Source organism: Actinotignum vesiculae (assembly GCF_051267215.1).
In the GTDB taxonomy this organism is placed as follows: domain Bacteria; phylum Actinomycetota; class Actinomycetes; order Actinomycetales; family Actinomycetaceae; genus Actinotignum; species Actinotignum schaalii.
On the sequence record NZ_JBOZGG010000009.1, the window covers coordinates 57,672 to 99,088 of the forward strand.

At 62.0% G+C, this 41,417-nt stretch carries 29 protein-coding genes, 1 rRNA gene and 1 CRISPR repeat array; of the genes, 7 read left to right on the forward strand and 23 right to left on the reverse strand.

Translation table 11 applies throughout. The annotated features are described in order from the left end of the window. Positions 1-258 precede the first annotated feature (258 nt). Genes cas5e through ACRQHG_RS06125 form a run of 4 tightly spaced genes read right to left on the reverse strand, consistent with a single transcriptional unit; the run spans position 259 to position 4,367 of the window. Entirely contained in the window at positions 259-984 is a 726-nt protein-coding gene (gene cas5e / locus ACRQHG_RS06110; RefSeq protein WP_435719796.1) for a type I-E CRISPR-associated protein Cas5/CasD, read from the reverse strand. Continuing rightward, positions 977-2,089: a type I-E CRISPR-associated protein Cas7/Cse4/CasC gene (locus ACRQHG_RS06115; RefSeq protein WP_435719797.1), complete on the reverse strand. Its 1,113-nt coding sequence runs from the start codon at positions 2,087-2,089 to the stop codon at positions 977-979. The genes cas5e and ACRQHG_RS06115 overlap by 8 nt, the downstream gene beginning before the upstream one ends. 23 nt (positions 2,090-2,112) lie before the next feature. Then, the gene (gene casB / locus ACRQHG_RS06120; RefSeq protein ID WP_435719798.1) at positions 2,113-2,742 is read right to left on the reverse strand and encodes a type I-E CRISPR-associated protein Cse2/CasB; all 630 of its coding nucleotides are present in this window, start codon (positions 2,740-2,742) and stop codon (positions 2,113-2,115) included. Between the two features lie 2 nt (positions 2,743-2,744). Beyond that, positions 2,745-4,367: a type I-E CRISPR-associated protein Cse1/CasA gene (locus tag ACRQHG_RS06125; protein ID WP_435719799.1), complete on the reverse strand. Its 1,623-nt coding sequence runs from the start codon at positions 4,365-4,367 to the stop codon at positions 2,745-2,747. A 251-nt stretch (positions 4,368-4,618) separates the two neighbouring features. Between ACRQHG_RS06125 and cas6e the strand changes: the two genes are divergently transcribed. From cas6e to cas2e, 4 genes are read left to right on the forward strand one after another with little or no spacing between them, the layout of a single operon-like run. Continuing rightward, complete coding sequence (gene cas6e / locus ACRQHG_RS06130; RefSeq protein WP_435719800.1) at positions 4,619-5,296, forward strand: type I-E CRISPR-associated protein Cas6/Cse3/CasE; 678 nt, start codon at positions 4,619-4,621, stop codon at positions 5,294-5,296. Next, positions 5,293-7,989 carry a CRISPR-associated helicase Cas3' gene (cas3, locus tag ACRQHG_RS06135; RefSeq protein WP_435719801.1) on the forward strand — a complete coding sequence of 899 codons (2,697 nt, stop codon included), beginning with the start codon at positions 5,293-5,295 and terminating at the stop codon, positions 7,987-7,989. Before cas6e ends, cas3 begins: the two co-directional genes overlap by 4 nt. A 2-nt stretch (positions 7,990-7,991) precedes the next feature. Continuing rightward, positions 7,992-8,936, forward strand: a complete 945-nt coding sequence (cas1e, locus tag ACRQHG_RS06140) for a type I-E CRISPR-associated endonuclease Cas1e (RefSeq protein WP_435719802.1) — start codon at positions 7,992-7,994, stop codon at positions 8,934-8,936. A gap of 9 nt (positions 8,937-8,945) precedes the next feature. Further along, the gene (cas2e, locus tag ACRQHG_RS06145) at positions 8,946-9,422 is read left to right on the forward strand and encodes a type I-E CRISPR-associated endoribonuclease Cas2e (protein ID WP_435719803.1); all 477 of its coding nucleotides are present in this window, start codon (positions 8,946-8,948) and stop codon (positions 9,420-9,422) included. Positions 9,423-9,554: 132 nt separating this feature from the next. Further along, positions 9,555-14,038: a CRISPR direct-repeat array (repeat unit 29 nt; unit sequence CTGTTCCCCGCGCGAGCGGGGGTAATTCC). A gap of 156 nt (positions 14,039-14,194) precedes the next feature. Here cas2e and ACRQHG_RS06150 read toward each other — a convergent pair. The 3 genes from ACRQHG_RS06150 to ACRQHG_RS06160 form a co-directional block, all read right to left on the reverse strand. Beyond that, positions 14,195-14,401, reverse strand: coding sequence for a hypothetical protein (locus ACRQHG_RS06150; RefSeq protein ID WP_435719804.1), 207 nt, complete (start codon positions 14,399-14,401; stop codon positions 14,195-14,197). Positions 14,402-14,527: 126 nt separating this feature from the next. Then, entirely contained in the window at positions 14,528-14,848 is a 321-nt protein-coding gene (locus tag ACRQHG_RS06155; RefSeq protein ID WP_435719805.1) for a transposase, read from the reverse strand. 299 nt (positions 14,849-15,147) lie between these two features. After that, positions 15,148-16,137, reverse strand: coding sequence for an aldo/keto reductase (locus ACRQHG_RS06160; RefSeq protein ID WP_435719806.1), 990 nt, complete (start codon positions 16,135-16,137; stop codon positions 15,148-15,150). A 158-nt stretch (positions 16,138-16,295) separates the two neighbouring features. Here ACRQHG_RS06160 and ACRQHG_RS06165 point away from each other — a divergent pair, with 158 nt between their 5' ends. Beyond that, the gene (locus ACRQHG_RS06165; protein WP_435719807.1) at positions 16,296-17,276 is read left to right on the forward strand and encodes a diacylglycerol/lipid kinase family protein; all 981 of its coding nucleotides are present in this window, start codon (positions 16,296-16,298) and stop codon (positions 17,274-17,276) included. A 41-nt stretch (positions 17,277-17,317) separates the two neighbouring features. Here ACRQHG_RS06165 and ACRQHG_RS06170 read toward each other — a convergent pair whose 3' ends face one another. Continuing rightward, positions 17,318-18,460, reverse strand: coding sequence for a branched-chain amino acid aminotransferase (locus tag ACRQHG_RS06170; protein ID WP_435719808.1), 1,143 nt, complete (start codon positions 18,458-18,460; stop codon positions 17,318-17,320). Between the two features lie 30 nt (positions 18,461-18,490). After that, complete coding sequence (locus ACRQHG_RS06175; protein WP_435719809.1) at positions 18,491-19,561, reverse strand: 3-isopropylmalate dehydrogenase; 1,071 nt, start codon at positions 19,559-19,561, stop codon at positions 18,491-18,493. 176 nt (positions 19,562-19,737) lie between these two features. On the opposite strand from ACRQHG_RS06175, the gene ACRQHG_RS06180 reads away from it, so the two are divergent. Continuing rightward, a complete protein-coding gene (locus tag ACRQHG_RS06180; RefSeq protein WP_435719810.1) occupies positions 19,738-20,919 on the forward strand; it encodes a thiolase family protein in 1,182 nt (393 codons plus the stop codon). Between the two features lie 83 nt (positions 20,920-21,002). Here ACRQHG_RS06180 and ACRQHG_RS06185 read toward each other — a convergent pair whose 3' ends face one another. The 6 genes from ACRQHG_RS06185 to ACRQHG_RS06210 all read right to left on the reverse strand — a co-directional run bounded on the left by ACRQHG_RS06185 (position 21,003) and on the right by ACRQHG_RS06210 (position 27,473). After that, positions 21,003-22,370 (reverse strand): PFL family protein, encoded by a 1,368-nt coding sequence (locus tag ACRQHG_RS06185; protein WP_435719811.1) that lies wholly within the window; start codon positions 22,368-22,370, stop codon positions 21,003-21,005. A 168-nt stretch (positions 22,371-22,538) separates the two neighbouring features. Continuing rightward, complete coding sequence (locus tag ACRQHG_RS06190; protein WP_026429560.1) at positions 22,539-22,805, reverse strand: ACT domain-containing protein; 267 nt, start codon at positions 22,803-22,805, stop codon at positions 22,539-22,541. Positions 22,806-22,832: 27 nt separating this feature from the next. Then, on the reverse strand, positions 22,833-23,648 hold the full coding sequence (locus ACRQHG_RS06195) for a DsbA family protein (protein ID WP_435719812.1): 816 nt from the start codon (positions 23,646-23,648) through the stop codon (positions 22,833-22,835). A gap of 224 nt (positions 23,649-23,872) precedes the next feature. Beyond that, positions 23,873-24,901 (reverse strand): ketol-acid reductoisomerase, encoded by a 1,029-nt coding sequence (gene ilvC / locus ACRQHG_RS06200; RefSeq protein ID WP_087071102.1) that lies wholly within the window; start codon positions 24,899-24,901, stop codon positions 23,873-23,875. Positions 24,902-25,045: 144 nt separating this feature from the next. Further along, positions 25,046-25,609 (reverse strand): acetolactate synthase small subunit, encoded by a 564-nt coding sequence (gene ilvN / locus ACRQHG_RS06205; protein ID WP_435719813.1) that lies wholly within the window; start codon positions 25,607-25,609, stop codon positions 25,046-25,048. A gap of 46 nt (positions 25,610-25,655) precedes the next feature. Beyond that, a complete protein-coding gene (locus ACRQHG_RS06210; protein WP_435719821.1) occupies positions 25,656-27,473 on the reverse strand; it encodes an acetolactate synthase large subunit in 1,818 nt (605 codons plus the stop codon). A 308-nt stretch (positions 27,474-27,781) separates the two neighbouring features. Here ACRQHG_RS06210 and ACRQHG_RS06215 point away from each other — a divergent pair, with 308 nt between their 5' ends. Then, complete coding sequence (locus ACRQHG_RS06215) at positions 27,782-29,083, forward strand: threonine/serine exporter family protein (RefSeq protein ID WP_435719814.1); 1,302 nt, start codon at positions 27,782-27,784, stop codon at positions 29,081-29,083. 85 nt (positions 29,084-29,168) lie between these two features. Here ACRQHG_RS06215 and ilvD read toward each other — a convergent pair whose 3' ends face one another. From ilvD to rrf, 8 genes are all read right to left on the reverse strand, one after another. After that, complete coding sequence (gene ilvD, locus ACRQHG_RS06220) at positions 29,169-31,013, reverse strand: dihydroxy-acid dehydratase (RefSeq protein WP_435719815.1); 1,845 nt, start codon at positions 31,011-31,013, stop codon at positions 29,169-29,171. Between the two features lie 88 nt (positions 31,014-31,101). Beyond that, positions 31,102-32,031 (reverse strand): ABC transporter ATP-binding protein, encoded by a 930-nt coding sequence (locus ACRQHG_RS06225; protein WP_435719816.1) that lies wholly within the window; start codon positions 32,029-32,031, stop codon positions 31,102-31,104. Further along, positions 32,024-33,145: a FecCD family ABC transporter permease gene (locus tag ACRQHG_RS06230; RefSeq protein ID WP_284890557.1), complete on the reverse strand. Its 1,122-nt coding sequence runs from the start codon at positions 33,143-33,145 to the stop codon at positions 32,024-32,026. The genes ACRQHG_RS06225 and ACRQHG_RS06230 overlap by 8 nt, the downstream gene beginning before the upstream one ends. Positions 33,146-33,178: 33 nt before the next feature. Next, positions 33,179-34,942, reverse strand: a complete 1,764-nt coding sequence (locus ACRQHG_RS06235) for an amino acid ABC transporter ATP-binding/permease protein (RefSeq protein ID WP_435719817.1) — start codon at positions 34,940-34,942, stop codon at positions 33,179-33,181. Beyond that, positions 34,926-36,725: an ATP-binding cassette domain-containing protein gene (locus tag ACRQHG_RS06240; RefSeq protein WP_435719818.1), complete on the reverse strand. Its 1,800-nt coding sequence runs from the start codon at positions 36,723-36,725 to the stop codon at positions 34,926-34,928. Before ACRQHG_RS06240 ends, ACRQHG_RS06235 begins: the two co-directional genes overlap by 17 nt. Before the next feature lie 184 nt (positions 36,726-36,909). Continuing rightward, complete coding sequence (locus tag ACRQHG_RS06245; protein ID WP_435719819.1) at positions 36,910-38,001, reverse strand: heme/hemin ABC transporter substrate-binding protein; 1,092 nt, start codon at positions 37,999-38,001, stop codon at positions 36,910-36,912. Positions 38,002-38,272: 271 nt separating this feature from the next. Beyond that, positions 38,273-40,609: a BspA family leucine-rich repeat surface protein gene (locus ACRQHG_RS06250; protein WP_435719820.1), complete on the reverse strand. Its 2,337-nt coding sequence runs from the start codon at positions 40,607-40,609 to the stop codon at positions 38,273-38,275. A 583-nt stretch (positions 40,610-41,192) separates the two neighbouring features. Further along, a 5S ribosomal RNA gene (gene rrf, locus ACRQHG_RS06255) occupies positions 41,193-41,311 on the reverse strand. Between the last annotated feature and the right edge of the window lie 106 nt (positions 41,312-41,417).

The window sequence follows — 41,417 nt, forward strand, 5'->3', positions numbered from 1 at the left end:
TCTCGCTGCGAAGCGACTAAGCTGCCCGCTCATGGACGAGAATCCTAAAGCTTCCACCATGGGCGTGCGCATAGATAGGCATAGAACGCCCCGGAAAGATCACCATATGAGTGGTCTTTCCAGGGCGTTTTCTGTGGCGCGAAGTCACACCGTCGCGCGCGGGCGGGCTCGCGTCGTCGTTCGCAGCAGCGGCATGGCTCTTCATGCGCGGCCGCGCCGCGACGGCACTTGCATCCGTGGCGCGACGGGAACGTGAGCCTAGCGTTCCAGCAGCTCAGCTACTTGTGCGAGCCACTCTTCCCGCTTTTTCACCACGTCCACCATGCTCGCGGTGCCGGGCAATGCCCCCGGCCCGCTATCGGGCATATGTGGGGCCCGCGAATAGGTCCACACCTGTTTTTTCGGTTTCTCAAAAGACGGGTCACACACCGGGATCCGGCTGAGCATGTCATCCTCGCCGCGCCCCAGATAGAACGGGAACGACGGCGCAAAGGCTTTCTTCCCCAAGTAGGTAACGAAAGCAGGACTGCGCAGCGCAGCGTCAACTTCCTCCTGATGCCCCGGGCAGGTGACTCGCACGAGGAACTCAGCTCCGGCCAAGTAGGTGCGGCGGATGACCGCGTTCGAGTTTTGCTGGTCCGGGGTGAACGCCAGGTTTTTGTCCGAATCACTTTGTTTCCGGATCCACAACTGGCGTGCTCGGAACTCAAGCTCGTCATTGCGGAGGCCGCTTTTAGTAGCACGGGGATTAATGGTCTGAAATTCATTGATGAGACGACCGGGGCGATCAACCCTTACTGCAAAATCAGCTCCCTCCAGCCACTCTGGCCATTCTTCGCGCGGAGCGCCTAGAGCGCCCGCGAGGAGACCAAGGAGACCGGACCGGGTAGGCCTAAGTTCCGAATTGACCACGTTCCCCGTCACTCGCGGCCCCGCCCAGGATTGCACGGGACCCGCTAGACGCAGGAATGTTGGATTACTCATTCTGGCCACCCAAGATCCACGCCACAACCGTGTCAACCAGGCCGTCCTTCGAGGTGGGCTCCACTCCAAACAACTCTTCTAGCTGGGGGAACGTTCCCGTAAGGGCCAGTGCGCTCCCGAAGTTATCAGGATCGAAACGGCGAGCAGCATGGAATTGGTCCCCGAGAGCCCGCACGGACGGCTCCAGGAAGCCCCCCTGGGAATCGTTAGCCTTCACCGGTGTTTCAAAGCTGTAGGCGCAGCGGTAGCGCTGCTCTTCAGCAAGGACGACGACGGGCTGCGTGTAGGGCGCGGTTGAATGCTCTTTACCGCGCGGTTGGCCGTAGATAAGAGCAGTAATCATCTCACGTAGGTTTCCCTCCGCCTCCGGCTTGCCGAAAGCGGTCCAACTAGCTTGGAGTTGTTCGCGATCAATAGTCACCGTGCGGTAGAAAATACCGCTCGTAAATTGGCTGATCCCTAGGTAGGTAGCTCCGCTGCGCGATTCTTCCCCGGCGAACTTATTCTGCTCCCGAATATCGTCAACGGTCGAGAAATAGTCAGTGCCAATGGTGGCAGCGTGGGTGGTCACGGCAGGAGATACGCTCAGCGCCGCTTCGGTACCCTTCTCAGGTTTCGCCGCAAACATACGCCCAAAAGCGGCGATGGCCAGGGAACCGGTGCATCCGTTAAGCACGAACTCCGTATCAGGATCGACTTCGCCAGCCACAACCTGCGCCGCAACCTGAATCTCTTCCCCACTCAACCAGATCGAACGATCCGCTTCAGCAGCTCCCGCACCATCATCAGCCTCGGCTTTAGCCTGCTTCTTCGTGAATTGACCGACGAGAGCACGAGCCTTTGTCAAGGTTTTCTTCGGGTCTAGATCGGGGGAAAGCTCGAGTGCGGCGTCGCGAATAACCTCCTCAAGCTTGCCAGAGCGCACTGAAACGTCAAGGCTGGCCTTTTCGTAAGCAACGCGTGCACCACGTTTGATAGCCTGCGAGGAATGCATGGCGCGGAGAACACCGCCCTCCATCAGGCGCTTGGGGGTTCCCGAATCGTCACGATTGAGATTCGAGTAGCTGATCGGAGTAAGGAAATGCAGGGTTAGGTGACGGTACATGATTGGTCCTCTCGGTTATGGTTTTAGTTTTCAGAAGCTTTGGCAGGAACGGTTTCAGATTGATCTGAAACCGCAAGTTGAGGTACGGAATAGAATTCCTCTATTACTCGCATTCGAATGTGCTGAGATTGAAGTGACAGGCCGTTCCCCCAGCGCATCAACGTATCGGCAATATCGAAATAATTGACGGGAGGAACTGGGCCAGGAATCGTTGAGGCCACCTCAAAAATTCGTTTGATGGATCGGGCTGCTTCTTCCATATCTTGGGTATGCAGGTAAGCCAGACGCGCGGCAATCATTCCTGGATTATCTGGTGAAACTGATTGTGCGCGTCCGTTTTTGTTCTCAGCGGTTGCCACGCGATATGCCCACCGCCCCAAACTGTTGCGGCGCTTACCCTCACTGGAATGAGGCACCCGGTCGTATTCCGCGGCCAGGGCTGCTACCCGCAGCAAGGCATTACGTTGCTCGGGGCGTGCATCTTCTGGCACCGCGGGTAGGACATAGGGATAAGCACGCATTTGAGTGAACGGCGTTGCCCCTTGCCGAATTGCTGCACGCGCGGCGCGATAGTCAGGATTTTTACGCCGTTGCAAAATCTCGTATAGTAACGCCTTCCAAGGCTCCCGTTGCGGGGTATCTATCTGCGTCATTGTTATTTCTCCTCATAAGCCGTGGGAACATCAAATTGTTTTGTGACAGCCCGAATATGACGAGCAACATTCGAATAAACTGCCGCGAAGAGCGCCGGATCTTGACCCCGGTAGGGCGCAATCGTTTCTTCGAAAGCTCTGAGCGCAACCTGAGCAGCCCCGCCGCGAGCCGCACGGATTTCTTCAGGACGCCGCTCAGCGGTTGTCACTTGAGAAAGAAAATCTTCATAGGAGCGAGTGATCGAACGCCAGAAAATATCCGATGCCGAATCCCGATAGTTTTCGAGCGAGTCAAGAACGGTGGGCAAGCCGTTAGGTGCAACGGAGGCTGCCCCGCGTGCGCGTCGGAAAGGTTGGATCACGCAATAGTGCAGAGCCTGGATGAACTCTGCATGGCGCCGAACTTGGCCCTGTGCTCGATCAGATAGCCCGAAAGCCCATAGCTGCGGATCTGCCACATCAACCCGCGAGGAACGGATAACTGGAGAAGATGCGGTTCCTTCGATGTAATGGCGGATAAATACCAACCGACAGCCAGAGGAAGAAACAATGCGATCATGCGCTTCGGCCACTTGTGCCAGTCTGCCGCGGGCAGCCCACTCCACTGCGAGATCCGTCGCGTCCCTCCCTACGTCCATCCGCTGAGCCTTTAACTCGCCGGACTTATTAGGCAAATACAGGTAGAAGGGATCGCTCTGATCGCGCTCAACCCAATAAGCTTTTCGACTCTCTTTCGTTGCTCCTGCTTCTGGGGGAACCCACGCAGGTGGAACGCCACCGATGCGCACACCGGCGAGCTCGTTATCCTCCCAGTAACAGGCAGCACTATTGGATGACCAGGTTGCCCGCCATAGCGGATGATCAGTTCCGCCCCGAGATCCGGTTCGATCTGCCCATGCCGGTAAACCGTCGCCTTCTACCCATGAGCGTGGGATCATCGCTAAAAGCGTATGAAGAAGCGACGAGCCTTCCCAAATCAGTTCGGTAGCCGTCATGCCGACGCCAACAAAATGGAAACCAGGACTTCCCATTTCAGCTTTTTGACCAGCGTAAGAATTATTTCCAGCCGGCGAATAGCAGTGATAAGCGAGGAGGTAAAGCGCTGCATCTTCCAGGGAAAGGGTGTCGCGCTGCGTTAGCAGACTCCAGAATTCTTCACCTTGATCGGAGATCATGGAAGGTAGCAGCTTCTTGAGCCGCAGCTCCCCTTTCCCGAGCTTGCGTTCTTTATCTTTCGCATTGCGCATCGGCTCAGCCGGCCGTTGCATAAATGGCTGCTGGTCATCGAATAACAAGGCCCCCGGTGCGAGTATGTCGATGGCTTTGTCAATCGCCTCGGGTTCAAGCCCCTCCGAGAGAATGTGTTCCCATTCGATCCGGAATGGATCCCGGTGGGTGTGATTGGACTGCCTTAAAACCACGGCAACGACTGCCGCTAATAGTCGCAACTCTGCACCATACACATAGCCCGGGACGGTCTTATCCAGGACCACCGGTTCGCGGCCCATTTTTTTGTCGGAGGGCTCTTTTAGAATATGAGCATCGAGAAGCGCATCACGAACCGTCAAGCGTCCGCGTGGCGTAACCAGTAACGGAATATCCGTCAAAGCATTGATCTTTTCCATGCTTCCTCTCCTTTGAGATGGAATGAGACTAACAAGAGCAGAAAGCTTTGTCAATCCATTTGACCCGTCTTTACAATTGCGTTTCTCCCCGCTAATATGAAACTCAAGATAAGGGAGAAACCCAGCCTCGAAAACGCTGTTACCCCCGCTTACGCGGGGAAAGCGGCCTATCTAGGCAATCCATTAGACCCTGAAATACCCACGCTAGCCGTGGAAACCGCTCGCTAAGAGCCTAGTCGACGGAGACGAATATGGCAGATCAACACACATCGGAACCCCAGCCGATCTTCCTAACAAAAGTACCGGTGCACACCCTTCTCTCACGCGTTGCCCTGCACAAACCAGAGCGCGGATGGACACTGAAGGACCCGCAAGTACGCCACCGCGCGATCATGGCGCTCTTCCCACAGACCAACGTGGAACACCCCCGGGCGGAGATGGGGATTCTTTTCCGCTTGGATCATGTCCCCGGAGATGCCCCATTCTTCCTTATCCAATCTCGCGAACCGGTGCCGCAACTCAACCTCCCCCACGAGGCTGCGATGAAAGAGGTTGAACTCAAGGAACTCCCAGCTGGAACTCCAGTTTCGTTCCGGATCGCTATCAATGCGATTCAACGCATTGGCACCGGGGGAACTCGGTCAATTCCGCTCGACGGGGAGGAACCTGCCCCTGGAGTCCCAAGTCTCTCTGAATGGCTGAGCGCAAAACTATCCCCTGCCCTCACGAATACAGAGATCATTGACGCGCGGCGCGAAGTTCTCACCACCGGTTCGGGAAAAGACAAACAACGTGCCGTCCAGATTGATACGATCAACGGAGTTGCCACCGTGGGAGATAGTGGAGCACTACTCGCAGCCCAAACCAACGGAGTTGGACGTGCAAAAAGCTACGGCTGCGGACTCCTCTCCATCCAGGCACTATCGTGACGGGCACACACCCCAGCATATGGGCCAAGCAGCGCGGTACGGAAACGTCCTACCCACTTCTTGCCCACTTGCTGGATACCGCAACTACTGCCGGAGTCCTCTATGAGACTTGGCTGAGGCCCGGTCTGCGCAAAGTTCTCGGACCGGCGGGGAAACGGGAAGTGGTGGAATGGGTGGCCGGATCGCATGACATTGGAAAAGCCTGTCCGGTATTCCAGTACCAGCAAACCCAAAAGGGACCGCAGTGGGATGACATTCGGACCGCACTCCGTACTAACGAACCGCAACTTGGTGACATTTCCGAGTGGTCTCGAAACTTCTGTGAGGATTACGCTCCCGATATCCGCCATCACCAGAAAATGTCAGCGCTCCTGCTTCATGGGACGAAGATCAATCCGGACGCATACGCAGCGCCATCGTGGAGATTCCTCTCCGCACTTGGGCATCACGGCCGCTTTGAGACCCCATCCTGGAGCACTGAAGAGACCGACTACCTTTTCGAAGATATGGAAAGCACCGGCTGGCTTGCCCTGGCCGATGATCTTCTCTCCTGCTTAGAAGAAGGCATCGGCATAACCCGGGCTGATCTTCCGGCTGAGCTTTCACCAACCGCAACAATCTTGCTCTCCGGCCTCACCGTGCTAGCCGACCGCATTGCCTCAGGCACCGAATGGGTAGCCGCCCAACAGGAACTCCTCGCGGCCGGAAAACTCACCCTTGATGATCCAGCCGGGTGGATTACTGCGTGCCGTGCCCGCGCTCGCGCTCGCATCGAAGATACCGTCGGGGTGTACCACGGCTGGGAATCTGCAGAGCAAAGTCAACGGGCAATCCTCGGTAACCGCACGCCCCGCCCACTCCAAGAGGAAGCCACCCGGGTAAGTGGCGGACTGTGGAATGTTATGGCGCCCACCGGCGTGGGAAAAACCGAAGCGGCCCTACTCCGGCACGCCACCGCAAACGAACGCCTTATTTTCCTGCTTCCCACCCAGGCCACCTCGAATGCGCTCATGCGGCGCATCCAGCGCTACTACGCAGGTACTCCCAATGTGGCTTCGCTCGCGCATTCCCTCGCCTCCACCGAAGATTTTTATAATCAACCGGTCACCATGGGGGAGGACTCCGGTGCTACCCCGCGTACCAGCAGAACCACATCCACAGAGAATGGCGCTAGCACGGCCGGCCTTTTCCCGACCGACTTCGTTCGCTCCGGAAGCTCCCGCCTCCTGGCACCCGTATGCGTCGGCACCGTGGACCAGGCACTCCTGGGCGCCCTGCCGGCAAAATGGACCCACTTGCGGCTCCTCGCCCTGGCCAATGCCCACGTTGTTGTGGATGAGGTTCATACGCTCGATCAGTACCAGAGCGGTCTCCTCAGCAACCTTCTGCTCTGGCTGCGCGCCACGAACACCCGGGTCACCTTCCTCTCCGCAACCCTTGCCTCCGCACAACGTGCCACCTACCTCGAGGCTTATACAGGCCAACCCCCGCACGACGCCGCACAATTCCCGCTGCTCGAAAATACGGATACCAACGGAACCCAGCTGCGGAGTATTCGTCCCGACAGCCCGCCCCGTACCCTCACAATTGAACGCAGTACCGAAAAATACTGCCAGCTCACCACCTCCCACCGCGATTGGGTGCGCGAACAGCGCCGGCGTTACCCCCAGGCCCGCATCGGAGTTATCTGCAATACGGTTGCGCGCGCCCAGGAGCTCACCCGAGCTCTCGCCGCCGAGGGCAACGTTGTTATCCTCCATTCCCGCATGACAGCTGAGCATCGTCGTCGTAATGCTGAACTCCTCGAACGCGAAATCGGATCGGGCAGCGCGGGCGCCGCGCTCACGGTTATCGGAACCCAAGCAATCGAAGCCTCCCTAGACATTGACCTCGACCTGCTCCGCACCGAGCTATGCCCGGCGGCGTCCCTTATTCAGCGTGCCGGGCGCCTGTGGCGTTCCTCCGATCCGAACCGCGCCACCCGAGTGCCGGGACTGAGCGGGCCGCGAGTGTCCGTCGTCGCTATTAATGGCGGTGAGGGGCAACAGCTACCGTACCTGGCAAGTGAACTGGCGCGCGTGGAGAAATGGCTTAAGAGCCATGATGACATCCGAATTCCGGAGGATTGCCAGGAATTTGTGGATACCGGCACCCTGCTGCTGGCGGATATCGAGGAAGATAAACCCGATGAACTCAATGAATTCGCGAAGAAATCGCTGGCGGCAATTCGCGCCCGGAACGCTACGTACGATATGAAGGAGTGCCTGAGCGAAGGCTCCCAGGTGAAATCCTTCGCTGCCATGACGCAACGTGATAAAAACCTCGGGGATGAGCGTTCAACCAGACTCATCGAAGTAGAAACCACCCGCCTGATTGTATGCGGTGATCCGGATATTATCCCCGGCGCGTGGACCGGGGAGCCTGAAGATTTGATGAAGCTGCGCGGCAGTGACCGTGAAGGCATACGCCGCGCCTTGCGCGCATCTGTTCCGGTCACGGTTACCGGTCGTGCGAAAACACTGTTTACGGATGCGGCGTCGCTTGAAAATGCGCCGTCACTACTTTGCCGCTACCACGTTTTAAACGACGGCGCAGCTCATTACGACCCGCTCATCGGGCTCGTTGTGCCGGGTAGCATTCCGGATCCCACTTGCTCTGGCACACCCGCACAGCCCGCCACCGGGAAGGAGTGAACATGGCTTACTCAGATGAGGCTCTGGCCTTCCGCACTATTAAGGCGAGCGAGCAGGTGCGCCTCGAAGACCGGGTTTCTTTCCTCTATCTCGAATACGTGCAAATTCGCCAATCGCGCACGGGCGTGGTGGCCTATGACGCTGGCCGGGAAGGAAAGAACGGGTCCTTGGAAGGAACCCGCGCGCGGGCAATCCAACTCCCCGTCGCCGGGTTAGCAGTGCTTACTTTGGGGCCCGGCACCTCGATTTCGAGCGCGGCGCTCACTTCCTGTGCCCGCGCCGGAACCACTGTCCTCGTTACGGGTGGGGGCGGAGTACCGCTCTATACACACGCCACGCCGCTGACCTCGAGTGCGCGGTGGGCCATTGCGCAAGCTCGGCTAGTGAGTAATGAAGCCCGGCAGCGCGAAGCGGCGCTCGTGCTCTACAAAAAGCAGCTGGGTGTGGAGAATGCGCCTGGCAGTTCTATTGCAACGATGCGCGGGCTGGAGGGGCAGCTCATGCGCAATACCTACCGCACTATGGCGGCAAAATATGGAACCGGGAGCTTCACGCGTGATACTTCCTCGGACGACCCGGTCAATGCTGGCCTCAATTTAGCGAACTCAATCCTCTACGGGTGCGCAGCTTCGGTGTGTGCGGCGCTGGGAATCAACCCGGCGCTGGGGATTATTCACCGCGGTGATGCGCGTTCCTTGCTTTTTGATCTCGCAGATATGTACAAACCGAGCGTAACGATTCCTCTGGTGTTCGCGGCGGCGCGCGAAGAAGACCCCATGACGGCGGTCCGCAAAGCCGTGCGGAGAGCTATCGTGGACCACCGGATTCTTCCCGATATGCTCGCCACCATCATGGACATCCTCCAGCCTTTCCTGCCCGCACGCGACGACGACCGGCTTATCTCCGGAAATAACGTCGAAGTTTCCGGCCATATCCAGTACGGATAGGAGAGCGGGATGTTCGTTGTTGTTAATGCGGTGGCCATTCCAGATCACTTGCGCGGATACTTGAGCAGGTTTCTTTCCGAGGTGACTACCGGATTGTACGTGGGAGTTGTTTCCGCGCGAGTGCGGGACAATTTGTGGGAAAGCGCGGTATCCGCCGCGGGTACCGGAAGCCTCACTCTTATTTATAACGACGCCGCCCGTGAGCAAGGCTTCGCTCTGCGCAGCACGGGAACCGGCAGTCGCCCAGTCCTTGATCTGGACGGCATGCTGCTTATCGGGACGGGTGCGGAGGATGCAGTTGGTACGGAGGCAGATGATGTCGATCTGCCAGGTGCTTCGCTCAGCTCTCCTGATTCGGTTAGCACTGCGCCTATTCATCGCGAACGGAGGAACCGGATCCGCAAGCGCACGGTCACTATAGCCAAGCGGGATGATCGGGAGCACGAGCCCGTGTCCGATAAAGATAAGCATAACGGAATAAGCTAAATTTGATGAGTGGGAACTGACGTGGTTGCTGCGCCCAGCGCACCGGTGTACCTCCCGGAGATCCGCAAATCTGGAACTCTGTTCCATTGCGATTTCCAGGTCCGCCGCCGATAAACAACCAGGTCAGGCAGTCTGTTCCCCGCGCGAGCGGGGGTAATTCCCACCTCATTCAATCTTTCAAGCCCGGAGAAGTCTGTTCCCCGCGCGAGCGGGGGTAATTCCCACGCCCGCCCGGCATCATTTCTCGCGCAGGTCTGTTCCCCGCGCGAGCGGGGGTAATTCCAACAACCACCCGCGCAAGGCCAGCCCCCGGCACTGTTCCCCGCGCGAGCGGGGGTAATTCCACCTTGTTTTTCCCGTTAGCGCTCGTTATAGCCTGTTCCCCGCGCGAGCGGGGGTAATTCTGTGCCTTATCGAGCAGAGATAGGCGCCCGTGACTGTTCCCCGCGCGAGCGGGGGTAATTCCGGCTTTTAGGATCATTCAGGCTAGCCCGGCCTCTGTTCCCCGCGCGAGCGGGGGTAATTCCCTTGCCTACCACGGGGCCGAGGGTAGGCAGATCTGTTCCCCGCGCGAGCGGGGGTAATTCCGGAGGATATGCCACCAGCTCCGGCGCCGTCACCTGTTCCCCGCGCGAGCGGGGGTAATTCCACATTCCCGGTATCTACCTGCAAGTCCGGTAGCTGTTCCCCGCGCGAGCGGGGGTAATTCCTGCGGCGGCGCTGGTGGTAGAAGAAAATACCCCTGTTCCCCGCGCGAGCGGGGGTAATTCCGGCGGGAAGGTCTCAGTAGCGACCGCTACCCTACTGTTCCCCGCGCGAGCGGGGGTAATTCCCGGGCCTTGCATCAGCCTTATCTATTCCAGCTCTGTTCCCCGCGCGAGCGGGGGTAATTCCGTAAGAATATACGTAGATTGAGTTTAAGAAGTCTGTTCCCCGCGCGAGCGGGGGTAATTCCTGGACTGGTGACGTGTAGGCGGGTGGTGACTGCTGTTCCCCGCGCGAGCGGGGGTAATTCCATACGCCCTAGCTGTGTGTTGCTAATTCCAAGCTGTTCCCCGCGCGAGCGGGGGTAATTCTAGGGAGATGCTGGAGGACCTGCTGTTTGATTGCTGTTCCCCGCGCGAGCGGGGGTAATTCCGGCAGCAATACCGGCGCCGCCGCCGAGGGCTGCTGTTCCCCGCGCGAGCGGGGGTAATTCCCGGCTTTAGCAAGCTCAAAAGCGGCCTATCATCTGTTCCCCGCGCGAGCGGGGGTAATTCCGCCGTGGCGAAGCTCCTCGATGGCTTTAACCCCTGTTCCCCGCGCGAGCGGGGGTAATTCCGGTGACGCCCCAGGTGGTGAGGGTGGTTAGGACTGTTCCCCGCGCGAGCGGGGGTAATTCCTTGACCCGATCTGTGAAGCGTCACGCGGTTTTCTGTTCCCCGCGCGAGCGGGGGTAATTCCATCTTGAAGCTCCCTAGCGGCTTTCGCCCTAGCTGTTCCCCGCGCGAGCGGGGGTAATTCCGATAGTGAGCTGGCATGGGAAGCCTGGCAGAACTGTTCCCCGCGCGAGCGGGGGTAATTCCACGGGCATGGATCGCAATGCCGGCTGGAACATCTGTTCCCCGCGCGAGCGGGGGTAATTCCGCGCGGCGGCGCCTTGCATTTGCCGAATATAACTGTTCCCCGCGCGAGCGGGGGTAATTCCCAGAATCACCAGGAGCCGATCTGAGAGCCTTTCTGTTCCCCGCGCGAGCGGGGGTAATTCCCGCGTTCAAAGCCCACGCGGCCGCGAACGCGACTGTTCCCCGCGCGAGCGGGGGTAATTCAACGCCTTGCTTAGCGCAGTCCGCCCAGCTTTAGCTGTTCCCCGCGCGAGCGGGGGTAATTCCTAAGGGAGGTGGACGCAATGGAAGAAATGGCGCTGTTCCCCGCGCGAGCGGGGGTAATTCCCCGCCGCAGAAATTGCAAGCCCGGCGGCGGGTCTGTTCCCCGCGCGAGCGGGGGTAATTCCGAGGACTTGAAGATCAGCTAAACGAAAAACACCTGTTCCCCGCGCGAGCGGGGGTAATTCCGCGTCTTGTAGAGCTTATAAAGGGTGCCCGGCCTGTTCCCCGCGCGAGCGGGGGTAATTCCAAGGCTTTGTATTCGGCTTTCAAGCTGCCGAACTGTTCCCCGCGCGAGCGGGGGTAATTCCGTGCCCGCCACATGGGGAGGCATTACCTCAAGCTGTTCCCCGCGCGAGCGGGGGTAATTCCCACCAGATCATCAAGAACGACTCCACTAAGGGCTGTTCCCCGCGCGAGCGGGGGTAATTCCTTTCAAGATGACGGTTGAACAGGCCCGCGCGGCTGTTCCCCGCGCGAGCGGGGGTAATTCCAGCTCGCGGTATATGCCTCGCGGGATGCGGTCCTGTTCCCCGCGCGAGCGGGGGTAATTCCCTAATAGGGGCAAATAGGAGCTAATAGGAGCTCTGTTCCCCGCGCGAGCGGGGGTAATTCCGCCTCGGAAATCTCCTCATGGGAATACTCCGACTGTTCCCCGCGCGAGCGGGGGTAATTCCTATGCGACTTCCGACCGCTTGGTGGTGTGGTCCTGTTCCCCGCGCGAGCGGGGGTAATTCCGCGTGGCTGACGGGGGATAACCCGTTGGAGGACTGTTCCCCGCGCGAGCGGGGGTAATTCCGCCGAGCGTTGTGGATCAGTATGGTGTGGTTGCTGTTCCCCGCGCGAGCGGGGGTAATTCCCTACAATACGCCGCCGCTATGGGATAACGCCGCTGTTCCCCGCGCGAGCGGGGGTAATTCCGGAGCTGTCCGGCGTTCCCTGCAAGGCTTTACCTGTTCCCCGCGCGAGCGGGGGTAATTCCATCGACGGCGACCTGGGCATGTGGACTGTTGTCTGTTCCCCGCGCGAGCGGGGGTAATTCCCGCCCGGAGCTGAGCAAGTCAATACCGCTTACCTGTTCCCCGCGCGAGCGGGGGTAATTCCGGTCATTAGCGTGTAGATGGTCAATCATGAGCCTGTTCCCCGCGCGAGCGGGGGTAATTCCTCGGAGCGGGTGCTTTGTGTTCGCGGAGGATGCTGTTCCCCGCGCGAGCGGGGGTAATTCCCAGACCGAGGTAGCTAAAGCGAATTTTGAGAACTGTTCCCCGCGCGAGCGGGGGTAATTCCCGTTTCGGCCGTAAAAGCGCCGAATGAAAGCACTGTTCCCCGCGCGAGCGGGGGTAATTCCCATCAGATCATCAAGAACGAGGCCGCTAAGGGCTGTTCCCCGCGCGAGCGGGGGTAATTCCGCGTGAATCAATCAAACGCTACGAAGAATTCTCTGTTCCCCGCGCGAGCGGGGGTAATTCCCGTGGATTCTTTGCCGGTTAGGGTGGAGGAGTCTGTTCCCCGCGCGAGCGGGGGTAATTCCCGTGCCGCTGATCATGCTCGTTAGGTGCTCCACTGTTCCCCGCGCGAGCGGGGGTAATTCCTCACAGCAGCGGCGGACAAGCTTTTGAAGCACCTGTTCCCCGCGCGAGCGGGGGTAATTCCCCTGGAAGAATGGGCTGAGCAATGGATAGGTCCTGTTCCCCGCGCGAGCGGGGGTAATTCCGACTACCGCGACCAGATCACCGCAGACATCAACTGTTCCCCGCGCGAGCGGGGGTAATTCCGGGCAGCTAGGCCCTGCCACCGTTATCGCGCTCTGTTCCCCGCGCGAGCGGGGGTAATTCCGGCGGCTACTCGCAGGTGTCCCGGCAGGTGATCTGTTCCCCGCGCGAGCGGGGGTAATTCCTTCGCTGAAAGCGGTGGCCGCGTGGAGCGATGCTGTTCCCCGCGCGAGCGGGGGTAATTCCGCGAGGCATAGTGATCACTACGCCGCAATCCACTGTTCCCCGCGCGAGCGGGGGTAATTCCCTCATCGTCATAGCCATAAACGCTATAGAATCCTGTTCCCCGCGCGAGCGGGGGTAATTCCTTGGGCCAAGCACGGGCGGCACATGGTTCAAACTGTTCCCCGCGCGAGCGGGGGTAATTCCATGCCGGCTCGGTGGTGCCCGCCCGCCCTGCCCTGTTCCCCGCGCGAGCGGGGGTAATTCCTATTCTTGACCCGCTGCATGTGGGAGTGGCCGCTGTTCCCCGCGCGAGCGGGGGTAATTCCGGGTCGATCTTGATCTGCCAGGTATCGCTAGCCTGTTCCCCGCGCGAGCGGGGGTAATTCCCTGATCGAAAACGGGTACGGGGAAAAGAACGACTGTTCCCCGCGCGAGCGGGGGTAATTCCTGTGTTAGCGGCCATATTAGAGCACTCGCAACCTGTTCCCCGCGCGAGCGGGGGTAATTCCGCCGCCCCGGCCCCCGCCCCGGCACCAGAAAGCTGTTCCCCGCGCGAGCGGGGGTAATTCCACCCTCTACTTCCTGCATCAAGTGCTTAAAGGCTGTTCCCCGCGCGAGCGGGGGTAATTCCAAAGCCATCATCGAATGCTTCACCAATAACGACTGTTCCCCGCGCGAGCGGGGGTAATTCCAAAGCCATCATCGAATGCTTCACCAATAACGACTGTTCCCCGCGCGAGCGGGGGTAATTCCCTAATTAGCGCCGGGGCTAAGCGCATTGATATCTGTTCCCCGCGCGAGCGGGGGTAATTCCAGCGTTCGCCCGGCACTCTTTCCGGGTACCCCCTGTTCCCCGCGCGAGCGGGGCAAGCCTAAGGCTCCTGCCAAAGTTCGGCGAATCACCGATAGAGATGCTCCACGATTGTCATCACCGCGCTTCACGATCTCACTACGAAACTGACCGACCCGACTAACCATTTCTGTGTTTTTCGGAGAAGAGATAAGCAGAGACGACAGCTCTCGCTAACCTCTCACTTGCCTTTTCAAGCCTCGCGATCTCGGCGTCTTTAGCTGCGAGTTCTTTCTCGCGCCGCCGTTCTAAACGTTTCATTTTAGCTTCGGCTTGGTCAACGCCTTGTTGCAGACGTTGTTTTTCGCGCTTATCACGGTTACTCATGATCCCAGTCTTACGTGGGAAACCCCGAATGTCCAAGTCCCAGCTGTAAGCAACGTGACGGAAACTCAACAGCGAATCCGGTGCCCAACTTACCTGCGATTGCTGGCGCGAGGGCTTTTCTGGCCGTCACTCACAGTTTTTATGTGGGTGACCTGCCTGACACGCAAAAAAGGCCGACGCGGCTTTCAGGAGTTCATTGACGTCGCGTAGTTCCTGGTTCTCTCGACGTAGCCGCATATTCTCCGCTACCACGTCTTCTTCCGCCCGCCTGACCCGCCCGTTCTTACGAGCTTGCTGAACCCACTGGCGGGCCGTATGCCAGGAAACGTCATATTTGGGTGCTACGGCCCTGCAAGCATCTTGTAAAGATATGCTCTCGGCGAGGATCCGCTTCTCAACAAGGCGGATAACAAGGTCCTTAGCTTCCTGATCAAATTTCTTCGGCATAAAACAGATTATACCGGAAATCCCTATAGGTATAAACACACCTAACCTGTACACCTCTATAACACTTCTCCCTGCCAACATGGAACTAACCACTAGGGAGAACGTGCAAGCCGAAGCTGTTACCCCCACTCACGCGGGGAAAAGCGGCCTACCTAAGCAATACACCAAACCTTGACCTACCCACACCTCGGCGTGGAAAACCGCTCGCTACGAGCCTAGTCGGTGGAGCTGAATCTGGAAAACCAACACGCATGGGCACTTCTGCCATTCTTCCGAACCAGACGGCCACCCCACAGTCCCTAGAACAACGCCACCTTCTCCGGCGGCGGGAAGATCGCGTCGAGCTCAGTTAGGTCCGCACTGCTCGGCTCCCACACTAGGGAGGCTGCATTCTGGCGGACTTGCTGCGGCGTCGTCGCACCGGCAATAACGGAAGCCACGCACGGCCGCGAGGCCAACCACGACATCGCCACCTGCACCGGCGTCACGCCGCGCGCCTGCGCAAACGCAACAAAAGCCTCAATCTGATCCCAGTCGGTGGACTCCAGCAGCGCTGCCTTGGAGTGCGCAATTCGCGAGCCCTCCGGAGCCGCACCGCGCCGATACTTACCCGTCAACAAGCCGTTCGCCAGCGGGAAGTACGGGAAAATCCCCAGGCCAAAGCGCTGCGCGGCCGGCACCACCTCCAGCTCCGCGCGCCGATCAATCAAGTTGTAATGCGACTCTGTAGCAATTGGCCCCACCAGCCCGCGCGCCGCCGCCAGATGCGAGGCATCAGCAAGTTGCCACCCGGCGTGGTTCGACGTCGCGTAATACCGAATTTTGCCCGCCCGCACCGCATCCGACAGCGCCTCCAGCGTCTCCTCGGGCGGCGTCACACCATCCGGCGTGTGATAAAAATACAGGTCAATCGCCTCCACGCCGAGCCGGCGCAACGATGCCTCCAAGGCCCGCGTCACGTAGCGCCGCGAACCGCGCGCCCCGTAATCCGCACCGTTGCGCCCCTGCATATCCATACCAAATTTTGTTATCACGACGACGCCGCGGGCCAGCTCACCCGCTTCCCGTAACGCCGTTCCGAACATAGTTTCCGAAAGTCCGGGCTCTTTGCCGTACACGTCGGCAAGATCGAAGGTGGTGATTCCCTCTTCAAGCGCTGCCCGCACGACGGCATTCGTACCTTCTTGCGTTTCGGTTCGCGTGTGGGCGCGGCCAAAATTATTACCACCGATGCCGACGGCGGATACCATCAGGCCGGACTTCCCTACCGGGCGATACGTCATTGTCATACCGCCAGCCTAGCGGACGCCGAGCGCGCCCGTTCGGCAGCTCGGTTACGATGAGGGAACAGTGCTCACCTGTGAGCGGTGTTTTCAGGCGCGGCCTAGCAGGGAATTGTGAGGCTCGGAGCGCGCCACCACCACCGAGGGAAAGAGGGCTTGCCACTATGCCAGATTCTGCGGCGCAGCAGCACCAGCGAAACGGCTATCCGGAGGGACCGCGCCCGATCCGGCGCGTCGTCCTCCTTACCAACCCGACCGCGGGAAAGGGCCGCGCTACTTCTCTAGCTGCCCACATGACCGCTGAGCTGCTCAAACACGGCGTTGACGTGGTAGGGCACTACGCCACCACCGTCGCGGAAACTCGTAAGAATGCCAGGTTAGCGCTAGCCGATCCCAATATCGACGCGTTAGTGGCCTGCGGTGGGGACGGATTGGCGAATCTCATCGTGCAGGAGCAGGCCGGCACCGGCAAGCCGCTCGGCTTGGTTGCTGGCGGAACAGGGAACGATATTGCGCGCGGCCTTGGCATTCCGCTCGACGTCGCCGGAGCCGCCCGCACCATCGCGTCCGGGTATACAGTGATCACCGACCTGGGCCTGGCCATTCGCGAAGTAAACGGTGTTTCCCAACCCGAGCGCCGCTATTTCGCCTCGATCCTCGCGGCGGGGATCGATACCCGCATTAATGCTCGCGCCAAACAGATCCGGTGGCCGGGTGGCTCGGCCGCCTATTTCCTCGCGGTGCTTGCCGAAGTTGCGGCCATGCGCACCACCCCGCTCACCTTGAGTATCGACGGCGGCGAACCCTTCACTCTGGAAGCTACCCTCTGCGCGGTGGGTAATACCCGCAGTTACGGAGGTGGGATCCGGATGTGCTCGCACGCTGATCCGCGTGATGGCAAGCTGGCCCTCACCGTCGTCGGCCCCGTATCGCGCCGCACCGCGGCCCGCAACCTCCGCAATATCTACACCCGAGATTTCTCCAAACTGCGCGATATCGTCACCCAGATTCAGGTCAACAGTGTTCGCCTGGAGATGCCCGGTCTTATTCCTGCGGTCGACGGCGAAGACCTCTTTCCCACCCCGCTGAGCGTGACGGTGGCCGCCGGTGCCGGGTGTTTCCTTGTTCCGCCGCCGCACGCGTAGCTCAACTCGGCCCCGCGCGTAGTGAAACCCAGCCCAGCCCGCTAAGCGATCCGGTACATCCACCCGAAGGGATCTTCGCGAGTGCCGTTTTGGATGCCCGTGAGTTCCTCGTAAATCCGCTGCGCCATGGTGTGGGTAGGCAGCTCAACGCTGAAATCTTCCCCGGTGAGCTGACCAATGGCTGTCACCACGGCCGCCGTCCCGCAGGCGAACATTTCCGCCACGCTACCGTCCTGAATTCCGCTCACCACATCGCGCAAAGCGAGGGTATCTTCACGTACCTCCACCCCGGCGCGGCGCAGTAGCTGCATAATGCACGAACGAGTATTACCGGGCAGGATATTGCCGGTAAGTTTCGGGGTGGCCACGCTGCCGTCGGCGTAGACCACAAACACATTCATCCCGCCCAGCTCATCAAGGTTCGTGGCGGTTGCGGCGTCGAGGAAAAGAACCTCATCGTACCCGGCCGCGCCCGCGGTGACCTTGGGCAGCAGCGAGGCCGCGTAGTTCCCGCCGGTCTTCGCCGCGCCCATGCCGCCGGGGCCGGCGCGATGATAATCGGGCTCCACCCACACCTTGATGGGCTGGAAACCGTTGGGGAAATACGCCCCGGCCGGCGAGGCGAGCACGATGTATTCGTAGGCCGCGGCCGCCCGCACCCCGAGGAAAGCTTCCGAAGCGAAAATGAAGGGCCGCAGGTACAGCGATTCGCCCGCAGCTCCCGGAACCCAGCGCCGGTCCTGGCGCACCAGATCCACCAGCGAGGCCACGAAATCATCCACGGGCAGCTCCGGGATGGCGAGCCGATGCCCGGAGAAGTTCAGACGCGCCCCATTGTAGGTGGGGCGGAACAACCATAGCGATCCGTCCGCATGCCGGTAGGCTTTCAGGCCCTCAAAAACTTCCTGGCCGTAGTGGAGCACCGCGCCGGCCGGGTCCAGGCTGAGCGGCCCGTAGGGCACGATGGCGTGGTTGTGCCAGCCTTGTTCCGCGGTCCAGGTTGCCCGCGCCATGTGATCGGTGAAGTAGCGGCCGAAACCGGGGCCGGCCAGAACCTGGCTGACCTCCTCTTCGCTGGCCGGGTGCTCATTCGGGTGCACAGCGAACCGCCCCGCGAGGCTATCCGCGGGCGCGGGGGTGGTAGCGGCAGCTTCCATTTCTTCCGGAGTCATCGGAACGCTCATACCTGAGTCCTTCTTTCTTCGTGGTGATCCTTAGCGGTTATCTTCCATAGCGGCGAGAATAGCATCCCCGATCTGGGCGGTTGTGCGGCGCAATGACACACCGGCCGCCGCAGCCGCGGCGCGCGCTTCCATATCCGCCCTGATAGCCGCCTCAATACGCGCGGCCGGCCCGGCAAGCCCGAGGTGGCGCAGCATCAGCGCCACGGAAGCGATTGTCGCTGTCGGATCGGCTTTCCCGGTCCCCGCAATATCCGGTGCCGAACCGTGGATCGGTTCGAACATGGAGGGGAAATTGCCTTCAGGGTTAATATTGCCCGACGCCGCAAGCCCCACGCCCCCGCTTACCGCCCCGGCTTCGTCGGTCAGAATATCGCCAAACAGATTATCCGTCACGATAACGTCAAAACGCTGCGGGTCGGTTACCAGGTAAATAGTGGCGGCATCCACATTGCAGTAATCAACGCTTACATTCGGGTACTCCGCGGCGAGGCGATCAACGGTACGCTGCCAGAGTCCGCCCGCGTGCACGAGCACATTAGTTTTGTGGACGAGGGTAAGGTGGCGGCGAGGCCGGGAGGCGGCCAGCTCAAAGGCGTAACGCACCAAGCGCTCAGTTCCGTGAGCGGTGTTGACAGATACTTCCGTTGCCACTTCGGTGGGCATGCCGCGGTGAACACTGCCCCCGTTACCCGAGTACAGCCCTTCGGTTCCTTCGCGCACCACCACCAGGTCAATATTTCCCGGTTCTGCCAGCGGGGTGGGAACCCCGGGATAGAGCACGCTGGGCCGCAAATTAACGTAGTGGTCAAAGGCAAAACGCAGCCGCAGCAAAATCTCCCGCTCAAGGATTCCGGCGGGCACCCGCGGATCCCCGATAGCCCCGAGCAGCAGCGCATCGTGCCCGGCCAGTGCGTCCAGATCCGCACTGCCCAGGGTTTCCCCGGTATCCAGGTAGCGTTGCGCTCCGATACTGTAGGGGGTCACGCTTAGTTCCGTGCCGCTTTCCGCCAGCGCGGCGCGTAGTACTTTCAGGCCTTCGGGCACGATTTCCGGACCGATGCCGTCCCCGGCAATAACGGCAAGATTAATAGAGGCGCGCATGTGGATGAGTATACGAGATCCGTCCACCTAGTGAGACCAAATATCTCACTGTGCGAGACGCTCGCGTGTGGCGTGACGGCACGGAGATCTGTTCTTTCGGGAGGTTAGGTACGTCTCCTGGAGCCGGCGCCGCTCTCCTCGTAGAATTGAATTCTTGAATCTCTGGAGGCAAGGTTATGGCGTTCGATTCAACTATCGTCATTGTCGGCGGTGCTCGTATCCCCACGGGAAAGTTCCGCGGCTACTACGCGACTACTCCCGCGCATGACTTGGGTGCGGCTGCGGCGCGCGCGGCCGCGGAGCGAGCCGGCATCCCGATGGCGGATGTGGATGATTTCGTGGTGGGGTGCGTGGGCCAGACCGGCGCCGATGCCTATATTTCCCGCCGTATCGCTCTGACTGCCGGGGCGCGTGCCTCCTCCACTGCACTAACGGTCAATCGGGTGTGCGGCTCCGGGGTGCAGGCTTTGGCCAGCGGGGCGAGCGCCCTGCGTTCCGGGGACGCGCGCATCGTGATGGCCGGCGGTGCGGAAAATATGACGCGCCAGCCGGTCATGGATTTTTCGCGGGCCGGTCACCTCGATGGGCCCGAGCACGTGGATGGCACATTTTCGCTAATTTCTGATCCGTTCTCGGGCCGGCCGATGGGCTGGACCGCGGAGCGGGTGGCGGAAAAATTCGGTATTTCACGCGCCGAGCAGGATGCTTTTGCGGCCCAATCCCAGGCCCGCGCTCAGGCCGCCATCACATCCGGAGCTTTCGATAAGGAAAAGGTCCCTTTCACGATTGATGCCGGGAAGCCAACTGAGCGCGTCGTCGTTGCTGAAGAATATCCGCGCACGGGGGTGACCGTTGAAACGCTCAGCCACCTGCGCCCAGTTTTTGCCGCGCACGGCACCGTGACGGCCGGTAATTCTTCTGGGATTAACGACGGCGCAGCCATGCTTGTCCTCATGCGGGAAGAGGATGCGATTGCGGCGGGTGTGGATATTCTGGGTGAGCTGGTGGATGTGGCGACCGTCGGCGTGGAACCGGAGTATATGGGTTATGCGCCGCGTTTGGCTATTGAGAAGGTGCTGGAGCGCACCGGCTTGAGCCGGGCGGATATTGGTTGGGTGGAACTTAATGAGGCTTTTGCTTCCCAAGCGATTGCGGTGATTCGCGATGCGGAGTTGGATCCGGAGATTGTTAATCCGCTGGGCGGGGCGATTGCGCTGGGTCATCCGGTGGGGGCCTCGGGTGCGATTATTTCGCTGCGTGCCCTCCTTAACCAGCGCGAACGCGGGATTGAGCATTCGCTTGTGACGCTGTGTATCGGCGGCGGGCAGGGCATCGCCGCAATTATTCGCGCCCGCTAGCGGCACACTGTCCACGAACAGCGAGCACCCCACCCACGAACAGCGGCGAGGCCACGCAACCGCAGCCCCGCCGCAACCGCCGCCTAATTCTTGAATGCGTGTACCGGCGCCGGGATGGTGCCCCCGCGGGCGATGAAGGCCGCGCTGGAATAGGGGCTGACCGGCATGACCGGCGCACTGCCGAGCAGCCCGCCGAATTCCACGGTATCGCCTTCGCTCAAGCCCGTCGCGGGGATGACTCGCACGGCGGTGGTCTTGGAGTTCATGATGCCGATGGCGGCTTCGTCGGCGATCATGCCGGCGATGGTCGCGGCCGGGGTGTCCCCGGGCACCGCGATCATATCCAGGCCCACCGAGCAAATCGCGGTCATGGCTTCGAGTTTGGCCAGGCTAATGGCGCCGAGCCGCGCGGCTTCGATCATGCCTTCGTCCTCGGAAACCGGGATGAAGGAACCGGAGAGCCCGCCCACGTGCGAGCAAGCCATGAGCCCACCCTTCTTCACCGCGTCATTGAGGAGGGCGAGGGCCGCGGTGGTGCCGTGGGCGCCCACGCGTTCCAGGCCCATGGCTTCCAGGGCCCGCGCCACCGAATCTCCCACTTCCGGAGTGGGAGCCAAAGAAAGATCAACAACCCCGAAGGGCACCCCGAGGCGCTGGGCGGCAAGCTGACCCACCAGCTCCCCCATGCGGGTGATTTTGAAAGCGCTGCGCTTGATTTCTTCCGCGAGCTCGTCGAAGGAGGCGCCCTCCGCTGCCGTAATCGCCCGGGTGATAACACCCGGCCCGGATACCCCTACAGACACCACGCAATCGGGCATTTCCACCCCGTGGAAAGCCCCGGCCATGAAGGGGTTATCGCCCACCGAATTAGCAAAAACGACCAGCCGAGCAGCCCCGGAACCCTTATCTGTGCGCGCGGCGAGCTCACAAATGGTCTCCCCCATGCGCTCCACCGCACTCATATTAATTCCGGCCCGCGACGTCCCGATATTGACGGAGGAGCACACCACCGAGGTGGCGGCCAGCGCGGCGGGAATCGAATCGATAAGCGCCTCATCCGCGCGCGTCATGCCTTTTTCCACCAGGGCGGAGAACCCACCCACGAAATCCACGCCGATCTCCCGGGCGCATTCATCGAGCATAACCGCCCACGGGGTGAGGTCTTTTTCCCCGCTTGCCGCGGCCACCATAGCAATCGGGGTCACGGAAATGCGCTTATTAATAATGGGGATGCCCAGTTCCGCTTCGATTTCCTGGGCCACGGGCACCAGACGCGCGGCCCGCTCCATAATGCGGGCGCGGGCCCGTTCGCGAGCGCACTCGCCATCAGAATCCGCGCAGTCGAGCAGGGAAATTCCCATGGTGACGGTGCGGATATCGAGGCGGTCCTCGCGAATCATCGCGAGGGTTTCTAGAATGTTCTGGGCAGTGGGCTCACTGCTGGCATACATAAGAATTCTCCCGTTTTTATACGCGTTCCCATGCACGTTGGTGTGCGTACTCCCGTGCGTGCTATTGTGCGCGTTCTCGCTTCTGTGCGTAGTTCCCGTGCGCGCTGCTTGCCGTTCGTGCGCGCCGGCCGGCTATAGGAATCGGACCGGCCGCTACACCAGGCGACCCTAGACGCGATGCATGGCGCGGAAAATGGAATCCGCCTGCACGTGAATCTCGAGTGCTTCCGCGGTGCCCAACTCCGCCATGGCCTGCTGCACCTGGGTGATGGAGCTGCCCTCCGGGAGCGCCACTTCGAGGATCATGGTGAAATACTCATCCATGAGGGTTTGCGTCACGTTGATAATATTCACCCCGAGGCGGGCGAGTTCAGCGGAGACGGCCGCAATAATTCCGGTACGGTCCACTCCGGTCACAGTCATGATGGCTTTCATGGCCTCTATTGTGCCACGCCGCTCGGACTACTTCAGCGGCGCGAGGAATTGGTCCAGGTTACCGTTATTCGGGTCGCTCACCAGCTTCTCGTCAATAACGACGGCGGGAATGTACTTCATGCCGTCCGCGAGGAATTGTTCCCGCAGCTGCTTGAGGAGGGGCAGGTATTCATCCCCGGCCAGCGTGGTGCGCAAGCTTTCTAGCTGCGCCGCATCCAATCCCACCCGGGTGGCAAATTCTTCAATCAGAGCCGGATCGGGCTGCTGGCGCTGGGCACGATCCACATGCTTGACCACCGGGATGGAGCCTTCTTTGTAGAGCAGCTCGTGGAAATCAAGGTATTTATCCGGGGCATTGACCGCGAACCACACTTCGGCCTGCTCCCCCTTGACGCTGTAGGGCGATTCCTCGAAGCGCATATTCGGATGGTAAACCAGGGTGATCTTCCCGTCTTTAGCCATCTGGATGAGTTCTTCGCCGTGGTCACGCACCAGGTCATTGCACCAGGGGCACCAGTAATCGGAGTACACCCGCACCACCGGCTTGCCTTCATTGACGCTTCCGGCCACCCCGTCAGCCCCGATGGGAATGCCGCCCCATTGATCGAGGGGCGCCGGGATTTTCTCCGTCACCACATTGGCGCCGCGCTGGATGGGGACTAAATGAGCGGGTTCTTTAGTTGCGCTCGGAGTCGCGGTTGCGGTGGGCCCGCTGGGCGCCGTCGTACTATCTGTGGTGGCGGCCACGGTAGGTTTCACCCCCGGTGCGTCCGAAGTATCGGTGCAGGCAGCAAGGCCGAAGGCCAGTACCCCGAGGAAAGCGAAAGCGGAACGACGACGCATCTGCGGCCTTTCTCCCAACAGAACTGAACTCATGCAAACCGGCCCACCCGCGGTACCTCGCCGCGAGCGGGCCGGCTAACTGGCGCTCATCCTAGCCGCCCCACCTGGGAACGGCAACAACGGCGGTCACGTCGCGCGCGCCCACAGCGCGCCCGGTTTCGTGCGCCGTCACGCACTGTCGCAAACGCGCCGTGCACGCACCGAACGCACCGTGGTCACGTCGATTAGCGCGCCGTCTGGCCGTCGGTGTAGTCGGCGTCCACGTCGGTATTCCACGCGAACATGGAACGCACCTCGCGCCCGGTGGCCTCCAGCGGGTGGCGCTCGTGTTCGGCGCGCAGCTTCTTGAATTCGGGGGCGCCGGCATCCTGGTCGTCAATGAAACGCTTGGCGAAGGAACCGTTCTGAATATCGGCCAGCACGTCCTTCATATGTTCCTTGACATCCGGGGTGATCACGCGCGGTCCGGATACATAATCGCCGTATTCGGCCGTATCCGAGCAGGACCAGCGCTGCTTGGTCAGCCCGCCTTCGTTAATGAGATCAACGATGAGCTTGAGTTCGTGGCACACCTCGAAATAGGCCATTTCCGGCTGGTACCCGGCTTCCACCAAGGTCTCGAAACCGTAGGTGATGAGCTGGGAAACCCCGCCGCACAGCACGGTCTGCTCGCCGAAGAGGTCCGTTTCGGTCTCTTCCTTGAAGGTGGTCTTGATGGCGCCGGCGCGGGTGCCGCCGATTGCCGCGGCGTAGGACAGCGCCACGTCCCAGGCCTGCCCGGAGGCGTCCTGTTCCACACAGACGAGCACCGGCACCCCGCGGCCGTCTTCGTACTGGCGGCGCACCGTGTGCCCCGGGCCCTTCGGCGCCACCATGCACACATCGTGGCCGGCAGCCGGCTTGATATAGCCGTAGTGAATATTGAAACCGTGGGCGAAGAACACCGCGGCGTCGGCCTTGAGATTCGGTTCGATTTCCGCGGCCCACAGCCCGCGCTGGGTCTGGTCCGGCACCAGAATCATCACGACATCCGCTTCCTTGGTGGCATCGGCCACGGAGCGCACCGTCAGGCCCTGCTCCTGCGCTTTCGCCACGGAGCTGGAGCCTTCGCGCAGGCCCACCACCACGTCCACACCGGAATCGCGCAGGTTGAGCGCGTGAGCGTGCCCCTGCGACCCGTAGCCAATAATGGCAACCTTCTTCGACTGGATGAGGGACAGATCGGCATCGGCATCATGGAAAATTTCTGCCATGGTTTTCTCCTTTTGTTGGGTCGGGGCCAGGCCCCACGGTTGTCGTTGTCTCGGTTTCGGTTTCGTTGCGGTCACGGCGCCGCGTTGCGTGCGGGCCCGTATTAAGTACGACGACGCCGCCAGCTGGCCGCGCGCCGCTCTGGCTTAGATGCGCCCGCGGGCAAGCTCCTCCGGGAAGTCGCCCGGGTCTCCCGCCATATCGGCGGTAACACGTTCGGAAAGCGAATGCGCTCCGCGCCCGAGCGCCACGGTTCCCGACTGCACAATTTCCCGGATCCCGTAGGGTTCCAGGGCGGTGAGCAGGGCACCGATCTTACGGTCGGAGCCGGTGGCTTCAATGGTGACGGCATCCGGCACCATATCCACCACGTGGGCGCGGAAGAGATCCACCACCTGCACCACGTGGGAGCGGGTCGTATCATCAGCGCCCACTTTGATGAGGACAAGGCGGCGCAGCACCGCTTCCTCACTGTCCAATTCCACGATTTTGATGACGTTCACCAGCTTATTGAGCTGTTTGGCCACCTGTTCGAGGGGTTGCACCGCGGCATCGACCACCACGGTGATACGCGAGAGCGCCGGGTTTTCCGTTTCTCCCACGGCGAGCGAATGAATATTAAACGCGCGGCGGGCGAAGAGCCCGGCCACCCGCGTGAGCACTCCGGGTTTATTCTCCACCAGTACGGAGAGCGTGTGGCGCTGCGGCATTGTTATCCTTCCTTTCGTGGCGGCTCGAGCGGCGAAAATGCGCTACTCACGCGAAGTTCTCATCCACTTCGGGGCGCAGCCCCTTGGCGTACATAATCTCATCATTGGATACCCCGGCGGCAACCATCGGCCACACTTCCGCATCCGGTGAGGTAATAAAGTCAATAACGACGGGGCGGTCATTGATCTCCATGGCGCGCTGGATGGCGGTATCGACGTCGTCCTTCTTCTCCACGCGCCAGGCCGCGCAATCATAAGCCTCAGCAAGTTTCACGAAATCGGGGATACGGCGGGTATTGTTCCCGGTTTCCAGGTCGGTGAAGGAATAGCGCCCCTCGTAGAAGAGGGTCTGCCACTGGCGCACCATCCCCAGGGAGGAGTTATTAATAACAGCCACTTTGATATTGATGTTATTGAGGCGGCAGGTGGCCAGTTCCTGATTGGTCATCTGGAAGGAGCCGTCGCCGTCGATCACCCACACGGTGCGTTCGGGCTGGCCCACTTTCGCGCCCATACCGGCCGGGATGCCGTAGCCCATGGTGCCCGCTCCCCCGGAGGAGAGCCAGCGGTGCGGATACTCGAAGTGCAAGAATTGCGAGGCCCACATTTGGTGCTGACCCACCCCGGTCACCCAGATGGTGTCCTCACTTCCGGCCACCGCGCCCAGACGCTCGATGACGTATTGCGGGGAGATGAGGCCATCCTCCGTGGGCGTGTAGCCGGCCGGGTAGGTTTCCCGCAGGCGGTTGAGGTAGCCCCACCAGGGATCCAGATTCGCTTCCCCGTACTGGGCGCGGGCCGCGCGCACCTCCGCGAGGAGGGCGGGAACGGATTGCGCCAGATCCCCGATAATCGCCACGTCCGCGGTGCGGTTCTTGGATACTTCCGCCGGGTCAATATCGAGGTGGATAACCTTCGCCTTCGGCGCGAAACCGTCGAGGGCCCCGGTCACGCGGTCATCGAAACGCGCCCCCAGCGCCACGATGAGATCGCTACGCTGGAGGGCTCCCACCGCGGGAACGGTGCCGTGCATTCCCGGCATCCCCAGGTTGTGGGGGTGGGAATCGGGTACGGTGCCGCGGGCCGGCAGGGTGGTGACCACCGGGGCACCGGTGAGGTCGCTCAGTTCGGTGACCTCACGGGAAACCCGGGCGCGCACCGCCCCTCCCCCCACGTAGAGCACGGGGCGGGAGGCGGTGGCAATAAGCCGGGCAGCTTCGCGTACCGCGGCGGAATCCGGCTCGCCTGCTGGGCGGTATCCGGGCAGGTCCAGGCGCGGGGGCCACACAAATTCTGTTTCTTGGTTCTGCGCGGATTTCGCGATATCCACGAGGACGGGGCCGGGGCGCCCGCTCGCCGCCAGGTAAAAAGCTTCGGCCAGGCGGGCCGGAATATCATCAGCATCGGTGACGAGGAAAGAATGCTTGACCATGGGCATGGTGGCACCCACGATATCGGCTTCCTGGAAGGCATCGGTTCCGATGGCTGCCGCTCCCACCTGGCCGGTGATAGCCACCAGCGGAACCGAATCCATATTGGCATCAAGTAGCGGGGTCACGAGGTTGGTAGCCCCGGGCCCGGAGGTGGCCATTACCACGCCCACGCGCCCGGTGGCCAGCGCATAGCCTTCGGCGGCGTGCCCGCCGCCCTGTTCGTGGCGCACCAGAATATGGCGGGGACAATCGCTATCGTACATCGGGTCGTAGGTGGGCAAAATAGCTCCGCCGGGCAGCCCGAAGACGACATCAACACCGAGTTCCGCTAAGGTGCGGACAATGGCGCGGGCGCCGTCCATTTTTTCGCGGATCTCACCGGGATGGTCCCGGTGGGACGCGGCCGACGCGCTCATCGCGGATGCATTCATCTCGGATGCGGCCATGGTTCCTCCTTCAACCTGGTTCACCTGGTTCTTCGGGCCTGTTCTTCCGGTATCAACGAGCGGGGTGCAAGCGTGGTGGTTGGCGCATAAAAAATCCCCTCACGTGAGGGGAGCGCGCAACCGGTGGTGCGCGCTACCTCACTACGGTAATAAGAAGAATCTGAGCCATGCCCTTCAGACTACCGGAGCGCGGTCCCCGAGCGCTAAAAAGATCAATCTGTCTCACATCGTGGATTTCGGTTTCATTGTTCGGACAGTATTCCGCGGTTTTTCGAGAAGCGTACTCTGGACGCGTGACCTTTTCGCACCGGCCGCCCGCCCCGCAGCACCCGAGCCACCTGCGCTACGCCGCGCGGGCTGTTTTACGCGCCGGCTTACTCCTCCTTGCCAGCGGCGCCTCCGCTTACCGGGTCAAACATTCCATGGAGCGCACCGCCCACGCCCTGGGGATCCGCACCACCCACGCCGCGGTCTCCTTCACGGAGATCACGGTCACCTGCTACGGCTACGGGGATGTGTGCACCCTCACCGGGGAGCAGCGCGCCCTCGGCGTAAATGCCGCCCGTATTGACGCGCTTATTGCGGCTATCGATGCCCTCCCGGCCGGCTCCACTCCCGCGCAGGTCACGAGCGCCCTCGATGATGCGATTGCGCGGGCCCGCAGCTATCCGGCCTGGGTGCTGGCGCTGGTGTCCGGGCTGGCCTGCGCCTGTTTCTGTTTCCTCAACCGGGGCGGGGTGGTGGAATGCGCCGCGGTCTTCTTCGCGGCGAGCGTGGGGCAGGCGGCGCGCGGCTGGCTGGCCCGCCGCCTCGTCAATCATTTCGGGATTTGGTTCCTGGTAGGGGCGCTGGCCGCGCTGCTCTACCTGGCCACGGTAGGCGTTGCTGAGGCGTGTTGGGATATCGCAGTGGTGCACGAAGCCGGGGTGGTTTCCGCCCTCCTCTTCCTCCTTCCCGGTTTCCCGCTGGTCACCGCGATGCTCGATACGATTCGCGCTGATTTTTCCGCCGGGCTCACCCGCGGGGCCTATGTCACCATGCTCATGCTAGCCGCCGGGATGGCGGTCTGGGTGGTCACCGTTATTTTCGGTACCGATATTGCCCCGCATGCCGCCTACGTGATCCCCGAGCCGTGGCTGGCTCTGGCGCGCGGTGCCGCCACCTTCGTGGCATCCTACGGTTTCGCCATGCTTTTTACCGCGGAGCAGGGCGCGGCGCTGCTGGCCGGTGCCATCGGCGCGATTGTCAATGCCGCGCGCCTAACCGCCCAGGATGCTGGTTTCTATAATGTGGCCGCGGTTTTCCTCGCTGCCCTCGGGGCCGGGGTGCTCACCCACCTGCTCACTCGCCGCACCCGTTTTTCCCGGGTCTCGCTGAGCGTACCGGCCGTCGTCGTCATGATTCCCGGGGTGGTATTTTTCCGCGGCCTGCACGCCATTAATGCCGGGCAGATCGCCCGGGCAGCCGGCGCGCTCACCAATGTGGTTCTGGTGATCTGCGCGGTGGGTGCCGGGGTGGCAGCCGCGCGCATGATCACTGACCGGCACTGGCTCATGGAACCACCCCACGAGCTCAGCCCGGCCTTCGACGAGTAGCGAATAGCGGGCCGGGGCCCGCGCACGGCAGCGTGGAGGCACCGGCCCGCGAACCCACGGCCGCGGCCTGGCGCGCGCCGGGCTCCTAATCCACCCGGCCGTCCACCACCCGCACCGCCCCGCGATCCGCCGACGTGGTCATCATCGCGTAGGCCCGCAGCGCCTTAGAAACATGCCGGTCCCGCTTCTCCGGGCGCCAGGGCAGCTCCCCCATCTGGGCGCGCCGCTCGGCCAGTTCTTCTTCGGACACATCCATGGCGAGCAACCGGGTGGGCACGTCGATAATAATATGGTCACCTTCGCGCAGCAGCGCAATATTGCCGCCCGCGGCCGCCTCCGGGGACACATGCCCGATGGACAGGCCCGAAGTTCCCCCGGAAAAACGCCCGTCGGTAATGAGCCCGCATACCTTCCCGAGCCCCAAGCCCTTGAGGTAGGAGGTGGGATAGAGCATTTCTTGCATCCCGGGCCCGCCCTTGGGGCCCTCGTAGCGGATCACCACAATATCGCCCGGTTCCACCGCTTTGGACAAAATAAGTTCGACGGCGGCCTCTTGGGAATCGACCACTCGGGCCTGCCCTTCGAAATGGAAAAGCTCTTCGCTAATCCCGGCCGTCTTAATAACTGCACCGTCCTCGGCAAGGTTCCCGCGCAGCACGCATAGCCCGCCATCCTTGGTATAGGCGTGATCAGCGCTGCGAATACAGCCGTGCTCCCCGTCCACATCCGGGCTTTCCCAGGTGGAATCCTGCGAAAATGCGCGGGTGGTGCGCACGTTCCCCGGCGCCGCGCTGAAAAGATCACGGGCCTGCTCGGAGGGCGCCACCCCGCGGATATCCCAGGTTTCCAACCAGGATTTCAGGTCATCGGAATGCACCGAGTGCACCGAATCATCAAGCATGCCCGCCCGGTACATTTCCCCGAGCAGCGCCGGGATCCCACCGGCGCGGTGGAAGTCCTGGATATGGAATTCGGTGGAATTCGGGGCGAGCTTGACCATGCAGGGCACCCGGCGCGAAAGCGCATCAATATCCGCGAGCGTGAAATCTACATGCCCTTCCTGCGCGATGGCCAAAATATGAAGCACGGTATTGGTGGAGCCACCCATGGCCACATCCATGGACATGGCGTTGGTAAATGCCGCTTTCGTCATAATATTGCGCGGCAGCACGCTGGCGTCGTCGTCGTTATAAAAACGTTTCGTGAGCGCGACGATGCGTTTCCCGGCCTCCTCGAAAAGGCGGCGGCGTCGGGTGGCGGTGGCGAGGGTCGAGCCGTTGCCGGGAAGGGACATGCCCAGCGCTTCGGTCAGGCAATTCATAGAATTTGCGGTGAACATGCCCGAGCAGGAACCGCAGGTGGGGCAGGCGTTTTCTTCCACGCGCGCGAGCTCATCGTCCGTGATGGAATCGTCCACGGCCAGGGCCATGGCGTCGATCAGGTCAATATTATGATCGACGACGCCTTCCACCGGCTTGCCCGCCTCCATGGGACCACCGGACACAAAAATAGTGGGAATATTCAGGCGCATGGCCGCGATGAGCATACCGGGCGTAATTTTATCGCAATTAGAAATGCAGACGAGGGCGTCCACGGTATGCGCATTGCACATATATTCGATGGAGTCGGCAATAATTTCGCGGCTGGGTAGCGAGTAGAGCATGCCCTCGTGGCCCATGGCGATGCCGTCGTCCACGGCAATGGTATTAAATTCGCGCGCCACCCCGCCGTTCGCCTGGATGACGTCCGCCACGATTTTCCCGACGTTGCGCAGATGCACGTGCCCGGGAACGAATTGGGTGAAGGAATTAGCGATGGCAATAATCGGTTTTCCGAAATCTTCCGAGCCCATCCCGGTGGCGCGCCAGAGTGCCCGCGCCCCGGCCATATTCCGGCCTGTTGTTGAGGTTGCCGATCGCAGCTGCGCCATTATTCCCCTTCGTATCGTGTGTTGTGGTGGCGGGCGGTGCCGCCGTGGTCCTTAGTCTAGCCGTGTCCACGTAGTGAGAATTGCCTTCTCACTTTGCGGACGTGGTTGCGGACGTGGTTGCGGTGGTGGTTGCGGTGGTGGGAACGACGACGATGGTCCCATCCCGCAGCGTCTCCACTCGGATCGGCCATTCGTATACCCGGGTGAGTAGCTCAGAGGTGAGTACCTGGCGCGGGGTGCCGGCCGCTTCCACCCGGCCGTGATGCAAGAGGACCACGTCATCGCAGAGCGCGCCGGCCAGTTGAATATCGTGCAGCACGGCGACGACGGTGTGCCCGCCAGCCGCCAGGTGCCGGCATAGCTCAAGGAGGCGCTGCTGGTGGGAAATATCGAGGGCGGCGGTCGGCTCATCGAGGAGCACCACCCCGGCGCGCTGGGCAAGCACCCGCGCGAAGGTCACGCGGGCCTGTTCGCCGCCCGAGAGGCGGGTGACATCGCGGTCCTGGAGGTGGGTGACGTCGGCGGCGCGCAGGGCGGCGTCGATAATGGCAGCGTCCGCAGCCCTGCTGGTGCCGGCCCCGTTCTGGGTACTGGTACTTACGCCTGCCGCCCCGTTCCCACGCCCGGCACCGTTGCCCCGTGCTGCGCCGCCGCCTCGCCCGGCCCCGTTCCCGGATCCGAGGCCCATGGCCACCAGGTCACGCACCAGGTAGGCGAAGGGGAAGGTGGAGTTTTGCGGCATGACGGCGCGCAGGCGCGCCAGCTCCCGCCAGGAAAGGGAGGTCACCGAGGTGGCGCCAATGAGCACCTGCCCGGAGGTGGGGCTGAGGTCGCCGGCCAGCAGGGAAAGCAGGGTGGATTTGCCGGTGCCATTAGGGCCGAGCACCCCGAGGACGCGCCCGGGGCGCGCGGTAATGCTGACGTCGTGGAGAACCCGGTGGGTACCGTAGGCGAAATTGAGGTGCTCGGCGCGAAGCGCCCCGGCCGGCCCGTCCACCGCGGAGAAGAGATCAACCACGGGCACCTCGCAGGTTCTTGCGTAGCAGGATGAAGAAGGTAGGACCGCCCACCAGTGCCGTGAAGATTCCTATGGGGAGTTCCGCGAAGGGTACGAGAGTGCGGGCCGCGAGGTCAGCGTAGGTGAGGAGCACCGCCCCGCCCAGGAGCGCGGCGGGGATGAGCATCCGGTTCATCGGCCCCATGAGGAGGCGCAGCACGTGCGGAACAATGAGGCCCACGAAACCGATCACGCCGGCGAAGCACACGGCGGCGGCGGTGAGGATGGCGGTGAGCACGATGGCGGCGGCGCGCAGGGCGGCGACGTTCACGCCCACGTGCCCGGCTTCGCGCTCCCCCAGGCTGAGCAGGTCGAGGCGGCCGGCCAGCGCGAGGGCGCCGAGGATACCGATGCCCACCACCGCGCCCACCACGGCGACCTGGAACCAGGAGGCCCCGGCCAGCGAGCCCATCTGCCAGAACACGATTTGTTCGCGGGCATTGGTATCGGCCAGGTAGGTGGCGATGGAGGTGAGGGCGGAGGCCACCGCGGTCACGGCGATGCCGGTAAGCACCAGGGTGAGAGTTTCGGCGCGCCCGTGCGAGCGCGCCAGCAGGTAGACGGTGGCGGAGGTGACGAGCCCGGCGGCGAAGGCCCCCAGCGGTACCGAGAAACCGCCCAGGGCTCCGGGAACAAAAACCATGGTGAGGGCGGCTCCGAAAGCGCATCCGGAGGACACCCCGATAATTCCCGGTTCGGCCAGCGGGTTGGAGAAAACCGCCTGCATGACGGCGCCGGCCACCGCGAGCGCCCCGCCCACCAGGACACCTAAGCAGATGCGGGGGAAGCGAATATTCCAGAGCGCCGCCATGACGAGGGGGTCTTCCGGGGGCGCAGCCAGCCCGAAGCGGGCGGCAACGGCCCGCGCCACATCCCCCACGGTGACGGGGAATTGGCCCAGGTGTGCGGAAAGGAGCATGCCCAAGGCGAGGAGTACGGTGAGAATGAGGAACGTCCAGAAGCGCCGGTGGCGGCGTGCTTTAATGCCGGCGGGCAGGGTCGGCGCTGTTGGCGCGCCGGGCACCGCGGGGAGCGCGGTGGCCGCGTGCCCCTGGTTGCCGCGCTGTCCACTCATCCTGTCTATCTTGCCTTAATGTTGTACGGAACGCTAATGGCGCGGCGCAGTACCGTTCTCCCGCACCGCTTCCCGCACCCGCGCTTCGGTGACCTCTGCGGGCGAGCCGGCCAGCACCAGGCGCCCACCGGAGAGCACCGCCACAGTATCGGCTTCGCGCACCGCATCAAGACGGTGGCTCACTTCAATAATGGTGGCTTCGGGCAGGGCGGCGCGCAGATTGGCGCGGATGCGCGCTTCAAGTTCGCTATTGAGGGCGGCGGCGAATTCATCGAGGATGAGGACGGCCGGGTGCATAAGCACGGCGCGGGCCAGGCACAGGCGCTGCACCTGCCCGCCCGAGAGCGCATATCCGGTGGGTCGCCCGTGCGAGGTACCGCCTCCCACCCGGGTATTCAATCCTTCCGGCATGGCCCGCACATCGCTATCTAGCCCGGCCACACCGAGGGCGCGCCACAGCTCCGTTTCGGTGGCCTTCGGTACTCCGAGCCGCAGGTTATCGGCGATGCTCCCGGCCACGATCTGGCTCTTTTGGGACACCCCCACCACGCAGGCGTGTAGCGAAGAGACGTTGAGGTCCGTGGTGGGAATCCCGCCGATGCGCACCGTCCCGGATGTCGGGTCATCGTAGCGTTCCACCAGATGCACCAGGGTGGATTTGCCCGAGCCGGAACGCCCGGCCAGCACCGTATGGGAGCCGGCGGGAATGCGCAGACTCACCCCGCGCAGCACCTCGCGCTCGCGCTCTGGGTAGGTGTAGTGGACGTCGTCGAATTCCACGGAGAGTCCACGTTCGGGCATGAGGATCCCAGGGCCGTCCGGGCACGGCTGGGGCGCGTGCGCGAGGGCATAAATACGCCGCGCGGCCGCCAGCGAAGCATCGAGGGACGACGCCGCATCTTCGAGAGCCTGGGGGCCTTCCCATACCCGCAGCGCCGCCACCGCGCCGGCCGCCGCGAGCGGCAGCGAGATACTCGGATCGCTCACCCCCACCGCGATTATCCACGCCGCGCTCATGCCGGCGGCAATAATATTGGCCCCGCGGCGCAGCCCGGCCACCCAGGCCGGGAAAGATCCACCGGTGGCGACTTTCGCCCCCAGGGCCGCTGTTTCGTGCACGCGGTCGGCGGTGCGGCCGAAGACGAGCACATCTTCGAGGCCGTAGAGCGAATCTGTCACATGCGCGGCCAGATCGGCGCGGGCGGCGAGTTGCGCCGTCGTCGCATCAATCGCGCGCCGGGTACCCGCGTAAGGGATAACCGCAAGTGCTAGCGCCGCGGCCACGGCCGGCAGCGCCATCGCGTTCCACCCGAGCAGCGCGCCGCCCACCAGCAGCGCCGCGGGGGTAAGCAAGTAGGCGCAGACCACCGGTGCCACCGTATGGGCGTAGACCACTTCGATGCGGTCAATATCGCGGGTGAGGGAAGCAACAATATCCCCCGAGCGCGAGCGCGCCATAATCCCGGGGGCCTTGGGCCACAGGCTGGCAAAAACGCGGGTGCGTAGCAGTTCGAGGGCCCGGAAAGCCACGTAATGCCCGGTGAATTGTTCGAGGTAGCGCAGGGCGGCTTTGAGGAGCGCGAGGAGGGCCACAACCCAGAGGAAGCCCGCTCCCCCGCCGCTGCTCACGGCCGCCACCATCCCGTAGGTCGCCACCGCGAACAGCCCAATATCGGCCACCTGACCGGCGGCCCGGCACAGGGTGGAGAGGGCGAGCGGGCCGTGAACGGGGCGGGTGAGGGAGAGCAGCCAGCGCAGCACGGTGCGCAGCGCGGCATTATTACTCGGCATGGACATCGCTGACCTCCTCGAGAATTCCATCGCGGACCCGCACCACCCGGTCCGCCAGCACCGCCAAGGCGGGACGGTGCGTGACCATGACGAGCGTGTACTCGGGCCCCAGCCCCGCCAGCGCCGCGCAAATCCGGTCTTCGGATTCGAGGTCGACCTGCGCGGTGGGCTCGTCGAGCAGCAGCAGGGTGCGCCCGGCCAAAAACGCCCGCGCCAGGGAGATGCGCTGGGCCTGCCCGCCGGAAATCAAAGCGGAATCTTCCCCGAGATAGGTATCGAGCCCCTCCGGCATGCGCGCCACGTCCTCGGCGACCTGGGCGCGCCGCAGTGCCTCCCACATCTGCTCCGCGGTGGCATCCGGGCGCGCCAGGCGCAGGTTATCTGCGAGGCTTCCGGTAAACATCCACGTTGTTTGGGCGACGACGGCGCTGCGCGCGCGCAACTGCGCCAGGTCACCGCTCTCGGCATCCACGTGGATCGCGCCAATCTGCACGCTCCCGGCTTGCGGGCGCAGGGCTCCGCGCAGCAGCGCGAGCAGGGTGGATTTCCCGGCTCCGCTCACTCCCACAATCGCGAGGCGTTCCCCGCGCGCCACGCGCAGATTCGCCGAGGTCAGCACCTCTTCGCGCCCGTAATTCACCGCGGCGTTATTCACGGTGATAAGCGGGGTGGCGCTGGCAGGCGGGGTGGCGCCGTCGCTCTCCGCCGCACCGTCATTCGCGGTGGTGCTGGGAGCCGCAGCTGCGCCGTCGTGCAATATACGCGGAGCGATGGCGAGGTACCGGGTGATGGCTTTTTGGGCGGCGCGCCCGCCCATCCCGATGTAGAAGAAGCCGGCTACCTGCGAGAGCGGTTCGAGGAGTACCACCGCGAGGAGAGCCACGGCGAGGGCTTCCCACGGGGCTAGGTGCGCGGCGCGGGCGGTGGTGAGTCCGGCGGTCAGGCAGATGAGGAGGAGCCCGACCAGACCGTCCATCACGATAATGACGATTTGGTTGCCGGCCAGCATCCGCATAATGGCGCGGCGATTGGCTTCGCCGCGGCGGGCCAGGTCGGCTTCGGTGCGTTCCCCGGCGTTAAAGAGACGAATGGTGGTCATATTGCGGATGGCGTCGAGGTAGCTGTCCACGAGGGTGTCGCGCGCGCGGCGCGATTCGCTGGAGGCGCGGCGGAAGAAACGGAAGAAGAGGCCGATGCCGGCGGGGATAAGCGGGAGGGCTGCCATCACGCCGAAGCCGATCACCGGATCGATGGCGATCCCGATAAAGGCGAGGGTGAGGAACGGTGCGAGCAGCGCGCCGATGGTGGTGCCCACGTAGCCCTGCCGGTAGTTGGTGATGCGTTCGACGCTATCGGTGAGGAGCGGGAGGAGCCGCCCGGCGGTATAGGGCGTCGGGGTGCCGGTGCGGGCGAGCATGAAGGTGCGTTCAAGGAGCCGGCCGCGCAGCCGGCGTTCCTCCGCGCGGGCTGCCCCGGTGCTGCCCACTCGTTCGGCTACCGCGCAGGCGGCGGCGAGGGCGAAGAAGCCGGCCGCGAGCCAAAGGTGGCCGGTGTTCAGCGGTGCCGCGCTGGTGTGAGCCGCCGTCACGTACCCGGCAATAATCGCCGCAATGGTGGCCAGGCGCAGGCAGGCCGCGATGAGCGCGGCGCGGCGCCCGGGTGCGGAAATCGGATCCGCTCCGCGCGGGCCAGGGCGCTGCCGTGAGCTGGGGCCTTGTGCCGACCGGGCGGCATGCCCGGCTGGCGAAGAATGCGGATGTCCCTCGCGCGAGCTAGGGCGCTGGGCCACGGTCATCCTCTCACTGTCCTTTCGTACTTTCCCTTCGTGCTGTGCTGCCGCGGGCACACTACCGCCCGCGTTTCTCGCGGCGCGGGGCGTGTTCCTACCGCTGCCGGCTATGCGCTCCCACCGCTACCGGCGTTGTACCGCTACGTGCCGGCAATGCGCTCCCGCCGCTGCCGGCTTGGTGCCGCTACTGGGCAGTGTAAAGCGCCTGGCCCATTGCGCGAATAAGATCGCCACTTTGCGGACCGAATCCGAGGGAAAGATTATCGGGGATGGCGAGCACGCGCTGTTTCTTACCGGCGTCGGTTTGCGAGATCCCGGGTTGCCCTTCGAGCGCCTCGATCCCGCCGAGCGCGCCCAGCCCGTTGGTCATCACGATAATAACTTCCGGGTTGGCCACGAGCAGGGCTTCCTGGCTGGCGGGCCGGGCCTTGGTGACTCCCGCTTCCCCGGCCATATCGCGCCCGCCCACCGCGTCAATCACGTCACTGGCACCCGATTCGCTCCCGAGCAGCATAAACAGCCCGGCCTGGGGGCGAATATTGAGGAAGACCATGCGCAGCGGGTCGGCCGGGGCCAGCTGGGCAACGTCGATCCGCGCCTGCGCGATGGATTGGGAAATCTGGGCGGCCAGTTCTTCACCCGCCTGCCCGGCTCCCACGGCGCGGGCGACTTCCGCCGCGCGGGCGGGCGCGTCGTCGAACTTTGTTGCACGCGTTAGCCGCACCACCGGAATACCGGACGCTTCGAGTTGCGCGAGGGCACCTTCGGCCCCGCGGATAGTGCCGTCGGTGAGAATGAGGGTCGGGGCGAGGCGCAGTACTGCCTCGGCGTTCACGCTGTGCCCACTCTCGGTGACCACCGGCACGTCCGCGAGGCTCGGCTCGGTATCGGATACGGTGCGGCCCGCGATGGTGTTGCCCAGCCCGAGGGCGAGGAGCGTTTGCGAAATCGCGGCGGACATATCGAGGGTCACCACTCGCGAAGCATCGGTTACGGTCACTTTCGCGCCGCTGGCGTCCGTGATCGTGACGGGAAGGTTGACTGCGGCGGGCTGCGCCGGATGCGGTTCGGGGAGCGGATCGACGCTCACCATTCCGGTGAGGCTGCGCGGATCGGGCACGGCTACCGCGGTGGTGACGGGCGCGGATGCTTGCGCTTCAGCGGCCGGTGCGGATGCGGCGCCTTCTTTCGGGGAATTCCCTTCGGTTTTCCCGGTGGTTCCGCAGGCGCCCAGGACAAGTCCGAGCACCGCGCACAGCGCTCCCCATCGTTTCATTCTTACCTCCATTTCGCGTGTACCTAAGGTACGACGGCGCAGCTAGCCCCCGCGAGCAACCCGCGTGCATGTCGCTATCCGAAGGCGGCGTGCCGATCATGTATCGGACGGTACCACACCCTTACGACAAGGTTGAGCCTTGGCGACGCATCCACCTAACTGTCGCTATGTGAGCCGATCCGGCTAGCCGCACATAAGCGGGCCCCGCTCACGAAGCGGAGCGGGGCCCTTGCCCGACTAGAAGACAACGTAGCCGGAGCGTCACGGAGATTTAGCGGCGTACCGCCGGGGTATCGATACCGTCTCCATCCCAGTCACCGATGTAAAGGGTGTCAGAAACCCGCCCGTAGGCCAGGACCCGATCGGCATCACCGGGCGTCAGGGAATTCTTCACGTAGATGGTATTTCCGCGGCGCACCGCGAAAGTATCCACGCCGTCGCCATCGAAATCACCCAGGAGGGTCGTGTCACCGTCCCGCCCGTAGGAGAAGACGCTATCGGCCACACCCGAGGCAATGCTGTTCTTGACGTAGTACATATTGCCGCGGCGTACCGCAAAGGTATCCACGCCGTCGCCATCGAAATCACCGGTGTAGACGGCGTCATTGGCACGCCCGTAGTAGATCACTTGGTCGGCAGCCCCGCTGTGCAGCGAGTTGAGGACATGGTAAGCATTCCCGCGGCGCACCGCGAAAGTATCCTTACCGTCCCCGTCGAAATCACCGACGACGATCTCATCGCTAGCACGACCGTAGGAGAAGACGTGATCAGCCTGACCTCCCTGCACGGAGTTCTTCACGTACAGAATGTTTCCGCGGCGCACCGCAAAGGTATCCACGCCGTCACCATCCCAGTCCCCGACGAGTACCTGGTCACCGGCGCGACCGTAAGAAAACATATGCTCAGCCACCGTGGAAGTCCAGTTATTCGAAACGTAGAACATATTGCCGGTGTTCGGAACGGACGGAGTCGGCTTCGGTGCCGGCGTAGTCGGCTTCGGTTTAGCAGGCTCAGTCGGATCCGGCACCGGCGTAGTCGGCTTCGGTGCCGGTGGCGTGACTTCGCGAGCTGTTACGGTCAACGTAGAATCCTTAAATGTGATTCCGTACCCCGCCGCACACTCGGCTTTAACATTCACGCTTCCTTGGGTGATCGGATATTCACCGGGTTTAGTTTCCGTGGTGTATGTCAGAGCAGGTTGGCCTTCCAGACACGTCGAGAATCCTTCGGGATTGGTCGTGAGCTCCAGGATAGGCGCCGGGCTCCCCTCCACGACGCTCAATGGCGCAACCGTGACTCCCACCATCATGTTCGGGCGCACGTAGTACACCGCGTCATCGCGAAGTGTATCGGCGATACTGAAGAGTTCGTTAGCGTTCTGACCAAGCACCGCTTCTGATCTCAGCGGAAGCGGAACATCAGCAGATTCGCTCTCTTCCACGATATTAAAGGGAACGTCTTTCTGGAACTTAAAGTTATTTCTCCCCTGCGCAAGTGCTTTCACTTGGCTACCGGTGAGTCTAATGACCGCGGGTGAGCTCGTCGCAAAAACTGAATCAAGCGAGGCAGGAAGGGTGCCCCAGTTTGCAATATCGAGGAACTGCGCGAAGTTATCCATCTCAAACATCTGGTTGATATCGGTTACTTTACCCATATTCCATTTTGAGACATCGGGATTCGCGAAGACAGCAACGGCAAACATGCTATTCATATTTGTAACGTTGCCAGTATCCCAATTAGTGACGTTCGGCTGAGCCGCAAAAGCCCATGTGAACATCCTGCTCATGTCTGTAACATTCCCGGTATCCCATTTCGAGACATCGGGATTCGCCTTTGTGGCATTAGCAAACATGGAGCTCATATTCGTGACATTGCTGGTGTCCCAGTCGGCAACGTTTGGATTAGCTGAGCTTGCGTCCTCGAACATACTTGCCATTGTGGTGACGTTGCCGGTCTTCCACTTCGACGTATCGGGGTTAGCCATAGAAGCACTCGCGAACATCGAACTCATATCAGTGACCTTGCTGGTATCCCAGCTGGCTACATTCGGATTGGCCGACTTCGCGCCCTTGAACATAGTTGCCATTGTGGTGACGTTCCCGGTATCCCAGTTCGAAACGTCTGGGTTCGCTTGCTTGGCATGAGCAAACATGGAGTCCATGTCTGTCACCTTGCTGGTGTCCCAATTCGCAACGTTCGGGTTAGCAGATTCTGCACTCCAAAACATATTTGCCATTGTGGTGACGTTGCCGGTCTTCCACGCCGTCACATCAGGGTTGGCACGTGTGGCTTGGTAGAACATATCACTCATATTTGTCACATTCGAGGTGTCCCAGCCGGTTACGACTGGATTCGCCGAGGTAGCATCTCGGAACATTGAGTGCATGTCGGTGACTTTTCCGGTGTTCCACCTAGAGACATCCGGATCTGCGCTCGTTGCATGGAGGAACATGCTGTTCATATCGGTAACGTTTCGAGTATCCCAATTGGCCACATTGGGATTCGCCTTTGCAGCACCGTTGAACATTGCCATCATCGTTGTAGCCTTGCTGGTATCAATGCCCTTCTCTGGGAATTGGATATCAGCAGCGGCGCATTGACTAAACAAAATGCTTGAATACTGAGGGAATGAAATTGTCTTATCCGTGTCCGGCTCGAAATTAATCCGGTTCGCCGGTGCAGTATTATTCTCGCAATGTGGCTTTTTAACCGTTAGCCATTGTTCGCGGTCAAGTTCACCATAACCCGAGACGGTCAGAGTTCCAGAAAGAGAGTCCCACGTTGCGGTGAGATGCTCCCCGACAGGCGCAGAATAATCGGAGCTTCCGTCAGCACCATTCGGACCTATTTCCGAGGCGAAGCTAGCGGAAGCAAGACCCCCCCGCACATAACAGCGAGCGTAGCTGTGACAGCCGCTGCGCGTTTTCTAATATTCAACACGGCGTAGCCTTCCTGTGATCAAGCTCCTTGCTTGACCACAATATCGGTCGCCACGCCCAGTTCCCATTTGCGTGGCGCAACCAACGAAAGTCACAACTACGTGACTTCCTTGAACTACTTTAAATCAAAGTAGTTCACCGCGTCTAGATTATGCAAAAACCTATTCGTCGGTTCACTGTGGCCTTGTGGGTTAAACACGTGTGTGGGGTGCCAGCCCCAACAGGACTAACACCCCACACACTAACAAAACATGGCGGCAGCGACCTACTCTCCCACACCCCACCGAGTGCAGTACCATCAGCGCAAACAACCTTAGCTACCGGGTTCGAAAAGAGACCGGGCGTATACCCTTGCCGCTATAACCACCGCCACAACCAAACAAACACCAACCAACCCGTAGTGGCCAGTCATCGCACAGTGAACGCAAACATCAATAATCCCACGCTTATCAAGCAACCCGTCTATCGTAATTTTTG

Excerpts from the sequence above, each read along its gene's own strand:
- cas5e (WP_435719796.1), bottom strand. The coding sequence starts at position 984 with ATGAGTAATCCAACATTCCTGCGTCTAGCGGGTCCCGTGCAATCCTGG.
- ACRQHG_RS06115 (WP_435719797.1), bottom strand. The coding sequence starts at position 2,089 with ATGTACCGTCACCTAACCCTGCATTTCCTTACTCCGATCAGCTACTCG.
- casB (WP_435719798.1), bottom strand. The coding sequence starts at position 2,742 with ATGACGCAGATAGATACCCCGCAACGGGAGCCTTGGAAGGCGTTACTA.
- ACRQHG_RS06125 (WP_435719799.1), bottom strand. The coding sequence starts at position 4,367 with ATGGAAAAGATCAATGCTTTGACGGATATTCCGTTACTGGTTACGCCA.
- cas6e (WP_435719800.1), top strand. The coding sequence starts at position 4,619 with ATGGCAGATCAACACACATCGGAACCCCAGCCGATCTTCCTAACAAAA.
- cas1e (WP_435719802.1), top strand. The coding sequence starts at position 7,992 with ATGGCTTACTCAGATGAGGCTCTGGCCTTCCGCACTATTAAGGCGAGC.
- cas2e (WP_435719803.1), top strand. The coding sequence starts at position 8,946 with ATGTTCGTTGTTGTTAATGCGGTGGCCATTCCAGATCACTTGCGCGGA.
- ACRQHG_RS06150 (WP_435719804.1), bottom strand. The coding sequence starts at position 14,401 with ATGAGTAACCGTGATAAGCGCGAAAAACAACGTCTGCAACAAGGCGTT.
- ACRQHG_RS06155 (WP_435719805.1), bottom strand. The coding sequence starts at position 14,848 with ATGCCGAAGAAATTTGATCAGGAAGCTAAGGACCTTGTTATCCGCCTT.
- ACRQHG_RS06160 (WP_435719806.1), bottom strand. The coding sequence starts at position 16,137 with ATGACAATGACGTATCGCCCGGTAGGGAAGTCCGGCCTGATGGTATCC.
- ACRQHG_RS06165 (WP_435719807.1), top strand. The coding sequence starts at position 16,296 with ATGCCAGATTCTGCGGCGCAGCAGCACCAGCGAAACGGCTATCCGGAG.
- ACRQHG_RS06170 (WP_435719808.1), bottom strand. The coding sequence starts at position 18,460 with ATGAGCGTTCCGATGACTCCGGAAGAAATGGAAGCTGCCGCTACCACC.
- ACRQHG_RS06175 (WP_435719809.1), bottom strand. The coding sequence starts at position 19,561 with ATGCGCGCCTCTATTAATCTTGCCGTTATTGCCGGGGACGGCATCGGT.
- ACRQHG_RS06180 (WP_435719810.1), top strand. The coding sequence starts at position 19,738 with ATGGCGTTCGATTCAACTATCGTCATTGTCGGCGGTGCTCGTATCCCC.
- ACRQHG_RS06185 (WP_435719811.1), bottom strand. The coding sequence starts at position 22,370 with ATGTATGCCAGCAGTGAGCCCACTGCCCAGAACATTCTAGAAACCCTC.
- ACRQHG_RS06190 (WP_026429560.1), bottom strand. The coding sequence starts at position 22,805 with ATGAAAGCCATCATGACTGTGACCGGAGTGGACCGTACCGGAATTATT.
- ACRQHG_RS06195 (WP_435719812.1), bottom strand. The coding sequence starts at position 23,648 with ATGCGTCGTCGTTCCGCTTTCGCTTTCCTCGGGGTACTGGCCTTCGGC.
- ilvC (WP_087071102.1), bottom strand. The coding sequence starts at position 24,901 with ATGGCAGAAATTTTCCATGATGCCGATGCCGATCTGTCCCTCATCCAG.
- ilvN (WP_435719813.1), bottom strand. The coding sequence starts at position 25,609 with ATGCCGCAGCGCCACACGCTCTCCGTACTGGTGGAGAATAAACCCGGA.
- ACRQHG_RS06210 (WP_435719821.1), bottom strand. The coding sequence starts at position 27,473 with ATGAATGCATCCGCGATGAGCGCGTCGGCCGCGTCCCACCGGGACCAT.
- ilvD (WP_435719815.1), bottom strand. The coding sequence starts at position 31,013 with ATGGCGCAGCTGCGATCGGCAACCTCAACAACAGGCCGGAATATGGCC.
- ACRQHG_RS06230 (WP_284890557.1), bottom strand. The coding sequence starts at position 33,145 with ATGAGTGGACAGCGCGGCAACCAGGGGCACGCGGCCACCGCGCTCCCC.
- ACRQHG_RS06235 (WP_435719817.1), bottom strand. The coding sequence starts at position 34,942 with ATGTCCATGCCGAGTAATAATGCCGCGCTGCGCACCGTGCTGCGCTGG.
- ACRQHG_RS06245 (WP_435719819.1), bottom strand. The coding sequence starts at position 38,001 with ATGAAACGATGGGGAGCGCTGTGCGCGGTGCTCGGACTTGTCCTGGGC.